Here is a 57,466-nt window from a genome sequence, read left to right on the forward strand (position 1 = left end):
TTCTTGACGACCATAGAGCATTGGAACCACCTGATCCCATCCCGAACTCAGTAGTGAAACGATGCATCGCCGATGGTAGTGTGGGGTTTCCCCATGTGAGAGTAGGTCATCGTCAAGATTAAATTCCAAAACCCCTGATTGCTAACGCAATCAGGGGTTTTGTTTTGGGCGCTCGAAAAGCGCCAACTTCAAAACCTCTACGCCTTGATCAGCTCAATCGGCATCATCCCGATCGCCATTCTCACACGCGCCCTGCACAAAGCTGGAAGGTCATGTGATTGATCGCACTTGCGTGATTAAGGCCTTTTGCAGCCCAAATCGGTCCGTGTCTGACAAAACAGCATGCCGTTGGGGAAATCGATGCAAAGTGTTTCTGCATTTTTGGTATGGTGCAGCACATTTTCACAAGGATTGATCTTTCAACCGCAGGACGCGGCGTCGAACTTCTTCAACGAGATGCTGTAGAAATGCCTGAACCGATACCGATCAAGGATCACGAAAAAGAAAACCGCCTGGTCAACAAGCGCTTGCTCGCCTGCGCACTCTTGGTGATTGGTATTACCTGCGCCCTGGTCGGGCGCATGTATTTCCTGCAGGTGGTGCAGTACGACTATCACTCGACGATTTCCGAGAACAACCGGGTCCACGTACTGCCGATCACGCCGACGCGCGGGCTGATTTATGACCGCAACGGCGTGGTGCTGGCCGACAACCGTCCCAGCTACAACCTGACCATCACTCGCGAGCGCACCACCGACCTCAAGGGCGAGCTGGACGCTATCGTCAGCCTGTTGCACTTACCCGCGGAAGACCGAGCGGTATTCGACAAGGCATTGAAACAAGCCCGCCATCCTTTTGTGCCGGTAACGCTGTTCTACGAATTGACCGAAGAGCAGATTGCCTTGCTGGCCGTTAACGAGTTCCGCTTGCCGGGCGTCGATGTTGAACCTCAGTTTGTGCGGCATTACCCGTTGGGCGCGCATTTTGCCCACTCGATTGGCTACGTTGGCCGAATCAACGAGAAAGAATCCAAGGCCCTCGACTCGGTGGAATACCGCGGTACCCAGTCCATCGGCAAGACCGGTATCGAGCGTTTCTACGAGTCCGAGCTGCACGGCCATGTCGGCTATGAAGAGGTCGAGACCAATGCCCAGGGCCGCGTGTTGCGCGTGCTCAAGCATACCGACCCGATCCCCGGCAAAAACATCGTGCTGAGCCTCGACGTCAAGCTCCAGGAAGCCGCGGAAGAGGCCTTGGGCGATCGCCGTGGTTCGGTGGTGGCCCTCGACCCGCAGACCGGCGAAGTGCTGGCCATGGTGAGTAAGCCGAGCTTTGACCCGAATCTGTTCGTCACCGGCATCAGTTTCAAGGAATATGCCGCGCTGCACGACTCTATCGACCGACCGCTGTTTAACCGCGTGCTACGCGGGCTTTACGCGCCTGGCTCGACCATCAAGCCGGAAGTGGCCATCGCCGGTCTCGACAGTGGTGTGGTGACCGCGCAAACCCGGGTGTTCGACCCAGGCTACTACCAACTGCCCGATTTTGACCACAAATACCGCAACTGGAACCACAGCGGTGACGGCTGGGTGGACATGGATGCGGCGATCATGCGCTCCAACGACACCTACTTTTACGACTTGGCCCACAAGCTGGGTATTGATCGCCTGCACGACTACCTGGCCGAGTTCGGCCTCGGGCAGAAAGTCTCTCTCGACATGTTCGAAGAATCAGCTGGCCTGATGCCTTCCCAGGCCTGGAAGCGTGCAACCCGTCGCCAGCCCTGGTTCCCGGGCGAAACCGTGATCCTCGGCATTGGCCAGGGCTATATGCAGGTCACGCCATTGCAGTTGGCCCAGGCCACCGCGTTGATCGCCAACAAAGGTGTGTGGAACCGTCCGCACTTGGCCAAGACTATCAATGGCGTGCCGCCGGTGGACGAGAACCCAATGCCTAACGTAGTGCTCAAGGATCCGCGTGATTGGGAGCAGGTCAACCACGGCATGCAGCTGGTGATGCATGACCCTCGCGGTATCGCCCGTGCAGCAGCGGCCGGTGCTCAGTACCGGATCGCCGGCAAGAGTGGTACTGCGCAGGTGGTGGCGATCAAGCAGGGTGAGCGCTATGACCGCAACAAGACGCTGGAACGGCATCGCGACAACGCCTTGTTCGTCGGTTTTGCGCCGGCCGAACATCCGAAAATCGTGATCTCGGTGATGATCGAAAACGGCGAGGCCGGTGGCCGCGTGGCGGGCCCGGTGGTGCGGCAGATCATGGACGCCTGGCTGCTTGACCAGGAAGGCCATCTCAAGCCGCAATATGCGACGCCGGCCAAGGCGCCCGGTGACCCGCACGTCTAGTCAAACCTTCCACTCATCCCAGTGCTCTACGCCTGCGTAAGCAAGCCAGGGCACATCATGGGCCGTCCAGATGTGCGAGGTGGGCCGCACGCCAGGGTCATCATCCAGTGTCGCCACCCGCACAATCACATGGGGCTGATGCCCACGCTCAGCCATCAGGTGTGACCCGCAGCGCGAACAGAAATGCCTGAGCTTGCCCGGTGAAGATTCAAACGACGACAGCAGCGCCTCACCCTGCATCCAGCGAAAGTGCTCGCGCATCACTCCGGCGGTGGCCACGAATGCGGCTGCGTGCACCTTGCGGCAACTGTCGCAATGGCAGTGGCTGATGGGCATGTCCAAGCTGTCGATTTGATAGCGCACGGCTTTGCAGAAGCAACTTCCATTCAGCGGGTCAGTCATACACGTATTGCCTGATTAAGGACGGGGACAATCATCATTGCTTACAACCTGAGGTTGCGCATTGTTTGTTGTCGCCTACTTTCAATGGAGGAGGTGACTTATGCACGTGTTAGATCGCATCGAACGAAAAGTCCTGCTCAACGTACCGCGCAAGCAGATCTGGGAAGCGCTCACCAAAGCCGAGCAATTTGGCGAGTGGTTTGGCATCGCCCTCAAGGGTAAAACCTTTACCGCTGGAAAAAACATCGAGGCGCCGATCACCTACCCAGGCTATGAACATGTGGTGTGGAAGGCCGAAATCGTGCGCATCCTGCCCCAAACCCTGTTCTCATTCAGATGGCACCCTTACGCTGTCGAGAAGGGCGTCGACTACGACCACGAAACTCCGACCCTGGTAGAGTTCACCCTCGAAGACCGCGCGCCGGGCATCCTGCTGCGGGTGGTCGAATCCGGTTTTGACGCAGTGCCCGAACCCCGTCGCCAAAAAGCCTTCAGGATGAATTCCCGAGGCTGGGACGAGCAAATGGGTAACATCGAAAATTATCTGAACCAGGCCCACCGCGCCTGAGCCAGCGATGCGCAAATCCGCTGACTCATGTGGTTACAACGCGTTTAGAAATCCACCGTCGCCGAGAACTTGGCGACCCGCGGATCACCTTGGGTCAGATAACCGCCCAGCGCCGATTCCCAGTACTTGGTATTCGCCACGTTCTCCACCGTGGCACCCAGGCTCACATCGCGCTGGGCCACCTTGAAGTTGTAGCGGGCGCCCACATCGAAGCGATTCCATGCCGGCAGGCTGAGGTTGTTCGCCGCATCGGCGTACTGGCCGCCGGTACGCAGCATACGGCCGTTGACGCTCACGCCTTGCAGACCCGGCACATCCCAATCCACGCCGGCATTAAGTTGGAAGGACGGCACGCCAATGGCGCGGTTGCCGTCGTTGGCGCCGTTTGCCGTGCCGTTGACTTCGGTGTGGATGATGGTCGCGCCGCCCAGCAGGCGCAAGCCGCTGACGGGTTCGCCGAAGACGTTCAGCTCTACACCTTTGTTGACTTGCTCGCCTTCGAAGACAAAGGTCGCGGTGCCGTCCGCATTCAGTTGGGAAAAACCCTGGGTCGGCTGTTCGATTCGGTACACACCCAGCGTTGCGCCGTAGGTGCCCATGTCGAGCTTGACGCCAGCCTCGGTCTGTTTCGAACGCGCGGGTGCAAAGGTCTGGTTGGCGTTGGTTACGATGGCGCTGCTGAAGGTGGAGGGAGCCGTCGGCCCTGACGCCAGGCCTTCGATGTGGTTGGCGTAGAGAGACACATGCTCCCATGGCTTGAACACCAGGCCATACACCGGCGTGGTGATGCCCTTGGCGTAGTTGGCGGTGCGTGTGCCGGTACCGTAGGCGTAGCCCTGAACCACCAGCTCCTGGCGGCGCAGTCCGGCGGTGAACAGCAAACGGTCATCCATAAAGCCGAAGGTGTCCGACACCGCCGCGCTGCGGGCGAAGGTCTTGGCGGTGATGCCGGGGTCGTTCAGGTCGCTGCCGGAGGTGAAGCCGCCTTTGGCTGGAGCGGTCACATCGGCCGGGCTGTAAATATTGGTCGGCTGGCTGCCGGAGGCAAAGTCAAAGGCGTTGCGGGTCTGAGTCCAGATGCCGGTCAAGCCGAGGTTCAATTTGTGGCTGACAGCACCGGTCTGGAACTTGCCGTTCAGGCCGGCCATCAGGCTGGTGTTGTCTTCCTGATGCGCAATGTTCGAGCCGCTGACTGTGGCATTGCCTAGTGTGTCCCTCAGGGTCACCGACGAATAGCGGCCCAGCTCGTTGGTGTGCTTGGCGCCCCCGGCGATGTAGGCGGTCCAGTTATCGTTGAGGTCATACTCGCCGCGCAACATGCCGAAGGTGTCTTCCAGGCTGGTGGTGCCCCAGTTCGGCGCGTAGTTGGTGTCGGCCGACGGCGCATTCGGGATATGGGTCAGCCCGCTGCCAAGCAACACCGTGTTGCGTCCGCCATTGACCTGCTGCTTCTGATAAACAAAGTCGCCTGACACCCGCAGGGCATCGCCGCGATAGTCCAGGCTGACCGAAAACAGCTTCGAACGCTGGCTTTCGTCGTCGATGGCGGTGTCGCCTTCGCGCTGGGAAATATTCACCCGCGCGCCAAAACGGTTGTCTTCGCCGAAGCGCTGGCCGATGTCCAGGTGTTCACCCACCCGGCCGTCACTGCTGATGTCGGTGCTCAAACGGCGCAAAGGCACATCATCAGCGCGCTTGGGTTGCAGGTTAACGCCGCCGCCGATGCCGGAGCCGCTGGGTGTGACGCCGTTGATAAAGGCGTTGGGGCCTTTGAACACTTCAACCCGTTCCAGGGCGTCGGTGGACATGATCTGGCGCGGCAGGATGCCGTACAAACCGTTGAACGAAATATCGTCGCCGTTGAGCGGCAGGCCACGAATCACAAAGGCTTGAGCCTGGTTCGCATAGCCCGATGCCTGGCGCACGGACGAGTCATTGAGCAACACATCGCCGACGGTTTGCGCATGCTGCTCGCGGATCAACTTCTCGGTGTAGGAGGACATGCTGAACGGCGCGTCCATGATGTCCTGGTTGCCCAGCACGCCTAGCTGACCGCCGCGCGCGACCTGGCCGCCAGCGTAAACCGGCGGCAATGCATTCGGTGCAGGTGCGTCGGCGCTGATGTTGGTTGCACCCAATTCCAGTGTGTTGCCGTCTGGACGGTTGTTAGTTTCTGGGGCTGCCGCGTGAGCGGCAAGGCTCAGTGAGCAGCAAAGGGCAAGCAGGGCAGGGCGAAACGGTACAGAAATTTGGTTGCAGGTGGGCATGGTCGATCCGGACGGCGAACCGTCAATGTGAGGAAAAGGGCAACAACGTTGCGCTTCCTCACTGCGCGGATACGACTCCGGCGCGAATGATAGTAATTGTCATTAATATTTCGCAACCAGTTTGTGAAATCGTTGTCCGCGCAGGCGCGAGCTGCCGACCAGCGGCGGCAAAGGTGTGGGCGGCAGGCGCGTCTTCGGGCGCCTGGGCAAGGGCGATGGACCAGGCGCTGAGTACAAACGCAAAGGTAAATGCCATCGCCCATCGCGTTTGCCCGGATGCCGAGTAGAATCACGCCCTGAAAGCGATTCCTGAGGTGCGGTACGGTGGATTTACAGCAGGGTTTTGTCCTGACCCGGCATTGGCGCGACACGGCGGCGGGCACGGAGGTGAGTTTCTGGCTGGCCACCGACCAAGGCCCACGGTGCGTGCGCCTACCCGTGCAAACCTCGGTGATGTTTATTCCGCAAGCCCATCGCAAGCCGCTCGACTGGTTGCTCAAGGGCGAGCGCGAGATTGAACTGCGCCCGTTGCAATTGTGCGACTTCCATCATCGCCCTGTCCTTGGTCTCTACACCCGCCAGCACCGCCAGTTGATGGACCTGGAAAAGCGCCTGCGCGCCGCCGGTGTCGACGTCTACGAAGCCGACGTGCGCCCGCCCGAGCGTTACATGATGGAACGCTTCATCACCGCGCCCGTGTGGTTCGGCGGCACACCGGATGCCAGCGGCACCTTGCTTGAGGCGCAGATGAAACCCGCGCCGGACTATCGCCCGCCGCTCAAACTGGTGTCCCTGGACATCGAGACCACCGCCCAAGGCGACCTGTATTCCATTGCCCTGGAAGGCTGCGGCGAGCGCCAGGTGTACATGCTCGGCCCGCCAAACAAAGCCGATGCGGTGGACTTCAAACTCGACTACTGCGATACCCGCGCCCAACTGCTCGAGTGCCTCAACCAATGGCTGGCTACCCACGACCCCGATGCCATCATCGGCTGGAACCTGGTGCAGTTCGACCTGCGCGTGCTCCACGAACACGCCCAGCGCCTCAACGTGCCGCTGTTGCTCGGGCGTGGCGGCGAGGCGATGGCCTGGCGTGAACATGGCAGCCGCAACCACTACTTCGCCGCTGCCGCCGGGCGGCTGATCATCGATGGCATCGAAGCCTTGCGTTCGGCCACCTGGAGTTTCGAATCCTTCAGCCTGGAAAACGTCGCGCAAACCCTGCTCGGCGAAGGCAAGGACATCTCCACGCCGTACCAGCGCATGGACGAAATCAACCGCATGTTCGCCGAGGACAAGCCCGCATTGGCGCGCTACAACCTCAAGGACTGCGAGCTGGTCACGCGGATTTTCGCCAAGACCGAACTGCTCAAGTTCCTGCTCGAACGCGCCAGCGTCACCGGGCTGCCGGCCGACCGTAATGGCGGCTCCGTGGCGGCGTTCACGCACCTGTATATGCCGCTGATGCACCGCCAGGGCTTCGTCGCGCCGAACCTGGGCGACAAACCGCCCCAGGCCAGCCCCGGCGGGTTCGTGATGGACTCGCGTTCGGGCCTCTACGAGTCGGTGCTGGTGCTCGATTACAAAAGCCTTTACCCGTCGATCATCCGCAGTTTTCTCATCGACCCGGTAGGCCTGATCGAAGGCCTCAAATATCCCGAGGACAGCGAATCGGTAGAGGGCTTTCGCGGTGCGCGTTTTTCCCGCACCCGGCATTGCCTGCCCTCGATTGTCGCGCGGGTTTCCGAAGGCCGCGAAGTGGCCAAGCGTGAACACAACGCGCCGTTGTCCCAAGCCCTTAAAATCATCATGAACGCGTTTTACGGCGTGCTTGGCTCCAGCGGTTGCCGCTTCTTCGACACGCGGCTGGCGTCCTCGATCACGATGCGTGGGCACCAGATCATGCGCCAGACCCGCGAGCTGGTCGAAGCCAAGGGTTATGATGTGATCTACGGCGACACCGACTCCACCTTCGTCTGGCTCGGCAGCGCGCATGCTGCGGAGGACGCCAGCCGCATCGGTCGGGAACTGGTGCAGCACGTCAACGAGTGGTGGCGCGCGCATCTGCACAACGAATTCGGCCTGCAAAGCGCCCTGGAACTGCAATACGAAACCCACTTCAGCCGCTTCCTCATGCCGACCATCCGCGGCGCCGAGGAGGGCAGCAAAAAGCGCTACGCCGGCTTGGTTGTACGCGCCGACGGCAGCGAAGAAATGGTCTACAAAGGCCTGGAAACCGTGCGCAGCGACTGGTCGCCGCTGGCCCGGCAATTCCAGCAGGAACTCTATCAGCGCATCTTCCATCGCCAGCCCCATCAGGACTATGTGCGCGACTATGTGCGGCGTACCTTGAGCGGCGAACTCGACGACCTGTTGATCTACCGCAAACGCCTGCGCCGCCCACTCGACGATTACGAGCGCAACGTGCCGCCGCATGTGCGCGCCGCACGCCTGGCGGATGAATATAACGACCGTCTGGGGCGCCCGCGCCAGTATCAGCGCGGCGGCTGGATCAGCTATGTGATCACGGTCAACGGCCCGCAGCCGCTGGAAGTACGCCAGGCGCCGATCGACTACGACCACTACGTCACCCGGCAATTGCAGCCGGTGGCCGATGCGATCCTGCCGTTCGTAAATGATGATTTCGGCACGCTGGTCGGCGGGCAAATGGGCTTGTTTTAAAACGCTTGCCTGTACGTGGGGCGAGCCTGCACTCTTGGCCGCTGACGACCACTCTCAGACGGCGCAGCTTCCATGACTCAGATCACGTTGACCGGCAGCACGGTCGAACTCCAGCCCCTGCAACGCGAACACAAAACCGCCTTGCTTGAAGCGGCCGCCGACGGCCAATTGTGGAACCTCAAGGTCACCAACGTGCCAGGTCCGGACACCATCGACACCTACATCGACACGGCCTTGGCCGGCCGCGACGCGGGCAGCGTGATCCCCTTCACCCTGGTGCGCGCCGGCACTGGCCAGGTGGTGGGCAGCACGCGGTTCTGGAAGGTCGATCGGGCCAATCGCAAGCTGGAAATCGGTCACACCTGGCTGGCCGAGTCCACGCAAAAAACCGGCATCAACACCGAAGCCAAGCTCTTGCTGCTGACCTACGCTTTTGAAGTGCTCGACTGTGTGCGGGTGCAGTTCACTACCGATGAACTCAACGAAAAATCCCGTGCCGCGATCCTGCGCCTTGGCGCCGTGCAAGAGGGCATTGTGCGCCACGAGCGCATCATGCCCGATGGGCGCAAGCGCAATTCGGTGCGGTTCAGCATCATCGATTCGGAATGGCTGCAGGTGAAGGCCAGCTTGCAGGCCAAACTGCAGCGATAAGGAGACAACCCCCATGTACACGCTCTACGGCATCGACGAATCCGGCTCCTGCATGATCGAAATCGCCCTGCAGCGTTGCGCGGTGGCATGGCGGCGCATCGACGCCCTGGCCCGCATCAACCCACTCAAACAAATTCCCACGTTGGTGACGCCCGAGGGCCAGGTGCTGACCGAAAGCGCCGCGATCCTGATCCACCTGGGCCTGGAGTTTCCCGCCTCCGAGCTGCTCGCCGGCAACCGTGCGCAGATCCTGCGCGGGCTGGTATACATCGCCGCCAATTGCTATTCGGCGGTCGGCATCATCGACTACCCGCAACGCTGGCTCGGTAATGTGGATGACGCCGCACAGGCGCAATTGATCAGCGGCACGCGCCGTTACCTGCACCAGGCCTGGGTGGTGTTTGCCGAGCAGTTTGCCGACCAGTTGTTCGCCCCCGGCAATGTGCCGAACGCGCTGGGCATTATGGCGGCCGCGGTGTCGCGTTGGGACGCGGCGCGGGAGGTGTTGAACAACCTCGCGCCAGGCTTTGCCCAAACGCTGGCGCGAGTGGATGCCGACCCGGTGGTGGCGCCGGTATTTGCGCGGCATTGGCCGCAATAGAACGCCTCGTAATGGTTCCGCAATCTGAAGAAACAATGACGGATAACCCCATTCGAGCCCTTGCGTGGCAGGCTTACTGACCTACGCTTCTTAACGAGGTGTAGGAATCATCCTTGAAATTGACTGTCGCAGACATGAAACTCAAGAACCCTGCATGGAATTCAAAGGAGGTGCGCATGCTCATCCGGTCGCTGACCCTGGCTACCTTGATGGCTTTTACGGGGCCGCTGTTGGCCGCTGATGATATCAACCCGCTCAAGCAGGACTTGGGCAAGGCTCGGCCGCTGGTGGTGGTGGAGCTCGATTCCGGCAACGACACCCTGGCGACCCTCAAGAAACAATTGGATGAGCCTGCTACCAAGCAGTCCTTTGAAGAGCGCAGCATGGTGTTCTACACCGTGAAGTTCGGCAGCATCGGTGCTGAAGGCGAAAAATTCGCCAAGGACCCCAAGGACAACAAGAAGCTCACGCCACCTGAAACCAACGCGCTGATCCGTGCCCTCAAGCTCGGCGCCGGCAGCGGTACAAAGGTGATCCTGATCGGCAAGGATGGCGAGAAGAAACTGGAGAAGACCGTACCGCCGGATCCCCTCGACCTGAAGGTGTTCTTCAGCACCATCGACCAGATGCCGATGGCCGAGAAAGAAGCGGCTGCTCCGGTTGTGCCAGAACCTGCGCCTGCGCCTGGCAAGAACGCTACCAAAGCGGGTAAGGCAGCCAAGCCGGCTGCGCCTCAACAGCTGGATGACTGAGTCCGTGCAGGAGCTGGCTTACCAGCTCCTGCGCAGGCCGTTGCGGTGGTGGTTCCAGTTTACTGTTTCCACGGCTTGAACCACCCAGCCAACCCTCCCAATACCAGGGCTGCCGTCACGGTACTCAAGCCCAGTTGCCAGCCATCGTTTTGCAGTGGATGCAAGATGACGGCTGCAAAACCCAGTAATACCGCACTCAGCCCCCATTGCAGCGGCCAGCCCAGTTGGCCAAGCAATTGTTGGCGTTGCATCAGCAGCAGGTTGGTGACGATAACCCCGCCCAATGCCGCCAAGGCGATACCCGGTAAACCCAGAAAGTACGGCAGCAGCACCAACAGCAAAGCGTTGACCCCGCTGCCCAGCAATTCGCAGCGCAAGGGCAGGCGCGTGTCGCCGCTGGCATAGGCATAGCGGGCGAGCATGGCGTTCCAGGCGCCGAACACCAGTGGCGTCGCGAACCAGGCCAGCAGCGCCGGCAGTGGGCCGTCGGCGCTTTGGGTGGGCATCAGCAGATGAATCAGCACCGGGCTGGCGCCGATCAGTCCGAGGGCGGCCGGCAGGCTGAGCAGGGTCGCAGCATCCAGGCCGCGACGCAGCAGGGCCAGGCGCTGTTGGCCTTGTTCGCCGCTCATCATGCCCAGCAGCACCTGGTTGAGGCTCATCAGGGCGATCAATGGCAGGTTGATCAACTTGCGGGCAAGGTTGACCCACGTAACGGCACCTTCTCCCAGGTAACTGGCGATCAAGCGTTCGAGCAGCGCCAGCCCCTGGCTGGCGACATTGCTGGCCAACAATGGCCCGATGCGCCCCAACAGTTCGCGGCCCGCCAGCTTGTCGCCAGTGACTTGCCACGGTCGCCAGCCGAAAGACCAGACCGGCGCCAGCAGCGGCAGGCACATCAACACACTGCCGGCAAAAAAGCTCATGGCCAGTTCGCCGCTGTCGCTTGCGCTGCCACGGATAAACAGGTACAGCACCGGTGGCAGATTGAACAGTAAAGAGCCCAGGCCCGGCAGCACAAAACGTTGGCGTGCCTGCAAGGGAATACTGAACAACCCATGCATCACCAGGCCCGGCGCACAGGCCGCCAGCCAACGCAAGTTAGCGGCGGCTTCGGCATGGGCCTCGGCGTCCAGGCCGGGGCCGATCAGGCGCACCCACAGCGGCGCGCCCAGCGCCAGTACGGCAAACAGGGCCAGGCCCACGCCCAGCAGGCGTGGGGAAAGACTGGCCAGCCAGGCTTGCTGGCGTTGTGGGTCGCGTTGTTGATAAAGGGGCAGGGCAGCCGCCGCAAGCAAGCCGGCGGCCAGGGTCATGCGCAACGCTTCGGGCAAAAACACCGCCACCAGAAACCCGTCGCTGCGACTGCCCGCGCCCCAGGCCGCCACCAGCAGCCATTCGCGGGCAAAACCGGCGACCAGCCCGGCGAGGGTCGCGACGGTCAGCCAGAGCGTGCTGCCGAACATCAGTGGAACAGGGTGAACAGGCCCTTGCCACCCACCTTATAGTTCAGATCATGGCAGCGTTCGCCCATGATTTTGGCCCCGGAACCGCCAATGATTTTGTAAGGGGCCACAGCCTTGGCCACCACGGTATTGGCGCTGATCACCGAGCCATGCCCCAGGTGCGTGCCGTAGCCGATCAACGCCCGGCTGCCGATCCACACATAGTCGTCGATGTAGATCGGCCCGGAAATCGACCAGAACTCCGGAGCCTGCAAGTCATGACTGCCGGCGATGATCAGCACGTGGGAGGCGATCGCCACGTGGTTGCCGATCACCAGCCCGGCGCGGGCGTCCACCTGGCAATGCCAGGCGATCACCGTATCGTCACCGACTCTCAAGTTGTGGATGCCCAACACTTCGGTGTTACGCCACAAGCTTGTGCCCTTGCCGATCTTCGCGCCGCCCAGGCGCAGCCAGGCAATGCGCACATGGTGGCTGGGGATCTTGTTGATCAAAATGTTGTAGGCCATGTCCCAGGCGTTGCGCCAGCGATCCTTGATAGTTGCCCAGTTTTTGCCATAGCGCGGAAGTAGCTTGCCCGGCAGGTCCTGTTTCATACGACGGAACAAAAGGCGGGCCACCGGGTGCTCAAGGGCGGGTTCCAGGTCGATGGAGTTTATCCAGAAGCGCTTGTTGTCGCCTTCGCCCTCTTCAAACACCACGTCGTTGGCCAGGCACCAGTCCAGCGCCTCTTCCAGGTCCGGCAGGCTCACGCCTATTTCAGCGGCCAGTGTGGGGAGGCGGTCGCGCAAATCGGTGGAGTGAATCATCCGGTGCTTCATGGTTGGTTATCCTTTGGCGCAATAGCAGCAACAGGGGCGGTAATGGAGGGGCGCAGACGCACCTGTTGCAGGCTCATGCCCATCAACAGCCAGAACAGCGCGATCAGTACAAAGGTGAAGCTGAAATAGTGGTCGAAAATCCCCGTCAACAGCGCTGCCATCACGCCGCAGATACACCCCAGCCACAGGGCGTTGTCGGCGGTGACCTTGCGCACCTGGCCCAGGGGCCGCACTTCCCGCCACCACAACACAGTGACGGTGATAAACAACAGCATCCCAGGAATGCCGACCTTGTAGATGAAGTTCAGCCACAGGTTAGAGATGCCCAGCAGGTTGGTGCCGGGTACGGGTGGGTCTATCTTGAAGCCGATCCCCAGGGGATATGTCGACATGGCCTCGGGGAATCTTGCGTACTCGTCGAAGCGGATTTCGGTACTGGCATTGGTGGACGAGAAGATGGTCAGCAAGCGCTCCTGCAACGGCGGATAGAACATCACCAGCGCAACCCCAAACGCCACGCCGATACCGATGATGCGCCCGCTGTTAGGCACGCGCTTATAGGTCAGCCAGATCAGCACCAGCGCCAGGGCCACGATGGCGCCACGGGAAATACTCAGCAGCAGGCCGGCGCACCCCAGCACCGCCACCGCCAGGCCCAGCGCCCGGCGCCAGCCGCTGCGGGTCCAGCCGTAGAACAGCGCCAGGGGGATAAACAGCACCAGCACGCCACCCGTCAGGTTCGGGTGCACCCAGGGCGAGGCCATGCGCGTGTAGTTGGCGGAAAAAATATCCTTCACCGCTTCCGGGTGGGCGTACTTGAGGTCGGTGAGCACCTCGATCATCGACATGGCGTTGCGCGTCTTCAGAAACATGAAAATCGACAGCAACAGCATCGCCAGGTTGCCCAGCAGCAGGGCGACCACCACCTTGTCGCGGTCGGCGTCGGTGCGCAGCAGCAACGGCACGATAAACAGCAACGACAGGTTCATCAGCCAGCGTACCCAGTTCACCGGCCCGTTGCCTTCGGCATGGATGATGACCATGCCCCAGATAAACGGAATAGTGCTGAACAGCATCAGCCACATCAGCGCGCGCTCGGTCGGACGCCACAGGATCAAGCCGCGGGTCTTGCCGATAAACGATTGCCAGAACACCCCGACCCAGGTCAGCCCCAACACCGCTTCGCTGATGGTGGTGCGGATCCCCAGTTCCAACGTGGTGTAGGGAATGCTGGTGGCCAACACCGCGAAAATCAGCAAGCCCCACAGGGGAAAGCGGATCAGGGTCAAGGCCACACCCGCGCCGGCCACGACCAGCAAGGTCTTGATCGGCGACAGGGCCAACAGCAAAATGCCGAAGACCAGGCCCAGGAGCAGGCTGATGAATTTTCCTGGCAGCATTAGCGGTCCAATTCCTTGAGCAAAGTATCCAGGCGCGAGCGATAGGCCGGTTCGGCAAATTGCCGGGCCCAGGCGCGCTGCGTTTCGGCGTCTGCCGTGTTGCCTGCGGTTGCCATTTGCTGCATGACGTTCTGCAATTGCCTGGCATCGTGTGGGTCGAAGCGCGGGGCGCCGGGCGGCGCGACTTCATCCAGGGCGGAACCGCGTGCCACCGCCACCGGCGTGCCCACACTCAAGGCTTCCACCACCGGCAGGCCAAAGCCCTCGGCATAAGACGGCTGCCATAGGCAGTCGGTATGACGGTAAAGGGCTTGCAGTTGGCCGTCGGATAAACCGCTGCACCAGTGCAGGCCCGGCAGTTCGCCAAGGGCGGACGGTACATCGCTGGCGTGGCCCACCAGTACCAGGTCCGGCACCTCAGGGTTCGCCATACGGCAGGCCTGCCATTGGCGCAGGAAAAATGCCATGTTCTTGCGCGGCTCCCGTGTGCCCACCACCAACCAGTAACGCGCCGGCAGTTTGTCTGGCAGCGGTTCTGGCGCTGCATTCAATTCGGGCACCAGGTTGCTCAACACCCGGAACTTGGCCCGGGCCCAGGGGAATACGCGGGCGGCTTCGTTGCAGGAAAACTGCGAAGGGCACCACACCCGGTCAGCCTGCCACACCGACCAGGCAATCGAGGCACCGTCGATCAAGCGATAGGCCAGGGCCTTGAGCCTGGAGCGATGGAAGTTACGCTGAGTCAGCTGAAACAGGTCATGCAGCACCAGGATATAACGGGTGCCGGCGGGTTTGCGGCACAGCGGCAAGCCCATATTGGCCGTGGCGATGTGCAGGTCGATCTGTTGCTCATGCAAGGATCTGGGCAAAAATTTTCGCTCAAACCGCAAGCGTACCTGCGGCCGTTGCAGGCCATCCAGCGGGCTGGCCCACGGTGGGCATATGGCGGTCTGGCGTTGCGGGTGGTCCAGGGGCGCCTCAGTGAACAGCAGCACCTCAGTGTTGTCCCGCGCGCGCAGGGCATCTTCCAGCGCCAGGACCTGGCGGGCGATGCCCGACGAGGGCGCAACCGTGGCGGGGCGATAGTCCAGGGCTACGCGCATGGCTGAAATTCCTTAGAGTCGATCAAGGTGTTGTAGATGTGCTCCAGTTCGTCACCGGCCACCGCCCAGTCGTGGTACTGCCGCGCATACTCGCGTGCCGCATCGGCCAGTTGCCGGGCCAGCAGCGGCTGATCGAGCAGGCGCACGATGGCGTCGGCCAGAGCCTCGGCGCTTTCGCCCGCCAGATAATGCGCCTGTGGTTGCACCGCCAACCCGGAAACACCCTGGGCCGTGCTGACCAGCGGCAAGCCGGCGGCCATTGCCTCCAACACCTTGAGCTTGGAGCCGCCGCCATGGCGCAACGCGGCGACAAAACCGGCGCAGCGCCGTTGCAGAGCGCACAGATCAGGAACAAACCCCAGCCACTCGACACGTTCATCCGGCCAACGGTCGCGCCAGTGTTCGGGCAAGCCGTAACCGGCCACCGCCAGGCGCGCGTTCGGACACTGCAGCCAGACCCGGGGGAATATCTCCTCAAGCAACCACTGCACAGCGTCCAGGTTCGGTGCGTATTCGTAATTGCCGACAAACAACAAACGCTGGCTCTGCGCATCGGCACTGACCTGGGCGAAGGCACGGCTGTCGACGCCATTGACCACCACGCTTACCGGCGTTGCAGTCAACGGCCGCATGGCCTGGGCGTCCGCCTCGGTCACCGCAATCACATGGGCGGCGGCATCGAAGGCCTTGCGCTCCCATTGTCGGCAGCGCCATTGGTCGTACTGCACGAACGGCGCGGCCCACTTGGGGAAACGGTCATAAGTGGCGCCGCCCAGGCTTGATTCCAGGTTGTGCTCGGTCAGCACAAACTCGCGCTTGCGCTGCTGCAAGGTGCGCAGAAACGGTTGCAGGCTGTAGCTGTGTTCCACTTGAATCACGTCCCAGCGCTCGTTCAACAGTTGCGCAAATTGGGCTTGCAACGGTGCCGACAGGCCATTGACCGTGGTCAGCAGCGGCCACGGTGCGAATACGCCCGCGAGCAGGGTCATCGGGTGTTTCAGTGGCCGGCGCGGCACCACGATCAGTCGCTCGAGCAATGGTTCAAGGGCTGCGTGCGCCGCGTCATCGGCCGGTGTCTTCGATTGCGCCAGCAGCGTGATGCGATGCCCGCGCTCACTCAAGGTGCGCAGCAAATGATACTGCCGGGTCTTGCCGCCGCTGGTGGTCGGCCACGGCAGGTAGGGCACAATCCATAGGATTCTCATGTACAGCTCTCCATGCCCTGGGCTACCACACCAGTATCTGCAAACTCGGCTTCACCACTGGGCGAATACCGTTGTCGTCGCTCAGGGTTTGCCGGGCTCCGGTCAGCGGGTCCAGCAGTTCTGCGCGTTTAATATCCGGCAGGCTGATGCTGCTGCCTTCGGCACTCCAGTACATCAACAGGTGTTTTCCGTCAGGCCGTGTCCAGGCCACGCTGTAGAAACTGCCCGGCACGTCCTTGAGTTGTGGCGTGGTGCCGGGTTTAAGAGAGGGACCGGTGATCTCAAGGAAGCGGGCGAGGGCGGTGTACACCGGCTTGGGTTCGCCGTCCAGGTTCAGCAGGCCGTAATGCTGGTCGCGTGGCGAGGCGCGTTGGTCGAGGTCGGACAGCGCGAACAGGAAAATCTTCTGATAGTCCTGGGACGCCATCAACGCCAGACGGCGCAAGGTGTAGTCGGCCTGCCCGTCGATACCGATCAGGTCCTGCATCTCTTTGGGGCCGGCATAGCTGGACCAGCCCCACTCGGTAGCCCATACGTTCTTGATCCCGGCGCCGTGCAGCATGGTATTGAGTTGATCACCGCGCAGCAGCACTTCGTTCTTGCCCGGTTCATCGGTTTCCGGGGTCATCGAATAAGGGTGATAGGCCGCGACCATGCCCAGGTTTTGCACGCCCAGCGCGCCGAGCGCTTCGAACATCAGGGTTTTGCCACGCGGCGGCATTTGGCTGTAGTACGCCATGCCGCCCATGACCTGCAGTTTGCCGGGCGCGGCAATATTCAACGCCTGGTGACTGGCCAATAACAATTGCCCGTACTCCTTGGCGTTGACTTCGGGGCGCCAGTTGTTCGGCAGGTTCTGCTCGTTCCATACCTGCCAGGCATCAATATTGGGGTAGCGCTTGGCCAGGAGTGCCAGGCGCAGCGCATAGATTTCGGGGTCCCGCGGGCGATACTGGTCCTGGAACTTTGCGCCCTTGGGGGCGGTGGTGATAAAGGGCGCCGAGCCCACCAGGTAAAACACCGAGCGGATTTTTTCAGCGCTCAGGGTGCGTTCCAGTTCATCGAAGGTGCTGAGTTGATAACCGTCTTCTGTGGGCTCCAGGCGATCCCAGTGCAGGTCGACCCGCACCCATTGCAATCCAAGTTTCTTGTATTGCGTGATCTGCTGGCGGTACTGCTCGGGCGTGAACCACAGAAAGTGCGCGTTCACGCCGAGGAAGTCCTTCCATACCACACTGCGCTCCGGGGCCAGGTTCACCGGCTGCGCATCGACTTTTTCACTCGACAGCAGGGCGCCACCCACGGCGATTGCCAGCACCAGCGGCAGATAGCGCCACATCGGGCGAACAGATGAAATATTCATCGCAACGGCTCCTCACAAGCATCCCGAAATAGTTCGGCAAAACGTCGGGCCGTGGTGGCCCACTGGCGTTGGTGGCCGATTTCCGCTGCCCGGGTAGCCCATTGCCGGGCCTGCTGCGGGTCGAGGATCAAGCGGTTTAAGGCGTTGCTCAAGGAATCGATATCGCCCTGCTGATAGGTGATGCCATTGCCGCCGGCCACCTCTTCAGCAAAGGCACGCGCATTGGAGGTGATCACCCCGCGCCCGCAGGCATTGGCCCATGACAGCGCGCCACTGGTGCCACGCATCTGTCCCAGGAAACCGAGTTTTTTCGATTCGCGGTAGGGCAGCACCATCACATGGTGCGCCTGGATCGTAGCGGCGATCTGCGCTGATGGCAGGTCCAACTGCCAGTCCACCACATCCTCCAGGTGCAGCGCGATGATCTGTTGGCGCAGGCCGTCGAGGTAGTTGCCGGCCGGGTCGAAGGTCATTTCCGGGGCGGTGCCGCCGGCCAGGGTCAGGCGCACCTGGCCTCGGCATTGCGGGTGGGTGGCCAGTGACTGGGCCAGGGCCTGGAGCAGGTCCTCAATGCCCTTGCCGCGATAGATAAAGCCGAAATACAACAGACGCAACGGCGCAAGTGGCGGCAAGTCCTGGGCCGCGATGGGTAGGTTGCCGTGAGCAATCACCGCCACTTGCTGCGGACGCAGGCCCATGCGTTGGCGCAGGCAGTCGCCTCCCAGGTGGGTGAGGGTGATCAGCCGGCGCATCCCTTTGGCCAGGCGTCGTTCTTCGTGCAAGGTCAGCGGGTCGGCCAGCAGTGCCGCCGCCTGGGGCAACGGGTGGGGCAGGCGTTCGAGCAGGGTCAAGGGGAAAAACAGCTTGGCCCGGCGCCAGATCAAGCGCTCCGGGTCATGCACCGTAGCGGTCAACGGCAGTTGTGGTTGTGCCCGACGCAGGTAGTCAAGCGCCTGGAACTCACCGAAGCGCCCACCTCCCAGTTCGGCATGGACCAGATCCACACCGTGCCAGTCAAAGGCTTGCAAGCGCCGCAACTGTTCAGCCAGGTCCTGGCAACCCGCGAGGGGGGTCACCACTTCAAGGCCCAGTTCGATCAACGCGTTGCGCAAATGCGCGGCGTAATCGGCGATCCCGGTCTGCTCCGGCGGCAGAGGTGCCAGCAATGCAATACGCATCAGGCCGCACCGCGCCAGCTGTTGATCCGCGCCAGGACCTTGGCCGGTACTTCGAAGCGGCGGCGGTTGAGGATCATGCCGTCGACTTTGCCGAACGCGGTGGTCAGCAGCGACACCGCGTTTTCGATGGTCGGTACGGTACTGGTGCGGGCTTCGATCACCAGCACGATCTGGTCGGCACGGCGCAGCGTCAGGAAGGCCTGCGGGTTGGATGACAAGGCCGAGGCATCCAGCAACAGCACTTCACCCGCCGTGGGCGCGTTCGCCCCGTCGACCGAGACGCGATGGCCACGTTCTTCCAGCAGGCGCTTGAGCTGCTCGATGATAAACGTCACACCCTCGCCATGCCGCGCCGAGGTCAGGCCCAGGGCAAAGCCTTCACTGGCGATGCGCTCCAGGGGCAGCAGGCTGTACAAGCGATAGAGGCTGGCGGTGACGGCGGCCGGCGTGGCGTCTTGCACGTCGGGGATGCTGCTCCACAACGGCACCTGGAACATCTCCTGCAAGCGTGTGCCATCGTGGATGCGTTGGTCCAGCAGGTACAGCACATAAATGGTCAAGAAGCCCACGGCCACGCCGGCGGGAATGGCGAACAACAGAATCAGCAGGCTTTTGGGAAACACACGTGACGGGTTCAGGGTGGCGTGTTCGATCAGGGCGATGTTGCTGATCTGGCTGTTGTCCAGTTCATGATCGATTCGCGCCTGTTCAAGGTTGTCCGAGTACAACGCGTAGCTTTTTTCGGCGGCGCGCAGTTGTTGGCTCAGCTTGTTGAGTTCCGGCTCATCGGTCATCGCCTTGTCACGCTGATCGCGCAGCTCGGCAAGGGTTTTGTCGTAGTTCTCGATTTCGCCGGCCAGTTTGCGCTCTTGTAATTGGGCGTCGATCACTTGCTGCTTGATGTTGATCACCAGGCTGTTGGGCGCGGTGTTTTGCGAGCGTTCCAGGCGCGTGGCTTCCTGAGCGCTGAGGGCTTCGATGTCGCGGATATTCTGCTCGATCTGATTGACCTGCGGCGTGCCCGGCAGGTAGGTGCGCAACAGGCGTGCGCGTTCCACTTGCAGCGCATTGAGCTGGCGCTTGAGGTCCAGTTGGGTGGGGTTGAGGCTGGTTTCGCGCATCGTCACCACGTCTGCCGGCTGGCTCTTGATCTGCTGGCTGGCGTTGGCCAGGAGGCTGCGAATGCCCGAGATCTGGTTTTGTGCGCTGACCTTGGCGTCGGTGACACGGTCGATCTGGCTGGTGAGGTTCTTCAGGCGCGCATCGACACTGATCGAATCGATCTGCTTCAAACGGACTTGCAGTTGGTCCTTCAGGCTCTGGATATTTTCCGCCACCTTGGCGCGTTCGGTTTCATAGAAGGTATGCAGGCTCTTGCGCCCGAGAATCCGCGCACGTTCCTCAAGGTAGGCGTTGACCCATTCTTCGACGACTTTTTGCGCCACCGCCGGGTCGTCCCAGGTGAAGGAAATCTCGATCACCGAAGAGCCTGGCTCGTGAGCGGCTTTGAAGTTCTTCTCCAGCGAGGTCGCCAGGCGCTCCAGCGGGCTTTGTTTCTCGGCAAGGCCTACGAACTGCAGCACGCTGCGCACGCCGTTGACGACTTCGCCAACGCCCTTCTTGACGTAGAACTTGGTGACCTTCCAGAAGCCCTGCGGCGGCTCGGAGGTCATCGCCATATAGCGCTCGGCAACGATATGCACGATGGGCCGGCCCGTGAGCATTTTTTCTTCGTCGACAATCGGGTCGTGCTGGGTGCTCGGGGCAATCAGCGTCTGGCGGTTGGCGGCTTCGATCGGCAAGGTGGTGTTGTCCCGCCCCGGCTTGACCAGCAAGCGCGCGTCGGACTCGTAGCGAGCCGGCAGCAGGAAGGCACCCAGCACCGCGACGACGATCGTGGTGATCACTGCCAGTTTGAATTCGCGGCGGTAGATGAAAAACAGCCGCAGCAGGTCGCGAAGAGAGCGGATTTCGATCACAGGATCACTCCATTGGACAGATGTTGTTCGCCGAATGAAATCGGCGTGCTCAAGTGATACAAAGCCTGCGTCTTAATCATTTTGGAAAGGTGACAAAGGTATCGCCGGACTTGTTGTTGAGCTGATAATTCAAGCCCAGTCCAACCCCTTTGCTAACCGGAAACAGCTTGGTGAAGTACATATCCACGGCCTCCACCGTCGCGCCGATGCCCGACTGCGGCACGAAGATCAAGTCGCCGCGCTGCAACGCCACCCGCGGGTGATTGGGGTTGGTCAACATGCTTTCCAGGCTGATGAAGTACGTCCTGTACTTGCCATCGGGCCCGGTGCGCAGCAAGGCCACGTTGGAGGCATCCGCCGAGGGCAATACACCACCGGAACTGAGCAGCGCCTGCTCGACGCTGACGTTGCCGGCCAAGTCGAAAAACGCCGGGTTGGACACCGCACCGCCGATAAACACCTTGTTGCTCGGCGCGCTGGCGATGTTCACCGTCACCGCCGGTTCGCGGTAGATGCGCTTGTACTTCTCGGTGATTTCCTTGCCCAGGTCTTCGGGCGTGCGCAAGGCGGCCTTGACCCGGCCAATATTGGGCACCGAGATCACGCCGTCGGGGCGCACGACGAATACGGTCATGTCATCGGCCGCCGCCGGCTCCTGGGCATCGCGCACGATCCGCAGCGAGTCGCCGGTCTGGATCAGCACCTGCGGCGGTGGCAGGTCGGCCAGGGTCAGCGCCGCTTGATGGCCGGCCTTGAGCGTATTGTTGTCAGGAAGCGGCACCCGCGCGGGGGTCGAACAGCCCGCCAGCCAGATTGAGGCACTCAAGAGGCTGAGCAGGGTAAGACGGGAACGTCGGTTGGTAGTCTTCATGACGGCTCAAGTCCAGTAGGTGGAAAACATGCCCAGGCGCCGTTTAAGCGCGTTGGGCAAGTGGCGTTCAAGGTGGCCGAGGCGATAACCCAGCAATTTAAAGGCGCTGCGCACCACCACTTCCGGCGCGCGGTGCAGCGCGTTGGCCTCGCGCAATGCGCGCAGTTCGGCCAGCACATAACGTTTACCTTCGCCGCCGGCGTCGCCGAACGCCTGGCGAATCCACGCCTCGCGGCCGTAGAACACACCGATATCGAAGTAGCGCTTGAACTCGTCCAGCAAGCGGTAATCATGGGAGTGATACACCTGCGCGCTGGCGGCGTAGCGCACCTGGTAGCCGGCCAGCAACATGCGTGCGGCGACGTAGGCGTCTTCGCTGCCAATCACATCCTGGGGAAAACCACCCACCGCCTGCAGGGCGCTGCGCCGGTACACCGAAAACGAGTCGGAGCTGAAGCAGGTCTTGATCCCTAGCTGCGGTGCATCGGCCAGGCTTTTGCTGCGGCTGGCCGCCGGGTAATTGAAGTGCCGCGACTGTGCCCCCAGCACCCCTGCACCGGGGTGCGGCAGTTGCCGGCCGTAGGCCACGCCATTGAGCGGCTCCCGTTGCAATTCGGCGATCAGGTTGGTGAAGGTCTCGGCCGTGGCGGGGATCGCGTCCTGGGTCATGACGATCAAAGCGTCGCCGCCCACCTGTTCACTGGCCCAGCGCCGTGTGCCGCCGTGGTTGAAGTCGCGGGCATCAATCACCTCCACACGCGCGCCAAACTCGCGAAAGCGCGCCACGGTGTCATCGCTCGATGCGCTGTCGACCACCAGCATCTCGTCCGGTTGCAAGGTCTGCATGCGCAGCGCTGGCAGCAGGCGGTCCAGATGGCTGGCCGCGTTGCGGGTGGGGATGATCAGGGACGTGCGCATCAGGGTTTCACTTCCACCGGAGCGCGGCCGTAGATGTCGTCATAACGCACGATGTCGTCTTCGCCCAGGTACTCACCGCTCTGTACCTCGATCATCACCAGGTCAATGATGCCGGGGTTGGTCAGGCGGTGTTTGTGGCCGGCGGGAATGTAGGTGGACTCGTTCATGTTGAGCAGGATCTCGCGCTCGCCATTGGTGATCATCGCTGCGCCGCTGACCACTACCCAATGCTCGCTGCGGTGATGGTGCATTTGCAGGGACAGCGAGCCTTTGGGCTTGACCACAATGCGCTTGATTTTGAAGCGCGTGCTTTCTTCCAGCACCGTGTAGGTGCCCCACGGGCGGGTGACCGTGCGATGCAGGCTGAACGCCGGGTGATTCTGGCGCTTGAGTTCGGCGACGATATAGCGCACGTCCTGGCTGCGGTGGGCGTCGGCGATCAACAGTGCGTCCGGGGTGTCGACGATGATCAGGTCGCGCACGCCCACTGCACCGAGTACCCGCTTGGGCGAGTCGATGTAGCAGTTATGCACGTCGTGCAGGATCGCCTCGCCATTGATCTGGTTGCCATTGTCATCACTGGGGGTGAGTTGGCGCAGCGCTTCCCAGGAGCCGATATCGCTCCAGCCAATGTTGCAGGGCACGACCGCGACCTTTGCGGATTTTTCCATCAGGGCCACGTCGATGGAGATGTCCGGCGCGGTACTGAAACCTTCCGGGCTCAGTTCACGCTGGCGACTGCTGCTGTTCTGCAGGCTCTGGCTGTGCTCGAGTGCGGCCTTGGCAGCCTCCAGGACTGCCGGGGCGTGGCTGGCCAATTCTTCCAACAGGCTGGCAGCCTTGAAGCAGAACATGCCGGCATTCCACAGGTGCTTGCCGCCGTCCAAATAGCCTTGGGCGGTGGCCAGGTCGGGCTTCTCGACAAAGCGCCGGACCTGAAACCCGGCCCCTAACGCTGCGCCTTGTTCGATATAGCCAAAGCCGGTTTCGGCACGGTCAGGCTGAATGCCGAAGGTCACCAGGTAACCGGCCTCGGCCAGTGCGCGGGCTTTTTCTACCGCTTGGGCGAAGGCCGCTTCATCAAGGATCAGGTGGTCGGCGGGCATCACCAGCAACTGCGCTTCAGCGCCGAAATGCTCCTGCACATGCAAGGCGGCCACGGCGATGGCGGCGGCGGTGTTACGTCCAAACGGCTCCAGCAGCAGCTCGAGGGCCAATCGCTGGGTGTTCACCGCGCGGTAGTCGTCGAGGGTGCGAAACAGCAGGTCGCGGTTGGTTACCGTCAGGATGCTCTCCACCCCTGGCAAGTGGCTGGCGCGCAGGAAGGTCTTTTGCAGCAGGCTCTGGTCGTCGCGCATGCGCATGAAGGGTTTGGGCATGTTCTGCCGCGAAACCGGCCACAGCCGCGTGCCCGAACCACCGGAGATGATGCACGGGATCAATCCGTTAAGAGGGTTCATCAATAGACTTCCTTGGTGGAAAGGACGGCCGGAACCGTCATGAAAACGATGTACAGATCCAGCCACACCGACCATTTAGCGATGTATTCCAGGTCGTATTCGACTCGCTTCTGGATTTTGAACAGGGTGTCGGTCTCGCCACGGTAGCCATTGATCTGTGCCCAGCCGGTGATGCCTGGCTTGACCCGGTGGCGTGAGCTGTATTCGCTGACCGCTTGCTCGAACGGAACCCCGGCGGCCTTGGTGGCCGTGGCGTGAGGGCGCGGGCCGACCATCGACATATTGCCCAGCAGCACGTTGAACAGTTGTGGCAGCTCATCGATGCTGGTCTTGCGAATGATCCTGCCTACCCGGGTGATGCGCGGGTCCTGGCGTGTGGTCTGGTTCTCGGCGTTCAGGTCGGTCTGTTCGACGTACATCGAGCGGAACTTGAACACCCGGATCAGGTTGTCGTTGTAGCCAAAGCGCTTCTGGCGGAACAGCACCGGGCCCTTGGAATCGAGCTTGATCGCGATGGCCGTCGCCAGCATCACCGGTGACAGCAACAACAGGCCGATGCTGGCCAGCAGCAGGTCTTCGCAACGCTTGATAAAGGGCGACCAGCCGCGCAGCGGCAACTGCGAGGTATTGAACATCAGGATGCCGCCCACATCGGTGATGCGGTTATGCCCATAACGCAAGGCAGCCATGTCGGGCACCAGCATGACGTTCACCGACATCTGCCGCAGGCGCTTGACCAGCCCGTTGATACGCTGCTCGGCGGCCCAGGGCAGGGTGATCATGACCTGGCTGACCTGTTCGGAGCGGATCAGCTTTTCCAGGTCGCGGGTATTGCCCAGCAAGGGCAGGCGGCTCAATTCCTTGGGAATGCGCTCGGTACGGTCGTCGATAAAGCCGATCAGGCCGGAACGGATATCGCTGTTGCGCGACAGGTGTTCAGCCACATGCACCGCCGTCTCGGTAAAGCCCAGGATCACCGTACGTTGCAAGAACTTGCCGTTCTTCATCAAATGGCGATACAGGCGCAGCATCAATATCCGCTCCACGCCAAAAAGCACCAGGCTCATGGAGAACCAGGCCGTCAGGTTGCGTGGGCTCAACTGTGGGAACAGCAGCAGGATCTGGTACATGAACAGCAAGATGCAAAACGCCGAGACCCAGGCCACCAGCATCACGCGAAAACGCAGGCGATTGCTGAACAGATCCTCGGAGTACACCCCCAGGGCCTGGAACAGAATGATGGTCAAGAGCGCAAAGAATACCAGCAGGCCCAGGTAGTGGTTGCGCATGTGCTCGGCGACAGGTTCCGGGTAGAACAACAGGATAATTGCCGGCACCACAGCAGTGAGGCCGTGGATCAGTTTGACGAAGACGACAAAAAACTCAACGAAACCGGGACGAGTCAAAAACAGGCTATCGACCGACGATTTACCGCGCATAGATCAGATCCTCAATACACCACCAGAACGTTCCTGTTCGTTTTGCTCATCCATAAGGCAGGTTTGCTTTACAAGTGGTGCAAATCGAACAACTGCAGTTGCTGGGTAATACGTAATGCCTGTTCAGACGCAGGAATTTACGGAATGATGGCTAAATAGTGGCTTCCTTGAGGTTCCGTGTCAATGTTTTGGCTTTTTTCCGCCGTCGCCCTCAATGGCTCTCATGAGACCCATGGTATGACGATTTATTGACATTAGAGGCCGTGTTTTCAGAAAAATCGAGAATCGATGATGGCTTTTTGGAGTGTAGGAACAAACGTGGGGATTTGCCTGCCAGCGAAAAAAGCTTTTTTTGACATAAGCAGGGCGGGGGAAGGGGGGTTGTCGAACCAGAGCCGGCTTGCCGGCTCTGGTGCAAGGACTGGTGATGTTTAGAAGTTGCCTTTGAGGCTCAGCGTGAGGTTGCGCGGCTCTCCATAAAGATTACCCCAGCCTGAGGTACCCACGGTCTGGTAGTAGTTTTTATCGAACAGGTTGTTGCCGTTGAGCGCCACAGTCCAGGTGTCGTCCACCTGATACGCAATGCGCGCATTCCACAACGCATACCCGGCCTGCTCCAGTTTGATGGTTTGCAGGCGGTAGTTACTGCTCTGGGCGTTGACCCCTGCGCCAACTGTCCATTTTGACAGGGCACCGTCCAACTGGTAGTCGCCCCATAAACGCAGCATATGCCGGGGTACGTAGGTGTTGGACACCGCGCCTTCGGCTGCGCTGTCGATGTTCTTCAGGTTTTTGGTTTGCGTGTAGGTGTAGCCGCCAAACACTTGCAGACGTTCAAGCAATTCGCCGCTCAGCTCGGCCTCGACCCCTTGGGCGCGAACTTTGCCAGTGTCGGTGTAGCAGTAGCCGTCGGAGGAACTGCCGCAGCGGGTGATGAAATCGGTTTGGGCGGCGTTTTTTTCGATGGCGCGAAACAGCGCCAGGGAACTGTTAAGGCGCCCGTCAAACCATTCGCCCTTGATACCCAGCTCATAATTCTCACCCATTTTCGGCTTGAGGGCCGAACCGCTGACCGTGGCGTAGGAGCTTTGTGGCTGGAAGATATCGGCGTAGCTGGCGTACACCGAAAGGTTGTCATTGAGGTCGTAGATCAGCGCGGCAAACGGCGTGACCACCCCGGTTTCCTTGGTGCGCGCATCCTGGTCGGCCCACTCGCCCCAAGCCAGGTTCAAGGACTCACGGCGGTTTTCATACCAACTGACGCGACTGCCGAGAACCAGCATCAACGGTTCGGCCAGGCGCAGGCGCAGGGTGCCGTAGGCGCCGTATTGGGTGGCGGTTTCCTTGACCGTACCGCCCCGGTACATATTCGGCCAGAAGGTGTCGTTGGCCGGCTCCGGGAAGTGGTGGTCGGGTTGATAGATGCTCTGGCGAGTCGGCAGATTCCGGATCGCGTAGACGTCGTCCTGAGTGCCACGGCTGCCGTTGGCGCCGATGATCAGTTCATGCGCCAGGCCGAAGGCTTCGAACTTGCCGTCCAGGTAGGCGTCGAGGCCGAAGTCCTTGTGATCGTAGTCCATCAGCGCGGCGTAGGAATTGGCCGTGGGCGCGGGATCACCATAGGCGATAGTGCCTTCGCTGGCGGCGTACTTGGTGTCTTGCAGGTTGCGGCTATGCACGGCGGCGACCTTGAGTTGCCAGTCGTCGTTGAAGTGGTGGGTGAGGTCGGCGAAGAAGGTGACGCGCTGGCTTTGCCAGTCGTTCCAGGATTGGCCAAGGCAGGTGGAGCGGCTCAATTTGGCGCTCTTGCCATCCTTGTAACGCGGTAGACCGCCCCAGCACGGGCTGGCGTCGATGTCTTCGTAGCTGGCGCCCAGCCCCAGGGTGGTGTCGGGGTTGAGGTCGACATCCAGCGCGGCGTAGAAGGCCTGGTCCTTGCGTTTGGAAATATCCATGTAGGAACCGCGATCCTGCTGGCTGAATGCCGCGCGGCCGCGCACGGTGCCGCTGTCATTCAAGGGGCCGCCGGTGTCGACGTCGGCCCGGTAGTTGTCCCAGGTGCCAGCGGCCAGCGACAGGCTGGAGGTCGGCTTGGCCTGGGGGCGTTTACGCACAAAATTGACGGCACCACTGGCGGTACCGGCACCCTTGAGCATGCCGGCTGCGCCCTTGAGCACTTCCACGCGGTCGTAGATCGCCATGTTGGCGCTGAAACTGTCGGCCTGTACGTAGTCTTTGCCCATGTCCAGCGGTACGCCGTCGTACTGGTATTGGCCGAGCATCTTGAAGCCACGGGAATAGAAATATTTACCGCCCATGGGGGATGCGTAGGCGGTGATTCCCGGGGTGTGTTCCATCACGTCTTCGATGGTGGTGAGGTTCTGGTCGTCCATCAGTTGGCGGGTCATCACACTGACCGATTGCGGTGTTTCCCGCAGGCTGTGTTGACCTTTACCGATGGTGACCGCGCCCGTGGTGTAGGAACCGCTGCCATCGGTGGTGGCACCCAGACGCTCGCCGGTGACGGTGGTGGCGCCCAGGTTCAGCGCGCCGGTCTCGGCGATGTGTGGCAATAGCAGCCAAGTGCTTGCGCCTTGACGTTGTGCCTGCAAGCCGTGGCCACGCAAGAGTTCGCCCAAGGCTTGCTCGCGCTCATAGCGCCCGTTCAAGCCTGGGCTCGACTTGTTGGCGACGCTGGTAGCGTCGTAGGACAGGCTGATGCCGGCCTGGCGGGCGAACTGGTCCAGCACGTTGGCCAGCGCACCTGGGGCAATCTGCCAATCGCGTGCCTGGGTGTCGTTGGCGAGTGTTTCGGCCATCACGGCCAGCGGCAGGGCGCCGTCGCTCAGGCAGGCGCCCAGCAGGGCGGCCTGCACCGCGCGCTTGAGGGGGGAACGTTGGGAAGGGAACGCTTGCATGACCGCGGGATGCTCCTTTAAGGAAGTGAACAGAACCGGCCTGTTGATCGGCCTTTCCTTACAGGTCGAGCGGCAATGAGAAATAACCTCATTTATTTTTTATGCACTAAGCGCGGGACGTAACCGTCACCCAATAACGGCTGCGATAGGTGACGTTGACCGCCAGCGACTGCGCCACCAGGTTGAGCACCTGGTCGGTGTCATCCAACTGGTAAGTGCCCGATACGCGCAACCCGGCCACGGCCTCGCTGCAGCGCACCAAACCGTTGCGGTAGCGGCTCAGCTCGGCGAGGAAATCATCCAGGCGCATGTTGTGGGCGCTGATCACGCCGTCGCTCCAGGCCCAGGGATCCAGGCCGTTGGCGATCGGTGGGCGCAGGTGGGTGCGGTCGAACAGCACCTGTTCTCCGGGGTTGATCAGTTGGCGCGCGCTGCTGTCGTACAGGTCGGCATACACCGCCACGCTGCCTTGTTGCACGGCGAGCAACGTGCCTTGGCCTTCTTCGCGTACCAGAAAGCGCGTGCCGAGGGCACGCAGGTAGCCGTCACGGGTTTGTACCCAGAACGGTCGACTGTCGGCGCCGGTGTTGATCAGCATTTCACCCTGGCGCAGGCGGACCCGGCGCCGTTCGGTACTGAGCGCAACGTCGATCGCACTGGCGCTGTTGAGCTGGATCTGGCTGCCATCGTTGAGTGTCACCCAACGACGCTCACCGGTGGCGGTGCGGTAGTCGGCCATCAACACCGGCAGGGGCGTGTGGTCGCGCCCGAGCCAGGCGAGGCCGGCGGCGCCGGCAAACAGGCCCAGCACCTTCAAGGTGTCACGGCGACTGATGCGTTGGCGTGCGCCGTTGAGGGCATGGCGCCCGGCACCGGCGGGCACGTGGCTGAACTCATCGCTCATGGTGGCCACCCGTTGCCACACCCGTTGGTGCTCGGGGCTGCTCTGCAGCCACTGTTCGAACGCAGCAGTGCTGACGTCATCGGCGATGTTGAAACGCAGCCGGATCATCCACTGGATGGCCTGGTCGACCAGGCGCGGGTCAAAGTTCGGCATAACGTAACCGGTAGCAGGCATGCAGGGCTTTGGCCAGGTCGCGCTCAACCGTGGCCTTGGACACGCCCAAACGCAGGGCAATTTGTGCGCAGGTCAGGCCGTCCAGTTGCGCCAGCAAAAACGCTTCGCGCACTCGTGGCTTGAGCTGGTCGAGCAAGCGGTCGATGCGCTCCAGGCTGTCAAGGATCAACCGGCGGGTTTCTTCCGACGGCACATCCACTTGCGGGAAGTGCGCCAGGCTTTCAAGGTAGGCGCGCTCCAGCTCGCGGCGCCGGTACTGGTCGATCATCAGGCTGCGCGCAATGCTGCTCAGGTAGGCGCGCGGTTGTTGCAAGGTCTGTTGTTTGCGCGCGTTGAGCAGCCGCACAAAGGTTTCCTGCGCCAGGTCAGCGGCATGTTCACGACAGCCCGTACGCCGGCTCAACCAGCCGCGTAACCAGGAAGAATGGGCATGGTAGAGCTGGCCGATAGCGGAAGAGTCCAGAGGATGGTCGCTCAACAGGGGCATCCTGACGCAGGGTATTATTGATAATGTTTCGCATTCTAATCGTTGGTTGTGGCAATGAGCAATCACCCGACATGACCGTTGGCGAAGAATGTATCCAGCACAATTTTTTGTTGCCGCACGGCGCGCCGTTTAATCTGCAGGCTTTCTCTGGTGGAGGGCTTGAGCATGATCGACCTTGCAACCCTTGCGGTGTTTTCCGGCGCTGTTTTGCTGTTGCTGCTGTCGCCGGGGCCGAACATGGCGTTTGTGATCAGCCATGGCGTGAGTTATGGCTGGCGCGGTGGCGTGGCTTCAAGCCTGGGGATCTGCGTGGCGGATTTGCTGTTGACCGCCTTGACGGCCAGTGGGGTCACCGCCTTGGTCGCCAGTTGGCCGCCGGCGTTTGATTTGATTCGTTACGCCGGGGTGATCTACCTGCTGTGGCTGGTGTTCAAGACCTTGCAAAAAAACACCGGCCTGGACATGAGCCAGGTCCGGCGCGTGCGTTTAGGGCATGTGTTTGTGCAGGCCATGCTCAACAGTTTGCTCAACCCTAAGGCGTTGCTGTTTTTCATGGTGTTCCTGCCCCAATTCGTCAGGCCCGAGGCCGGCTCCATCGCCATGCAGCTGTGGGTGCTGGGCGGCGTTCTGACCCTGATCGCCGGGGTTTTCCACGCCTTGCTGGGCATTTTTGGCGGGGCGATAAGCCGAGTGTTTGCGGGCAGCAGCCACAGCGCCAGGCTGCAGAAATGGGGCCTGGCGACCGTGCTGACGCTATTGGCGGCGCGGTTGGCGTTTATGTCCCGGCCTGCCTGACCCACCGCCATTACAGCACTACCGCCACAGAATTTGCTGCGCAGGTGCCATCAGCCCAACCGCGCCGCCGCCCGCGCCACAATTTCACCGCGCACCCGACGCGATTCCGCCGTGCGCTTGTGGGCTTCTTCCAGCACATGTTCAGGCGCGGTGCTCGGGCTGCCCGCGTCAAACGGCGGTGCCGGCGCGTATTCGATCTGCAACTGCACAAGCTGTGCGGCGGCTTCACTGTACAGCTCGGCGGCCAGGGTCAGTGCGAAATCGATCCCCGCAGTGATCCCGCCACCGGTGAACAGGTTGCCGTCACGCACCACGCGCGCTTGCACCGGGATGGCGCCCAGCGGGGCGAGCAGGTCGTGGTAAGCCCAATGGGTGGTGGCTTTACGGCCGCGCAGCAAACCGGCCGCGCCGAGCACCAGTGAGCCGGTGCATACCGAGGTCACGTAGCGGGCGGTCTGCGCCTGGGCTTTGAGGAAGTCGAGTGTTTGCGGGTCTTCCATCAAGGCACCGACGCCGGAGCCGCCGGGCACGCACAGCACATCCAGGCGCGGGCAGTCGGCATACGTCATGGTCGGAGTGAACACCAGTCCGGTGCTGGAGGTGATCGGTGCCAGGTCTTTCCACACCAGATGCAGCTTCACATCCGGCAGCGACCCCAGCACGTCATAGGGGCCGGTAAGGTCAAGCTGCTGGATACCGGGGAACAACAGAAAACCGATCTGCAAGGTCATGAATCAAGCTCCGATAAAGGGGTGGACGGCTTCACTGTAGAGGCCTATGCTTTGGCGAATACGCCATTGAGCCCACAAATCACGCCAATCATGACCCGGATCATCCACGTTCTCGCTTTTGAAAATGCCCAAGTGCTCGACGTGACCGGGCCGTTGCAGGTGTTCGCCTCAACCAATGACCTGGCGCGCCAGCGCGGCCTGCCGTTGCCTTACGCGGTTTCGGTGGTCGCCGCGCAGGATGCGCCGGTGATGACCTCCGCTGGCCTGGCGTTGGTGGCCGAGCCGCTGCCCGCGCTGGATACACCCTGCGACACATTGGTGATCGCAGGCGGCTGGGGCGTGTATGGCGCTGCCGAAGACCCCGCGTTGGTGCAGTGGGTGCGCGAAAAGGCCAGGCACACACGGCGCATGACGTCGGTGTGCACCGGGGCTTTTTTGCTCGCCGCCAGCGGCTTGCTCGACGGCTGCCGCGTGGCCACCCACTGGACGCGCTGTGAAGAGCTGGCGCGCAAGTTTCCCGCGCTGACGGTGGAGTCCAACCCGATCTTTATCCAGCAAGGTGCGGTGTGGACCTCCGCCGGTGTCACCGCCGGCATCGACCTGTGCCTGGCCCTGGTGGAAGAAGACCTGGGCCGCGCCGTCGCCCTTGAAGTGGCGCGGCATTTGGTGGTGTTCCTCAAGCGTCCGGGCGGGCAATCGCAATTCAGCGCGACGTTATCGCTGCAAAAGGGCGACAGCCGTTTTGCCGACTTGCACGCCTGGATGGCCGAAAACCTTACCCTGGATTTGAACATCGCCACGTTGGCCGCTCAGGCTGGCATGAGCGAGCGCAGTTTTGTGCGCCACTACCGCACCGAAACCGGCCAAACCCCGGCACGCGCCGTCGAACTGATCCGCGTGGAAACGGCGCGGCGGCAGTTGGCCGACAGCACGGCGTCAATCAAACGCATTGCCGTGCAGTGCGGGTTCGGCTGCGAAGAAACCTTGCGCCGCAGCTTTCTGCGCGCGTTATCGGTGACGCCCCAGGCTTACCGCGAACGCTTTTCGCCGGTGTCGTGAGCGAGCAGTTCAAACAGCGCCTCAAGGGTCACCTGCGGCGCTTCCTGGAACACATTGTGGCCAACGCCCGGCAACACCTGGCGCCGATACTCGCCGCTGAAGCACGCCACATCGTCGTCCTCGACCGGGGCCGGGCCGACGCCATCATCGGCACCGCACAGCGAAATGCTCGGCACCGAGATCGGCGGTTGCAGCGCCAGTGCCTGTTCGATGGCTTCCAACGCCGGGTCGCCGGGGGCGTACATGAAGCGATGGCGATAGGAGTGAATGACCACCTCGACAAAATCCGGGTTATCAAATGACGGCGCGGTCTTGGCGTAGAGGCTCGGTCCTTCGGCCCAGGTCGGCGACCACAGCTTCCACAGCAGCTCGCACAGCTCGCGGCGATTGGCAGTCAAACCGTCCACACCGCGCTGGGTGTGAAAGTAAAACTGATACCACAAGCGATGCTCTGTCTCGGGCGCACCCGGCTTGAGTGAGTTGGCGATGTCCTGAATGTTATAGCCATCTCCCGTCACCAACCCACGTACGCGCTCGGGCCACAGCGCGGCGACGATACACGCGGCGCGGCCACCCCAGTCATATCCCGCCAAAGTGGCTTGCGGGATGTGAAGGGCATCCATGAAGTCCAGCAAATCCTTGGCCAACGCCGCCTGTTGGCCGGAGCGCATGACCTGCTCATTGATAAACCGCGTCGGGCCATAGCCGCGCAGGTAAGGCACCAGCACGCGGTAGCCACGCTCGGCCAGCACCGGCGCGATGTCATCGTAGCCACGCGGGTCGTAGGGGAAACCGTGCAGCAGGATAATCGGCGCGCCGCCTTCGGGGCCGTGGGCTTCATAGGCCACGTCGAGCATGGAGGTGCGCACGTAGAGCAGCTGGGCGAGTGGGTTCATGGTGTAAATACCAAATGATTGATCGAACGATAGATACCTGTTGCGAGCGAGCTTGCTCGCCACAGGTCAGGGTCAGGCCAACGTTGCTGGAACTCTAGCTCAAGCCGATGACGGTGCATTGCACGCTTGAAGTCAGTTGCCTGACTTGTCTAGCCCGTCGGTTGCGGTGCGCCAGTCTGGGACGTGAATGAGGATGGAAATGATGGGATTCAACCGAACACCACCTGTTGCCAGTGGCTTTCGCTGATGATTGCGATGGGAACGCCGCTGTTTCGCAACGCCACTGCTTTCTTGATTTTCGTACCGTAGGAACTGTGGAGCCACTGCTCATTGCCAATGCTGCCCACCACCAGGAAATGGACTTTTTTACTAACAGAGTTTCCGATCACGCCTCCTCGTTCGAGTACGAGCGACTCGCAGTCTTTGCGAGGGCCGTATGCCATGACTCCTGTAAACAGGAAAACCCTGCCCTGCCAATCGAGCTCAGGAACCGGGTCGTTCAACGGCAGGCTGCTAACGCCTGTCGTGCGCTGAGGCGCCCCAATTGGAAGGCCCGAGAATTGATGCAGCATTTCCAATAGCTCGTTCGACTCATCTTCATCCAGCACACCGTCGCTCAGCATATTGGCGAGACGTTGATAAAGAATGTTAACGACCGGATCTTCAAGTTGTATCAGATGGGTCTCTATCCAAGTTTTGAGAAACTCGGCTTCCCTTTGGTTGATTTTTCCATCAGCCGTCAAGCCGGCGGTAATCCCGACCAATGCATCGGCAGAGCGTCGGTCAATACGTGCCTGGTGAAAGAAAATGCTTCGCTCGAATTCCTTATGAAGATCCATGCGTCCTGCTCCTTAACCTTCAGATTCCGTGGTCTGATTGATGTACTTCGCTTTGTCGGGCGTGAACGTAACCATCATGTGAGTACGCGAGCACGTTTTAGGGACCTCCTGCGCAGGGTCAATATCCAGTTGCCAGTGCCCGACCAACCTCCCAACATTTGATCAAGCCTTTATCGTAGCTTTCCCACGTTTCGCTGCAGCTCAATATAGGTCGGATCGGTGTGCTTACATCTCTTTCTAGGCACAGGATCATATTCATTCCTTGAATATCAGGGCGCGTTAAGTGGCATCGGTATCGTTATAGGCCTCTCAGTGGTTGTCTATACACTCTTGCGCCAATAACCCCAGCACCCTCAGGTCATGCCGCTGGCCATTCCAGAACCCTGCGTCTCGTAATGTGCCTTCGGTTTTAAAACCCAGGCGTTTCAATAGCGCTACAGAAGCAGTGTTCTGCGGGTGCACCAAGGCTTCGACGCGATGCAACTGCATATGCTCAAAGCCCCAATCGAGCATGGCCTGCAAGGCTTCGCTCATCAAGCCCTGCCCACGAGCAGCAGGTGCCAGCTCGCAGGACAAAGCGCAACTGTTCCAGGCGCGGTTCCACTTGAACAGGCCGCAGCTGCCGATCAATTTGCCTTGGTGTTCAAGGCCCCAACGTGTGCCTGGGTTTGGGTGGGTGCGCCACTGGGCGAACGTTTCGATCAGGGCTTCGGCCTGGGGGAGGTCAGTCATCGGGTCGACGCCGAACCAGCGCATGCTCGCGGCATCCGCGTGGATGGCGAACAGCGCGGGGGCGTCGCTCACTTGCAGTTCTCGCAGGTGCAGGCGCGGGGTAGCGAGGGCAGGAAATCCGCTCATGGCGCTAGTGTCGCGAAAACCGGCTCGCGATCAATGATTTTGGCAAAAGCATGCCACCCCACATCTACCTCCAAGTTTTCCGAGCAGTCTAACGACGGGACTGCCCATTGTGCACAGCCCACCTCAGGGTTGCCACACGGTCTTTTCCCCACTGAGCTTACGGTCCAAAAACGTCGCCGCGCTGATCAATGCCAAGTGGCTCAGCGCCTGGGGCGTATTGCCCAGGTGACGGGCCTGGCTGTCGAACTCTTCGGCGTACAGGCCCAGCGGGTTGGCGTAGCGCAGCAGTTGTTCGAATTCCAGGTGGGCTTTCTCCACTTGGCCGGCGCGGGCCAGGCATTCGACATACCAGAATGAGCAGGCAGTAAACGCGCCTTCGGTGCCTTGCAGGCCGTCGATCTGGCTGTCGTCGTTGCGGTAGCGATAGACCATGCCGTCACGCACCAGGCTTTTCTGGATTGCTTGGAGGGTCGACAGCCAGCGCGGGTCGGTGGCCGCGACGAAGCGCACCAGCGGCATCAGCAGCATCGAGCCATCCAGTGCGGTGCTGCCGATATGTTGCACAAAGTGCCCGCGCTCTTCGTTCCAGAAATTGCTCCAGATATCGGCGTAGATGGCCTGACGGGTCTGGTCCCAGCGTGCGAATGGGGCCGGCAGCGAGCGTTTGGAGGCCAGGCGGATTGCGCGGTCCAGCGCCACCCAGCACATCAGCCGCGAATGCAGGAAGTGATGCTGCTCGCCGCGCATCTCCCAAATCCCGACATCTTTCTGGTTCCAGATTTCGCAGACCTGGTCGGCCACTTCCACCGTGTGTTTCCAGCCTTCGTGGGAAATCGCCTCGCCATATTTGTTAACCAGGTACACCGCGTCCATCAGCTCGCCGTAGATATCCAACTGGATCTGGTCGAACGCCTCATTGCCGACGCGCACCGGCTTGGCGCCGCCGTGCCCGGTCAAGTGATCGAGTGTGGTTTCCGGCAGCTCCTGGCGCCCATCAATGCCGTAGAGGATATTGATTTTGGTCGGCTGGCCGCAGCAATCGCTGACTCGGCCTTTGAGCCAGCGCATGTAGCTGTTGGCTTCCTCGACAAAGCCCAGGCGCATAAACGCGTAAACGGTGAACGAGGCGTCGCGGATCCAGGTGTAGCGGTAATCCCAGTTGCGTTCGCCGCCGGGTGATTCCGGCAGGCCGAAGGTGGCGGCAGCGATGATTGCGCCGTGTTTGCGTGAGGTCAAAAGCTTCAAGGCCAATGCCGAGCGGTTGACCATTTCACGCCAGCGCCCACGGTAATTGGATTGCGCGATCCAGCCGCGCCAGAACTTCAGAGTGCGTTCCAGGTACAGGTCGGTGCAGTCATTGGTGACGCGTGGGTCGTCGGCGCCACCGAGGACAAATTCGGCGCCTTCCTCCTGGCTCAGGCTAAAGCTTGCGACTGCCGCGTGGTCTTCGAGGTTCAGCGGATGGCTACCGACCAGGCGCAGGGCGGGCTGGCCGTCAGCCGTAAACAGCACGCCACCGTTGTCGGTCGTCGCCTGGGTTTGTGCGCGGGAATAGTCATGGCGCACGGCGCAGCGCAGGTGAAGGGTGGCTTTGCCGCTGACCACACGCACGCGGCGAATCAACAGCGGCAGGTCGTCGACGTCTTCGCCAACGGTCAGCAGGTCAGTGATTTCCACCACGGCTTCATCGCTCAGCCAGCGGGTTTGCAGCACGTTGGTGTCGGGCAGGTAGATTTGCTCGCGGCGTGCGTTGGGCAGGTCGGGGGTGAGTTGGAAAACACCGGCTTCGGGCGTGTCCAGCAGTGAGCAGAAGATTGATGGACTGTCGAATTCCGGCCAGCAGAAAAAATCGATGCTGCCTTTGTCGTTCACCAGCGCTGCGCTACGCATATCGCCGATGATGCCATGGGCATCGATGGCGCTCTGTTGTTCATTCTTGAAATCAACCATTGCCACGAAACTCCGGATAAAGGCTCATGCCGCCATCAATAAACAAGGTGCTGCCCACCACGTAGTCGGAGGCATCACTGGCCAGCCAGACCACCGCATTGGCCACGTCTTCCACGTCGCCTACGCGGCCGTAGGGAATCAACTTGAGCAATTCTTTTTCAGCCGCGCCTTCAGTGGCCGCACGGTTGATTGCCGTGCGAATCGCCCCTGGCGCGATGCCATTGATGCGGATGCGCTGTTCACTGACTTCCTGGGCGAGGGTGCGCATCAGCATCTCCACACCGCCCTTGGAGGCTGCGTAATTCACATGCCCGGCCCACGGGATGACCTGGTGCACCGAACTCATATGGATGATTTTGCCGGCCGCCCGCGAGACGCCGTCGCGAATGCCTTGGCGATTGAAGATCCGCACGGCGGCGCGGGCGCACAGGAACTGGCCGGTGAGGTTGACGCCGATCACGGTGTTCCAATCGTCGAGGGTCATGTCGACCAGATTGGCGTCTTTTTGCAGGCCCGAGTTGGCCACCAGAATGTCCAGGTGACCGAAGGCCTCAAGGGTCTGGGCGAACAGGCGCTCCACGTCGGCTTCTTTGGACACGTCACCGCCGATGGCAATTGCCCGCCCGCCGCCTGCGTTGATCTGCGCAGCGAGGGCTTCGGCTGGCGCCGCCTGGGAGTTGTAGTTGAGCACCACGGCCGCGCCGGCTTCGGCCAACGCCTTGGCTGCGCCTGCGCCGATGCCGGAACTGGCGCCGGTGACCAGGGCCACTTGTTGCTGCAAGGAGATCTGCATTGCCCACCCACCGTTCTATGAGAGTCCTTTGTGCTGACTGACACGTGTCGGTAGAAGTTCAGCAGTCGCAAATGGGTTTTTCGATTGAAGCGCTTAGCTTTTAGGAATAAAAAACACAATATAGATAATTAAAAGCAATTAATAAACCGCTAAAAATCGTTTGACAGGATTTTTCTCTAGGCGTCTTATAAGCACACCTAAATGTGCTCCGCTGGTAGTTCAGAAGTCATCGCGGATATACCTATAAGAGATGCCCATGTACCCATTGGCCTTTATAGGGGAACTACCAGTTCAGGAGGCTGCGCCTGTCCGCGTGGGCGTGCCTAAGTTAGTGATCTTCGACTGCGACGGTGTACTTGTACACAGCGAAGAAATCACCCTGTCTGTATTGATCTCCCTGCTGAATGAACAAGCACGTCGTGACGCACCAGAGGCTACGGGCCTTGACTTAGTAGAATTTATTGAGCGCTTTCGTGGGCGCAAGATTGCCGACTGCTTACGTGAAGCTGAACGGGTATTGAGTATTTGCCTGGACAGTCAGTTTGAAGAAGCTTTCCGTCAGCGTGCACGGATCGATTTGACGGCGCAGTTAAAACCTACCGATGGAATAAGAGAAGTACTGGAGGGCCTGACGCGACCTTTTTGCGTAGCCTCCAGTGCGCCCCGTAATAAAATAGAACACTGTTTACGTCTCACGGGACTGTTGTCTTATTTCGAGGGGCACATATTCAGTTGTTATGAGTTAGGGCGTTGGAAACCAGACCCTTTAGTATTTTTAACGGCGTGCGCTGCTTATAACGTCGACCCCCGTGATGCATTGGTTATTGAAGACAGTGTTGCCGGCATTCGCGCGGCGGTTGCGGCGAATATAAGCGTGTTGGGTTTTGGGCCCGTGGGCCGACATTTAATTTTGGCTGATGCCGGGGCGTTGCCTTTTTCCAATATGCGTGAATTACGCAAGGCTCTAGCGTGATATGACTACTCAGGGAGGAGGTGTTGTGAAGACTTCAGGTTATACAGAGCGGCTAAAGGGTAATGATCAACGTTCGGAGGTCTGGTGGGATTCGTCGCCTGCCGTCTATGTGCCTTATAAGAAACACTTGCTTGAAAAATACCCGGCAGCGTCCGGCTGCATAGAGCAGTTAATGCCAGACACATTTTCGCAACCCGGTGGGTTCAGCAATGTGACGACAAACCCTCGACTGGTCACTGCGGTGATTCTTGAAAAACGCGAGTATTGGTTGTCGCGGTTTAATCTTGCCAAACTGGCGCCCCAAGAGTTGCGCAGGAAACTGTACGACGAAGTGATCGTGCAGGGGGCTGCGGACCTGAAGCAACGCTGGGTTCAATCCGGGCAGTGTGAAGGCTGGATTAGCGCTCAAGTTGATCCGGTCGATGTGCGCTGCGCTGAACGCATGACTGCCAGGGGAGTGGCGCTGCGTCAGTTGTCTGCGAATGTGATGGTGAAGGTCCCCGCAAGCCAGGAAGGCCTTACGACTGTCGAGCACTTAGTGGCGCAAGGAAGTTCTCTCAACATCACGTTCTGCTTCACTGTTTCGCAATTCAAGGCAGGCATCCAGGCAATAGAGCGTGGAAGGGTGACTGCACGCAGCAAGGGTGTTGACACAAGCCATTGCAAGTACGTGATCACGTTCATGATCGGCCGCTTCGCCTGTCAACCCGAGCTTGCGTTACAAGCGGCGGAGCGTGGCCTGACGCTGAGTCCAGAGGATCTGCGCTGGGCCGAGTTGCTGGTTTATGAGCAGATACAGGCGCTGGTCTCGGCGTCTTCCGTTCCAGTCAAAACCCTGCTTTCCAGTATAAAAGTCGATGTCGACGAGCGTGGAAACAAGCATTGCTGGCACTTGGAGAAGACCGGCTTGTCGGCGACGTGCTACACACTGACGCCGGAGGTGGTTGAGTTTTTGATTGAGCGCGAAAGTCGCGGTAAACCTGTATTTCCTGCAGGGGAACCCTTGAAGCCCCCGGCTTCGACGCTCTCGAAGTTGTTTCGTATTCCGTACTTCTGCGAAGCCTACTGCCTGGACGGCATTGAGCCTTATGACTTTTGCAATCATGAGGCTTTTATCAACACGTGCAATGAGGCCAACAGTGCGCACCGACGCTTGGCCGATTTTTGCACTCGACTCTGCCCCCCTGTGCACGCTTTCAGTCGCTCGCTCAGTGCGATCATGGCGGCCGAATATGGGGTGCTCGTATGAACAAGATGGTCGGGTTATGGGCGCACCCCCGTTCTCGTTCAACGGTGTTGGAGCGCGTGTTTATCGAGCGCAAAGACTTTGAAGTCTTCCACGAGCCGTTTGCTCATATGGCATTTTCTGCAGACTCTGCCATTCCTTCGGATGAATGGGATCATAGTTTTCCAACCACGTATCAGGGCATAAAAGAACGACTGGTCAAGGCCAGGGAGACGGCCAGCGTATTTCATAAAGACATGTGTTATCACTGCCTCGATGACTTAAAAGTAGACGTGGACTTTCTGGCGCAACAAGACAATATCTTTCTTATTCGGGAGCCCGCCAGCAGCATTCTTTCGCATTATCGAATACACCCCAACATGCCGTTGCAAGCCATCGGGCATAAAGCCTTGTATGAGATCTTTTGTGTGGTCACCAAACTCACCGGCAAAGTGCCCTATGTGATTAATGCTGATGACCTGGCGGCAGCGCCGGAGCGCGTGATTGGCAAACTGTGTGACTATTTGGATATTGAATTTCTGCCGCAAGCCATGGTGTGGAAACGCGAGTGCCCTCCGCAATGGAAAACCTGGCGAAGTTGGCACGTCGCCGCAGAAAACAGTGAGTGCATTATTTCGTCGAGTAAGACTCAGCCCGATAAAGAGGTTCTCGATAATACGCCAGCGTTAAAAGCGATGTATGACTATCACCGGGTTTTTTACGCGCGCATGAACGAATTCTGTCAATAGGAAACAGGGCATGAAAAAATTGATTATTACCGGTGCCGCTAATGGAATTGGTAGGGCGACACTGGAACAGGCGATTGTTGATGGTTACTTTGTGATTGCCGTCGATAAGGACGTGGATGCGCTCAACACCTTGCAACAGACTTACAGTGCGAGTGTATTAGAGACACAGGTTGCCGATCTTTCCAGTGACGCTGTGATCAAGGGCTTTATTCCAAGCCTGTATGAGCGTCATGCCACTATCTATGGGTTAATTAATAATGCAGGGCTGTATCACGGCAAAAGCATTTATGCCTATTCCGATAACGAAGTGGATGAAATGCTTAACGTTAACCTTAAAGCCTTGGTTTACCTTTCCAAAGATTTCGCCGACCGCGAAATGAAGCACGAAGCACCGCGCAGCATCGTCAATATCACCTCAGTGGCAGGGGAAGTGGGCAGTTGTGATGCCCTGTACGGCGCCACGAAGGCTGCAGTGATCGGTTTGACCAAGGCCAATGCCTGGAACTTCGCCCCTTTTGTGCGGGTAAACGCGGTGTCTCCGGCACTGATTCACGACACGGCCATCTACGACACTATTCCTGAATATCGGCGGGCTGAATACGCGCGCCAGGAAATTCTTAAAGACCCCATCCTGCCCAGTGGTGTTGCTGAGGTCATTTTGCTGTTGGTCGGTGAAGGTTTTCGTCATATGACCGGCAAGGTTATCCCGGTTGATAACGGAGCCTACCCACGGTGAGCCAGCCCATACCGAAGAAAAAGTTGCTGTTGGTGGGCGCAGGTAATTTGTGCCTGCACATTCTCAAGATTCTGGCGCCCAGGAACAGGTTCGAGTTTGTCGTGCTGGGGCGCAACGAAGAAATGACCATCCGGATGTGTAACCTGGTGACGCTGTCGTGCGCACAACTGGAGCAGTATGTTGCTATCTCGCCAGTGATCGCGGACTTGACGGATATCGGCAGCGTTACCCAAGTGCTTCGGGAACATGCGCCGGACATCATCGTGAACTGCGCCTCGTTGCAGTCATGGAGAGTGATCACCGCGTTGCCCAAACACTCGTTCGAACAACTTGACCAGGCACAGTTCGGTCCCTGGTTACCCATGCACCTGACACTGATGCATGACTTGATGCAAGCAGTGAAGGCCTCCGGTATCGCGACCCTGACCGTCAATGCGGCCTTTCCTGACGCCGTCAATCCGATTCTGGCCAGGGTCGGTCTGGCCCCTGACATCGGGGTGGGTAATGTCGCCAACCTGATTCCGGCCGTGCGTTTCTCCATCGCGCGGTTGCTGAAGTGTTCTCCCGCTGACGTGGAGGTGATGCTGTATGCCCAGCATTATTTCAGCCACTACGTGCCACGGGGCGGACGGCCCCCGCGTGCCAGCTATCGCTTGTTGTATGAGGTTCGCGGCCGGCGCGAAGTCGCTCGTCTGTCCGATGAGGTGATTTTTTCTACGGTGAAATCCGAGTTTCGTCGCTTGGGCGGGGTTGATGGGCAGTTTCTAACCGCGTGTTCTGCGGTCACCGTGATCGAAGGGCTGTTCTCACCGACGCCGGTACTGGTGCACGCGCCCGGTCCGTTGGGGCTTCCGGGCGGCTATCCGGTCTGGCTTCAGGACGGACGCATCAATGTGCAGTTCTCCGACAAATGCCCCTACGACGACGCGGTGCGCCTTAACAGCATTTGCCAAAGCCACGACGGTATCGACGAAATCCATTGTGACGGCTCGGTCACCTTCAACCCCAGGTGCATGGCAATCATGCAGACGATGCTGGGGTACTCCAAGGACATCATGTCGGTTCGGCAGTCCGCGGACTGTGCTCGGGAGTTGGCGGGAAAGTACCTGTCTTTCAAGAATTCAATCGGCTAGGAGCGGTGTGCCATGAGTCAAATCCTGGGGTATGAACACGAGGAAGTAGCCAATTACTCAACTCAATATTCGTCGGACTTTGTCGAGCGCTGGGACGCGTTGATTGATTGGGAAAAAAGAAAGGCCGGCGAGAAGGGGTTCTTTGAGCAGTTGCTGAAAAGTCACGGTGTGAGATCGGTGCTGGATGTATCCACGGGCAGTGGTTTTCATGCCGTGCAACTCAAACAGGCAGGTTTCAAGGTGGTCGCTACGGACGGTAGCGGCACGATGTTGAAAAAAGCCCGGCAGAACTTCCTTGAACGTGAATTGGCTATTGAATCCCACCATATGGAGTGGCTTGACCTCGACCCGGACGTGCTGGGCACGTTCGATGCCGTAGTGTGCCTGGGCAGTTCACTGTGCCATGTGTTTGAGGCGCACGACCGCATGAGCGTGCTGCGCAAGTTCAGGGCATTGCTCAAGCCAGGCGGTGTGTTGATTGTTGATCAGCGTAATTTTTTTGCTATCCGCGCGGGCAACTTCAAATCCAGCGGCAATTATTATTACTGCGGGGCCAGTGCGTCGGTCAGCCTGGGAAGGGTCGATGCACAGGTGTGCGAGTTCATTTACGACTTTGAAGATAAACAACGCTACAGCCTGAAAGTGTATCCGTTATTACCCAAGGAACTGGCCGACGAGATTCAGGCTAGCGGCTTCTCTGCCCATGAAGATTACGGTGATTTTCAGCGTGACTTCGACAGGATGAATTGTGATTTTGTCATCCACACCGCCCGCGCCGTGTGAGGGCGTCATGATGAGCACACTCGTACAGAATAATTCTCGCGCGCTGGACAGCGTGGTGCTGGCAGTCGTACTGACAGGGTTTGTGGCCAGTACCTATGGGTTCGGCGTTTACTTGTTCGCCAACCTGGTCGTTGATATGCGCCGAGATATCGGCTTTGACTACACCACTGTGGGCTTGATTACCGGCGGCGCACAGATCGGCTTTCTGCTGTTTTCTTCGGTCACCAGTTACATCAGCCGTTTTTTCGAAGGTTGGAAAATCAGCCTGGTATCCACCGTGGTGACGTCTCTGGCCCTGCTGGGCTTGAGCGTCAGCGACAGCATTTGGTTGTCGGGTGGGTTGTTGATTTTGCTGGGAGGGTGCTCCGCTTCGGTTTACATCCCGCTGGCAGAAATCGTCACCAAGGGTTTCAGTCCAGGTAATCGCTCCCGGGTCATGGGGCTGATCTCCAGTGGCACCAGCTATGGCGTGTTCATCAACGGGTTACTGGTGTCGTTTCTCACATTGCAGGGTGGATGGCGCTCGATCTGGTTGACCGCCGGCCTTGTGTCATTGGGCCTCTGTTTCGTGGCCTGGTTTCTGTTGCGTAACATGGGGGCGGAGCAGGCGGCTGGTTTTTCAGGTGAGCGCTCGCGGTCGCTCGATGGCCACACGCCATGGCTGAGCCGTTCGCTGTACCTGATCTGGGGCATCGCCTTTCTCAATGGGATGGCACTGCTGCCGTTTCAGACTTACCTGGCACCTTACCTGCGCGATGAGTTAGGCGTTTCGGTACAGGACGCAGGGTTTATCTGGACGACGATCGGCGCTGTAGGGATGGCGTCGGGCTTTTTGGTGGGATGGGTAGCAGACAAAGTGGGTGCCAGGGCGGCCTTGGCCCTGTGCTTTCTGAGCGCAGCTCTGGCAGCCATGCTGGTGTTCAGTTTTAACACTATCGCGTTGTTCTATTTGGCGGCTTTTTTGTTTGCGCTGGCGTTTTATCCCATTTTTGGGTTGGTCCCCAGCTATATCGGGCAAATCGTTCCGGTCAACCGGCTGACGCAGGCATTTGGCATTGCCAATGTGCTGATTGGCCTGGGTGGCGTGTGCGGTAACTTTCTGGGCGGGCTGTCCAAAGACCTGACAGGGTCGTTCGCGACAGTCTATTGGGTGGTTTCGCTGCTTCTGTTATTGCAATGCGTGATGGTGTTCATGTTGGGCAAACAGCCTGTTTCGCTGACGGAGGGAGAACGGTCATGAGCTATTTTGCACAGGACCCACAACAGAATTTGCATGAGTTTGCGTTCAGCCACGCGCGTGCCGAACAGTCACTTATGACGCAAATACCTAGGGTCATTTGGATGACTGGCCTTTCTGCCTCCGGGAAATCGACCATTGCCGATGCGCTGGATATTGCCTTAAGGGCCCAAGGCCGGTTTACCTGCATCATTGACGGCGATTCGGTACGCAGTGGGCTTTGTCGTGACTTGGGGTTTACCGACAGTGATCGGGATGAAAACATTCGGCGGGTCGCTGAGGTGGCGGGTTTGATGGTGGAGGCGGGACTTATCGTCATTGTCGCGCTGATCTCGCCGTCATCGGCCAGTCGGCATTACGCGCGCTCGATTATTGGCAACGACCATTTTGTAGAAGTCCACGTGGATGCCCCACTGGCAACTGTCGAACAGCGGGACCCTAAAGGTTTGTATAAAAAGGCGCGATCCGGGCTGCTCAAGAACTTTACGGGTATTGATTCGAACTACGACACTCCGCTGTTTCCTGAAGTGCATCTGCAGACCCACGTGTTTTCGGTTGAACAATCGGTCGGGATCATTCTTGATTGGATGGCGCGTGCGCAGGCCCCTGCTTAGCCATTGGTCTTCCAGCTACGGGGTGGCGACTTCGACTCCAAGAAACGAGGTATTCTCTGCCAAGGCAGAGCGTGCAGGTTTTTCGGGAGTTGGAATGACACATTTCACGGGCACTGCAAAATCAATCCGGCTGATCGGCGGCGCCCGGGTATTGGATTTTATCAATACCACTAATGGGCGCAGGCCGTATTCCACACTTAAGGTGACGGAAGAGCGGCTCACCAGTTTTAAGTTCTTCATTGAGTGGGCATTACACGCCTCTTTGCTCTCTGAGCAAGAGTACGATGCATACTCGCCTATGGTGTTTGACTCGCCTATATCCTTCCAGCCAGACCTGGACGCTGTCATTGCATTCAGAGAGCGGCTGTACGGCGTCTTCCACAACCTGTCATTACGCCAGAACGTCACCGATGAGGCATTACAGCAGATCAATCTGCACTACCAACAAGGCGCGGCGTGGCGAGTATTGCGCTCCATTGACGGGATGCCCGCATGGGGTTGGCGCACCTGCGCATCTGCGCAGGAGTTGACGTCGATGCTGATCGCACGGCTGGCAACAGACGCGACGCAACTGCTGGTATCGAGTGAACTTCACGCGTTGAGGTGCTGCAGTTGCGCGGATTGCGATTGGATATTTCTCGATCTCTCCAAAAGTAAACAACGTAAGTGGTGCCAGATGAGTGTGTGTGGCAGCCGAGAGAAACTGAGCCGACTCAAACAGGCGGCCAGTCATCTTTAGTTGCAACGCAGTAAGGCGAGCGATGGGAAGCAATTGCTCCGCTTAATAGGAAACATTACTATTCACGCCCCCGCCTCCCAGTGCTCACGCGATGATTCCTCAGCCGCCCCGCAGAACAGGCTTTTTCGAGCATTACGAAGAGTTGATCGGAACCTGGACACGCCGCCTGAGAAACCGTCAGCAGGCCGAAGACCTGGCTCACGACACCTTCGTGCGCGTGCTTGAGTCGCGTTCGAGCGACGTTGAGCAACCGCGCGCCTATCTGCATCAAACGGCGCGCAACATTGCGGTGGACGCTTACCGTCGCGAAGACCGGCGTGAGGCGCGGGCATTGGACGCCTTTGATCAGCGTTCGCCCCACAACGGTGACCCGGAGCATGTCATGCACGCGATCCAATTGGCGGACTCCATCGAGCGGGCCTTGGCCGAGTTGCCGCTTAACTGTCGCAAGATATTTATCTGGCAGAAAATCGAGGGCCTCACCCAGCAAGAAATCGCCGTACGCCTGGGCCTGTCTAAAAACATGGTGGAAAAGTATATGATCCGCACCTTGCGGCATCTGCGCGACCGCCTGGACGCGATGGCCCCATGAACTCTGCCCGTTTTGAAACAGGATCTTCCACGATGGATAGCCGTGCTCGCGACGAAGCCGCGCAATGGTTTGTACGCCTGCAAGACGCCGAGTTGAGCCCCGAAGAACAACAGAGTTTTGATGCGTGGTGTGCCGAGCAGCCTGAGCATCAATACGAATTTGAAGTGCTGCAAGGCCTGTGGAACGCCGCCGACCTTGTGCCCACGGCGCGTTTGCAAGCGCTGTGCGAGGCCCCGGTCGAACGCCCCAAACGTCGCGCTATTGTGCGTTACGCCGTGGCTGCCAGTGTGGTGGCCATCGCCTTGGGGCTTGGCCTGTTCAGCGGGCTTGATCATCCCAAACCCTACAGTGCCGAGTTCAGCACGCGCTTGGGCGAGCATCGCCAAGTGGCATTGCCCGACGGTTCGGTGATGGATCTGAATAGCCGCAGCGTGGTGGCGGTGCACTATGAAAAGGGGCGGCGCGGCGTAGAAATCAAACAGGGCGAAGCCATGTTCAGCGTCGAGCACGACACCCGCCGCCCATTTGTGGTGGCCGCCGGAGCAGGGCAGGTCACGGTCACCGGCACGCGTTTTGATGTTCGCCGTGATGACGACCAGACCCGCGTGGTGGTCGAGGCCGGCACGGTCAAGGTGCAGGGGCGTGCGTCGGATCAGATCGTGATGCTCACGGCAGGGCTGGGCACGCATGTCGATTCTACCGGGCAAGTCGTTACGGCGTATGCCGTGAATGCTGATGAGCTGACAGCCTGGCGCACGGGCAAGTTGGTGTTCAACAACGCCACCCTCGGCGAAGTCGCGCGGGAAGTATCGCGCTATCGCGAGCAGCCGTTGCGGGTCAACACGGCGGCGGTGAGCAACCTGCGGCTGACCAGCGTGTTCAAATCCAGCGACACCGACGCCTTGCTCAAAGCGCTGCCACATATCCTGCCGGTGGCCGTACGAGCCTTGCCGGACGGCAGTCAGGAAATTATTTCACGCTGATATTCAGGTTTTTTTCGAGTTCTTCGTCTTCTTCTGCAACTGCAACTGGTTTGCATTAACAGCCGCACACTCTTGCGATCACAGGACTAGGTTCGACGTGAAAAAACTTGTCGTGAACAACAATAAAGTCTCCCGTTGGGCGCCCCTGGCGCTGGCGCTTGCGGTCAGTTCCGCCCTGCCTGCGGCCTCTGCGGCCGACGGCATCCATATTCGCTCGCAGCCGCTGGGCGCTGCGCTGAGTCAACTGGGCCAGCAGACTTCCCTGCAAGTGTTCTTCAGCCCTGACATGGTCGCGGGCAAGCATGCGCCTGCAGTGGACGGCAACCTGTCTCCCGAGCAGGCTCTGCGCCAATTGCTCCAGGGCAGCGGCCTGGATTACCAGATCGATGCCGGTTCCGTGACCCTTCGCCCACTGCGCAGCGGCACGGGGGAAGCCGGCTCGCCGGTGGAACTGGGCGTCACTGACATCAAAGTGGTCGGCGACTGGCTGGGCGATGCCAATGCCGAAGTGGTGCAGAACCATCCGGGCGCACGTACTGTGATCCGCCGTGAAGCCATGGTGGAGCAGGGGGCGATGAATGTCAGTGACGTGCTGCGCCGCGTCCCTGGCGTGCAGGTGCAAGAGGCCAACGGCACGGGTGGCAGCGATATTTCCCTCAACGTCGGCGTGCGTGGCCTGACCTCGCGCCTGTCGCCGCGCTCCACCGTATTGATCGACGGTGTGCCGGCGGCGTTCGCTCCGTATGGTCAGCCGCAACTGTCGATGGCGCCGATTTCTGCCGGTAACCTGGACAGCATCGACGTGGTGCGCGGCGCAGGTTCTGTCCGTTACGGGCCGCAGAACGTCGGCGGCGTGATCAACTTCGTGACCCGCGCGATTCCTGAGCAAGCCTCGGGCGAAGTCGGCACCACCCTGGAAACCTCTGCCCACGGCGGCTGGAAACACGTCGACAATGCTTTTGTCGGCGGTACTGCCGATAACGGCATGGGCGTGGCGTTGCTGTATACCGGGGTAAATGGCAACGGCTACCGCAACAGCAACAACTCCAACGACATCGACGACGTGATCCTCAAAACCCACTGGGCGCCGACCGATCAAGACGATTTCTCGCTGAACCTTCACTATTACAATGCCAACGCCGATATGCCCGGCGGCCTGACCCAGAAGCAATTTGACGCCAACCCGTATCAGTCGATGCGCGATTGGGACAATTTCAGCGGCCGTCGCAAGGATGTGTCCTTCAAGTACCTCCGCCAGATCGACGACCGTACCCAGGCCGAAGTGCTGACCTATTACATCGACAGCTTCCGTGGCAGCAACATTGCCAACCGCGACCTCAAGACCATCAGTTCCTACCCGCGCAGCTACTACACCTTCGGCATCGAGCCGCGGATCTCCCATGTGTTCGACGTGGGCCCGAGCACCCAGGAAGTCAGCGTCGGTTATCGCTACCTCAAAGAAGGCATGCATGAACAGGCCAGCAGCCTCAATCTGGTCAACAACGTGCCGACGCCGGGTGGGCAAAATGACGGGCATGTTTACCAGGATCGCACTGGCGGCACCGTCGCCAACGCGTTCTACATCGACAACAAAATCGATATCGGCAAGTGGACCGTCACGCCGGGCATTCGCTTTGAACACATTGAAACCAACTGGCATGACCGCCCGGTGGTTGCCTTGAACGGTGTGCGCACCGTGGAAAAGAATCGCAAAATCAATAGTAACGAGCCGTTGCCGGCGTTGAGCGTGATGTACCACATTTCCGATGCCTGGAAAGTCTTCGCCAACTACGAAACCTCATTCGGCAGCCTGCAGTACGCGCAGATCGGGCAGGGCGGTCGCGTCAACCAGGCGGCCGACGGCCTGAACCCGGAAAAAGCCAAGACCTACGAGATCGGCACACGCTACAACGACAGTGTCTGGGGCGGCGAAGTGACGCTGTTCTACATCGACTTCTCGGATGAGCTGCAATATGTGAGCAACGACGTGGGTTGGACCAACCTCGGCGCCACCAGGCACCAGGGTATCGAAACCTCGGCCCACTACGACCTGTCGAACCTGGACCCACGCCTCGATGGCCTGACTGCCAACGCGGGCTTCACCTACACCAAGGCGACTGCCGAGGGTGATGTGCCGTTCAAGGGCCGCGACCTGCCGCTCTACTCCCGTGAAGTGCTGACGGCGGGCCTGCGCTACGACATCAATCACTGGACCCATAACCTGGACGTCTATGCCCAATCCGGTCAGCGTGCGCCGGGTACTGGCACCACCTACATCACCCAGGGCACCGCCGATGGGCAGTACGGCGATATCCCCGGTTATGTCTCGGTCAACGTGCGCAGCGGGTATGACTTCGGCGCGCAACTGTCGAACCTGAAACTGGGTGTGGGCGTGAAGAACGTCTTTGACCAACAGCACTACACTCGATCCAGTGACAACAACGCCGGGTTGTACCTCGGTCAGCCGCGTACGTTCTTCGTGCAGGCGAGCGTCGGCTTCTGACCGACCGTTTGTAAGAAAAATCGCAGCTCAAGGGCTGCGATTTTTTTTGACTTGTTTTTCAAGGTGCTCACCAAGCTGCCCGGGCCCGGGCAGGAACTGTTTCCGCGCGTTTGCCACACAGGTTGTAACCAGCGACGTTGATCGTACTGGTCGTTTTCAGACGCTGAACCAGGGGCCAGACATGACTTCACCTTCGTTTCAATCCGGCCAGACCGATGGCCGGTGCACCTTTGATGGCTGGCATGAAGTTGCTTGCTCGACATCGTCAAGTAAGGAAGACACCTGCGCAGCCTTGTCGACGGTATACGCCACCGAAACGCTGCGAATGAAAGCATTTGTGGGTCAAAAAAAATTCCAGGCGCCCGTCGCAGATGATTTTGCCCGCGGGCTGCATGCGTCAGGGCCTGCCGACAACGCTAACGCTCACTGCTTGAGGCGCCCCATTTTTCGCTGGGCTGCGCTGATCAATGGCCTCTGCTCCCGGTGGCGTGGGCAAACACCTGGGTGATCCAGTGTTACATGCTGTTATTGGGATGCTCCTGCTGGCCGGAACTATCGCGTGGCGCTAACCACATATCGGTTGCTTGCTGCCCAGAGGGCGAATCGATGATTCGGGCCACTCTGGTACTGACTTTCAGGCAAGCATGGATCTGCAAAAGGCGAGAGATGAAGCATGAAGATTGAGGGTGCAATACTGCGCGCGCAGCCAATCGGCCTGGGCGGGCCAGAGGTAGGTCGGGTTTCATCGTCCCGCGTTTTTCATTCGCCCGGCGATGAGTCATTCGCAACGCGGGAGTTGCCGTCGCAGCGACCCATGTTGTGGCGTGGAGGCTTGTCTTCGCTGCGCCAGCAGGCGCTGCAAAATGCACCCACGGCTCGCGCCAACACCACACCGCCAGGTCCGAGTTCCACTGATAGCCAATTGGCGGGCGAGCTGGAGAAACACTTTGGCGAGCTGCACGGTTTTTTAAAAGAAGGCCGCTTGACGCAGGCGTCGTTGCGCCAGATCGCAGCTCAAACCTTGAGTGGAGAGTAAGGTGCGCGACCGTATGATCCTGCTGGTCAGGGAAATTCTCAACCGCCCGCTGCTGAACGACGCGATCATCGACGGCGCGGGATACATCACCCGCGACAGCCTGAGCGCAGCCGCTGCAGCGTTGCTGGGTAACAGCTCCCCTGGCGCCTTCAGCCAGGACCCTTTTCATGATCAGGGCAACGCCGAGGTCGTAATGGCTTTGCAAGGCTATTTCAAACAGTTGCGGGACATACCCAAAGACCGCACGGTATTTTTTGAAGCGCTTGAATACGTGGAAATAACCCAGCTCAAAATCGTGATGAGTGATCCTGACGACCTCGATTCGCAGGGCCGGCCCCTGTTGGAACCCGCTACTGGGCTACCGAGGAAAAAGTACAGTGAACACTGCGTCTACACCGCCAAAAATATCATTGAGCGCCCAGGCCTGCTGCGTTCGCTGGAGCGTGCCAACAACATGCGTTTGCTGGGGCGTCCCAGGCATGAGGGTTGGCTTTGTAACAAAAGCCTGGAACGCTGGCTGGAACAATACGAAGCGCACAAAGCCAGATAGCCCATGGCCTTGTGCGGTGAGCTTGTTACACCTTGAGAATTTTACCGCTGATGGCCACCCCGGCCAGCAGCAGCGCAATCAGCACAAAGGCCGTGCTCAGGCTACTGCCGTGGGCGATAAACCCGATAACTGCAGGCCCGGCGAGAATACCGGCATACCCCAGCGTGGTGATGGCCGGCACGGCGATATGTTCCGGCATGACCGTTTGTTTACCGACGGCGGTGTACAGCACCGGTACGATATTCGAGCAGCCGGCGCCCACCAAGGCATACCCCAACAGCGCCGTTTCCCAGGCCGGCAATAATGTCGCGAGCAACATGCCGGCAGTCGCCAGCGCGCCGCCAATGACGATCACGCGGGTGGCGCCCAGGCGGCGGACAATCGAATCACCGGTCAGGCGCCCTGCGGTCATGGTCAAGGCAAACGCCGCGTACCCCAAGCCTGCGTAAGCTTCATCCAGACCGCGTTCTGCATTGAGAAACACCGCGCTCCAATCCAGCACGGCGCCTTCGGCCAGGAACACGATGAAACACAGGCAGCCGATAAACAACACCACACCGTGCGGCACGGCAAACGCCGGGCCTGAGCTTTCGCTGCCGTAGGGCAGTAGATGAGGCCCGGCCTTGAACAATGCAAGCGCCATGATGACGATCACCACCAGGGTCGCCTGCAACGGCGACAAGCCCAGCCCCAGCAGCCCGGCAACCCCTGCTGCGCCGACGATGCCGCCAAGGCTGAACAACCCGTGGAAGCCCGACATCATGGTTTTGCCGCTGGCACGCTCAACGATGACCGCCTGCAGGTTGACCGTCGAATCCACAGTGCCCAGGCCCCCACCGAACAGGAACAGCCCGGCGATCAGCAAGGGGATTGAACTGACCGTGGCGAGCATCGGCAGTGCCAGGCAGATCATGATTGTGCCGGCGGTCAGCACCCGGCGGCAGCCGAAGCGTGAAGCCAGGGCGCCAGCCATCGGCATGGCGATGATCGATCCGACGCCCAGGCACAACAGCAACAGGCCCAGCGTGCCTTCATTGAGGTTTGCCCGTGCCTTGGCGTAGGGCACCAGCGGCGCCCAGGCCGCGATACCGAAGCCGGCGATGAAAAAGGCAATGCGCGTCGACATTTGTTCCAGCCGTCCGGGAACCACGGGCGCTGGGGTGGGGATGGCAGTCATGAAAAATCCTTGGTTTTGCGTTCAACGAACGATGTCCGGCGCGACATCCTTGCACATCAGGCCCTGTCGAGCGAGCCGGGTTCCCTTGAAGAGAGGGGCTGACACGCAGGTGCAGGTTTATTGTTACAGCAGCGGAACGTCATGGACGGTGGCGACCACACAGAGGCTATCGGATTGTTGGGCGGTGGTCTGGAAGGTGCGTAATCTGCGTGAAAACGGATGAACCCCAGGTTTTTGCGTTGGATTACCACCTTCCAGTCCACTTCCCACTGCGCCGGTTTTCTGTAATACGCTGCTACCAAGTGTGTAGGCAATCGGAGAAATTTTCCGGTGAATTTTCTTGGGAAGGTGTCTCGATGACTCTGTTCTATGACGCGCGGGGCAATATTTACGGTGTGGCCAGCCCCGACTACCTACGCAGCAGGGGCATTGCCGTGCCTGAATGTGCCGACCGCGCTGCCAGCACTCGAAAAGAGTGGGCAGCATTGGCTATCGCCTCGGAGTGTGAATGGGGCACGTTACCGCGTGCGGCCACTCCCAAGGCACACCGCTGCGATGGTTTGCTGGTCGGGCCGTTCCAGTCTGCGCCGCCGTTTGACGTGTTGATCGTCAATACTGATGGCACGCTCGCCGAACGCAGTGGTAACGGGTTGACGATTTTTTCCCAGGCGCTGACGGATCAAGGTTTGATGACGCAAGGGTGTGAGTTGCAGGTGCATCACGACAAGCAGGATTCAGTCTCTGTGCTGGTGACCTATTCACAACCGGCGATCTTTGAACAGGTTGCAGGCTTCTGGCTGGCCTTGGGCCGGCCGAGTTTCGGGCCAGCAGCGGTGGCCGCTACCGGTACTGGCGCAGCAACATTGGGGCAGTGTGAGTTCAGCCATGTGGCTGCACTGGCGGCGATTGACCCGCAATGGGCCGTCAGCCAGTTCGTCCGTGTGGGCAATCCTCATTGTGTGACGCTCGTCGAGCATGCACAGGCCTTGCCGGACAATCAGTCGATGCACCAGCCCGCACTGTTTGAGTCGTTACGGGCCATTGCCTTTGCACCGCCAGGTGGGCGCGGCCAACCTTGTTTGGCGGGGATCAATCTGCAATGGGCCGCACATGCTTCGGGCAATCGGGTCATCGCGCGGGTGTTTGAGCGAGGAGAAGGACCCACCGCGTCCTCGGGTACCAGCGCGAGCGCAGTTGCCTGCGCGGCATGGCGCGCGGGTTGGGTTGACGCCGGCGAGGTGGCTGTGGTCATGCCAGGTGGCACAGTGCCGGTGCGTTTACAGTGCCAGGCCGAAACGCTGCTGAGCGTCAGTCTGTTCGGGACTGCATGCGTGCAAGCCTGAAGGCGCAGAAGTGGCTGATATCTTGAATGCGTGTCAGCCGTTTCTTTATCGGTTAGTTGTGTGGTTAAAGTTGGCGTAAGAAGTTTCTTGTTGTTGAATGCTACTAAATTCTGCGAATTTATTATTTTGTAAAAGACACGTCCTACCACGTTGTGCGAAACGTCTTTTTTATTTTTAAAGGGTCAAATTCCGCCTGAAATCGCTAAGATTTATTGGGTTCAGGCGCTTTTTCCCGGCAGTTCAATCAATGCCCGATGGGGGGAGGCCTTTCAGTCAAATAATTGATGATGGGTAACTTAGGGATGGTTGAAACATCTGCCGCGCCACGTTTCAAGTTGATACTTCCAGAAATAAACAATGACTTCCAGGTGCTCGCTTTCAAAGGCCGAGAAGGCCTTGATCAGCCTTACTTCATTACAGTGCACTTAGTCAGCGAAAACCCCTCTCTGGATCTGGAGGCGCTGCTTCACCAGCCGGCTTATCTGGACTTTGGCGAATCCGCTGCGGGGCTGCATGGGCGCATCTACGCTATCGGCCGTGAGGGGCCCGGCGTTCGGCTCACTCGCTATCGTCTCACCCTGGCACCACGCCTGGCGTGTCTTGCCCATCGACACAACCAGCGGATCTTCCAGCAACGCAGTGTGCCGCAGATTATTGCGGCGGTCCTTGAGCACCACGGCATTCTGGCGGACGCCTATGCCTTCGAACTGGGCCCTGTGGCCTACCCATCCCGTCCGTTCTGCGTTCAGTACGCGGAAACCGACCTGCACTTTATCCAGCGGTTGTGCGAGGAGGAGGGTATTCACTACCACTTTCGCCATGGCCCGAATAATCACGTGCTGGTGTTCGGTGATGACCAGACGGTGTTTCGGCGTCTGGCTGCACAGCGATTTTGCGCGACGCACGAGCTGGCAGCCAAAACGAGAGCTATCCGGCAGTTCGACGTGCGCCTGGAGACCCGTACCCAGCTGACGGTGCGCCGTGATCATGACTTCGAGCATCCTTCGCTGCGCCTGGAAGACAAGGCCGGGCCTGCATTGACGCAGCGCCTTGAGGATTACCATTACCCTGGTGGTTTCAGCGACCATGCGCGAGGTCGGCAATTGGCGCAAAGGGGCTTGGAGCGGCATCTGCGTGACCGCCATCGTGCCGTGGGCAAAAGTGATCAACCGGCGCTGGGCAGCGGCCATTTTCTTGAGCTGTGTGACCACCCGGATCCCACCTGCAACGATTTGTGGTTGCTCACGTCGGTGCAGCACGAAGGCTATCAACCGCAGGTGCTGGAGGAAGCAGCACCCGTGGCGGGCACATTCCACGGCTACCGAAACCGGTTTACCGCAACACCCTGGCGCGCCGTGCATCGGCCCCCCATCAGACACCCGAAACCTACCCTCCACGGCAGCCAAACCGCCATCGTGACGGGGCCAGCAGACGAGGAGGTGCACTGCGACGCCTACGGTCGAGTAAAGGTACGTTTTCATTGGGACCGCCTGGACCCCACCGATGACAACAGCAGTTGTTGGGTACGGGTAGCATCCGGTTGGGCGGGCGATGGCTTCGGCGCCATGCTGATTCCGCGGGTGGGCATGGAGGTGCTGGTGACCTTTCTGGAAGGCGACCCGGACCAGCCGTTGATCAACGGCTGCCTGCCCAATGCGCTGCACAGGCCGGCTTACCCTTTGCCGCAACACAAGACACGCAGCGTGTTGCGCAGCCGCAGTGTTCCGGGGGGGACGGGTGCCAACGAACTGCACCTTGAGGATCGCCACGGCGAGGAACTCATCTTCCTGCGCGCCCAACGGGACCTGGAACAGCAGGTCGGCCATGACAGTCGTCTTGAGGTGGCGGGAGAGCGGCGTGAAATCATCCGCGGGTTAAGCACGGTTCATTTGGAAAGTGGCGAGCAGCGACACATCACCGGAGACCGCACTGTCATGCTTGGCACGAACGATCGGCTGGATGTGCAGGGAGACAGCCAGACGCATATCGGTCAGTCCATGGTTATCCAGGCCGGGCAGCAGATCGTCCTCAAGGCCGGCGCCAGCCTGATCATCGATGCGGGCGCACAATTGAGCCTCAAGGCTGGAGGCGAGCACCTGATTATCCAGGCGGGCGGCATTTTCAGCAGCCGGCCTGTCACCGTTGGCGGCTTGCCGCCCCTCACTCGGTCCGCGAACCCATTATCGGCCATGGATGCGCCGAACCTCTCGACGGCCCAAGGCACCCTTCTGGACGAGGCCCGGCAGTTGGGCGCGGACTTCTGCCCGGTGTGCGAGGCGTGTCGTGAAGGCCAGTGCACACTCATGCGGAGGGCTGCCTGATGCCAAGTGAGCCAGGCCAGTGGATGGCCGAACAGCATCAGGCGGGGCGCCGACTGTGCTTGATCCTTGATGGTCACCACGGCGCACGTCAACAGCTGTTGGCGGTGCGTAACCTGTCGCAGTATTGCAGCCTGTACGCTGAGACCGCCCTGGTCGAGTTGGCAGCGGCAGGCCCGTTGATTCTGTTGGTGGAGCAGGCGGACGAGCCTGCGCTGGTTGATCTGCTGCAACACCCCGAGACGAACTGGGGCTGGCTGGGCAGCCTGCCCGGTGATGATCTGGCTGGCGTGGTTCGGCATTGGCGCGAACGTCTGCTGGTAGGGCGCCAGGGAAGCCAGGCCGTGTATCGCTTTCACGATAACCGTACCTTGGCACGTGTTTTGACCCATTTACAGGGCGAGCACTGGCCAGTGTTTCTCGGTCCCTTGATCAGTGTGTGCTATTGGCACCAAGGCTGTTGGTGTCGGGGTGAAAACCCAATGCCGGGGGAGTATCCCGTGCCTGTGCCTGTGCCCTGGCTGAACACGCCCAACCCTCAGGCCGAAGTGATCCTGCACGCCAATATCCTGCGTTATCTGCTGACTGAACACAGCGAAAAACTCGCCGGCTTGGTCGAGTTTCAGAACCCCAGAATCTGGCTGGCGCAGGTTCTGGAGCAGGCCCGTGCCTGGCAATGGCGAGGCCCCCAGCAGCTCGAGTTTCTGGTGGTGCGTCGGTTGGAGGAGGCGACGCAAGGCAGCACGATTCGGTGGCAGCCGATAGAGGGCGAGGCGCCGTCGGAACATTTTGAGCGGGTGTTACGGGAGTGGCAAAAGCATGAATAGTTGGACGCGCAGCGTTTTGATAACGCTCGGTGCAGGATGGCTCTCGGGTTGTGCGCTG

Annotated in this window: 50 protein-coding genes, 1 rRNA gene and 1 pseudogene (1 of these 52 cut by a window edge); 27 read left to right on the forward strand and 25 right to left on the reverse strand. The window is 59.9% G+C overall.

Annotation, left to right across the window (positions count from 1 at the left end):
- Positions 1 to 2 precede the first annotated feature (2 nt).
- Positions 3 to 118, forward strand: a 5S ribosomal RNA gene (gene rrf, locus HBO23_RS29380).
- Positions 119 to 467: 349 nt separating this feature from the next.
- A complete protein-coding gene (gene mrdA, locus HBO23_RS29385; protein WP_099550099.1) occupies positions 468 to 2,360 on the forward strand; it encodes a penicillin-binding protein 2 in 1,893 nt (630 codons plus the stop codon).
- Here mrdA and HBO23_RS29390 read toward each other — a convergent pair whose 3' ends face one another.
- Entirely contained in the window at positions 2,361 to 2,762 is a 402-nt protein-coding gene (locus tag HBO23_RS29390; RefSeq protein WP_017135350.1) for a GFA family protein, read from the reverse strand.
- Between the two features lie 100 nt (positions 2,763 to 2,862).
- On the opposite strand from HBO23_RS29390, the gene HBO23_RS29395 reads away from it, so the two are divergent.
- The gene (locus HBO23_RS29395; RefSeq protein WP_170040655.1) at positions 2,863 to 3,330 is read left to right on the forward strand and encodes an SRPBCC family protein; all 468 of its coding nucleotides are present in this window, start codon (positions 2,863 to 2,865) and stop codon (positions 3,328 to 3,330) included.
- Between the two features lie 44 nt (positions 3,331 to 3,374).
- On the opposite strand, the gene HBO23_RS29400 is transcribed toward HBO23_RS29395, so the two are convergent.
- Entirely contained in the window at positions 3,375 to 5,597 is a 2,223-nt protein-coding gene (locus tag HBO23_RS29400) for a TonB-dependent siderophore receptor (RefSeq protein WP_170040656.1), read from the reverse strand.
- Positions 5,598 to 5,921: 324 nt separating this feature from the next.
- Here HBO23_RS29400 and HBO23_RS29405 point away from each other — a divergent pair, with 324 nt between their 5' ends.
- The 4 genes from HBO23_RS29405 to HBO23_RS29420 all read left to right on the forward strand — a co-directional run bounded on the left by HBO23_RS29405 (position 5,922) and on the right by HBO23_RS29420 (position 10,283).
- Positions 5,922 to 8,279: a DNA polymerase II gene (locus HBO23_RS29405; RefSeq protein ID WP_170040657.1), complete on the forward strand. Its 2,358-nt coding sequence runs from the start codon at positions 5,922 to 5,924 to the stop codon at positions 8,277 to 8,279.
- Positions 8,280 to 8,351: 72 nt separating this feature from the next.
- On the forward strand, positions 8,352 to 8,930 hold the full coding sequence (locus tag HBO23_RS29410) for a GNAT family protein (RefSeq protein WP_099550095.1): 579 nt from the start codon (positions 8,352 to 8,354) through the stop codon (positions 8,928 to 8,930).
- Positions 8,931 to 8,943: 13 nt separating this feature from the next.
- Complete coding sequence (locus HBO23_RS29415; RefSeq protein WP_170040658.1) at positions 8,944 to 9,531, forward strand: glutathione S-transferase N-terminal domain-containing protein; 588 nt, start codon at positions 8,944 to 8,946, stop codon at positions 9,529 to 9,531.
- Positions 9,532 to 9,707: 176 nt separating this feature from the next.
- Positions 9,708 to 10,283, forward strand: a complete 576-nt coding sequence (locus tag HBO23_RS29420) for a DUF4174 domain-containing protein (RefSeq protein ID WP_017135343.1) — start codon at positions 9,708 to 9,710, stop codon at positions 10,281 to 10,283.
- 59 nt (positions 10,284 to 10,342) lie between these two features.
- Here the strand turns inward: HBO23_RS29420 and HBO23_RS29425 are convergent, their stop codons facing one another.
- The 15 genes from HBO23_RS29425 to HBO23_RS29495 all read right to left on the reverse strand — a co-directional run bounded on the left by HBO23_RS29425 (position 10,343) and on the right by HBO23_RS29495 (position 29,963).
- On the reverse strand, positions 10,343 to 11,749 hold the full coding sequence (locus HBO23_RS29425) for a lipid II flippase MurJ (protein WP_017135342.1): 1,407 nt from the start codon (positions 11,747 to 11,749) through the stop codon (positions 10,343 to 10,345).
- Positions 11,749 to 12,570 carry an acyltransferase gene (locus HBO23_RS29430; RefSeq protein ID WP_017135341.1) on the reverse strand — a complete coding sequence of 274 codons (822 nt, stop codon included), beginning with the start codon at positions 12,568 to 12,570 and terminating at the stop codon, positions 11,749 to 11,751. The genes HBO23_RS29425 and HBO23_RS29430 overlap by 1 nt, the downstream gene beginning before the upstream one ends.
- On the reverse strand, positions 12,567 to 13,970 hold the full coding sequence (locus HBO23_RS29435) for an O-antigen ligase family protein (protein ID WP_017135340.1): 1,404 nt from the start codon (positions 13,968 to 13,970) through the stop codon (positions 12,567 to 12,569). Before HBO23_RS29435 ends, HBO23_RS29430 begins: the two co-directional genes overlap by 4 nt.
- On the reverse strand, positions 13,970 to 15,073 hold the full coding sequence (locus HBO23_RS29440; protein ID WP_170040659.1) for a glycosyltransferase family 1 protein: 1,104 nt from the start codon (positions 15,071 to 15,073) through the stop codon (positions 13,970 to 13,972). The genes HBO23_RS29435 and HBO23_RS29440 overlap by 1 nt, the downstream gene beginning before the upstream one ends.
- Positions 15,064 to 16,278 carry a glycosyltransferase family 4 protein gene (locus HBO23_RS29445; RefSeq protein WP_017135338.1) on the reverse strand — a complete coding sequence of 405 codons (1,215 nt, stop codon included), beginning with the start codon at positions 16,276 to 16,278 and terminating at the stop codon, positions 15,064 to 15,066. Before HBO23_RS29445 ends, HBO23_RS29440 begins: the two co-directional genes overlap by 10 nt.
- A gap of 22 nt (positions 16,279 to 16,300) precedes the next feature.
- Positions 16,301 to 17,641 carry a beta-xylosidase gene (locus HBO23_RS29450; protein ID WP_170040660.1) on the reverse strand — a complete coding sequence of 447 codons (1,341 nt, stop codon included), beginning with the start codon at positions 17,639 to 17,641 and terminating at the stop codon, positions 16,301 to 16,303.
- Positions 17,638 to 18,819 carry a glycosyltransferase gene (locus HBO23_RS29455; RefSeq protein ID WP_017135336.1) on the reverse strand — a complete coding sequence of 394 codons (1,182 nt, stop codon included), beginning with the start codon at positions 18,817 to 18,819 and terminating at the stop codon, positions 17,638 to 17,640. The genes HBO23_RS29450 and HBO23_RS29455 overlap by 4 nt, the downstream gene beginning before the upstream one ends.
- Positions 18,819 to 20,798: an exopolysaccharide transport family protein gene (locus tag HBO23_RS29460; protein WP_169987008.1), complete on the reverse strand. Its 1,980-nt coding sequence runs from the start codon at positions 20,796 to 20,798 to the stop codon at positions 18,819 to 18,821. Before HBO23_RS29460 ends, HBO23_RS29455 begins: the two co-directional genes overlap by 1 nt.
- A gap of 76 nt (positions 20,799 to 20,874) precedes the next feature.
- Positions 20,875 to 21,669 (reverse strand): polysaccharide biosynthesis/export family protein, encoded by a 795-nt coding sequence (locus tag HBO23_RS29465; RefSeq protein ID WP_170040661.1) that lies wholly within the window; start codon positions 21,667 to 21,669, stop codon positions 20,875 to 20,877.
- A gap of 6 nt (positions 21,670 to 21,675) precedes the next feature.
- A complete protein-coding gene (locus tag HBO23_RS29470) occupies positions 21,676 to 22,587 on the reverse strand; it encodes a glycosyltransferase (protein ID WP_017135333.1) in 912 nt (303 codons plus the stop codon).
- Complete coding sequence (locus HBO23_RS29475) at positions 22,587 to 24,047, reverse strand: mannose-1-phosphate guanylyltransferase/mannose-6-phosphate isomerase (protein ID WP_017135332.1); 1,461 nt, start codon at positions 24,045 to 24,047, stop codon at positions 22,587 to 22,589. The genes HBO23_RS29470 and HBO23_RS29475 overlap by 1 nt, the downstream gene beginning before the upstream one ends.
- Entirely contained in the window at positions 24,047 to 25,486 is a 1,440-nt protein-coding gene (locus tag HBO23_RS29480; protein WP_017135331.1) for an undecaprenyl-phosphate glucose phosphotransferase, read from the reverse strand. The genes HBO23_RS29475 and HBO23_RS29480 overlap by 1 nt, the downstream gene beginning before the upstream one ends.
- A 431-nt stretch (positions 25,487 to 25,917) precedes the next feature.
- On the reverse strand, positions 25,918 to 28,404 hold the full coding sequence (locus HBO23_RS29485) for a TonB-dependent receptor (protein ID WP_170040662.1): 2,487 nt from the start codon (positions 28,402 to 28,404) through the stop codon (positions 25,918 to 25,920).
- Positions 28,405 to 28,510: 106 nt separating this feature from the next.
- Entirely contained in the window at positions 28,511 to 29,461 is a 951-nt protein-coding gene (locus tag HBO23_RS29490) for a FecR domain-containing protein (protein ID WP_170040663.1), read from the reverse strand.
- Positions 29,448 to 29,963: a sigma-70 family RNA polymerase sigma factor gene (locus HBO23_RS29495; RefSeq protein ID WP_170040689.1), complete on the reverse strand. Its 516-nt coding sequence runs from the start codon at positions 29,961 to 29,963 to the stop codon at positions 29,448 to 29,450. Before HBO23_RS29495 ends, HBO23_RS29490 begins: the two co-directional genes overlap by 14 nt.
- 171 nt (positions 29,964 to 30,134) lie before the next feature.
- Between HBO23_RS29495 and HBO23_RS29500 the strand changes: the two genes are divergently transcribed.
- Positions 30,135 to 30,764 (forward strand): LysE family translocator, encoded by a 630-nt coding sequence (locus HBO23_RS29500; RefSeq protein WP_170040664.1) that lies wholly within the window; start codon positions 30,135 to 30,137, stop codon positions 30,762 to 30,764.
- Positions 30,765 to 30,814: 50 nt separating this feature from the next.
- On the opposite strand, the gene inhA is transcribed toward HBO23_RS29500, so the two are convergent.
- Complete coding sequence (gene inhA / locus HBO23_RS29505) at positions 30,815 to 31,495, reverse strand: isonitrile hydratase (protein WP_170040665.1); 681 nt, start codon at positions 31,493 to 31,495, stop codon at positions 30,815 to 30,817.
- A 90-nt stretch (positions 31,496 to 31,585) separates the two neighbouring features.
- Between inhA and HBO23_RS29510 the strand changes: the two genes are divergently transcribed.
- Positions 31,586 to 32,554, forward strand: coding sequence for a GlxA family transcriptional regulator (locus tag HBO23_RS29510; protein ID WP_017135325.1), 969 nt, complete (start codon positions 31,586 to 31,588; stop codon positions 32,552 to 32,554).
- Here the strand turns inward: HBO23_RS29510 and HBO23_RS29515 are convergent.
- The 6 genes and pseudogenes from HBO23_RS29515 to HBO23_RS29535 form a co-directional block, all read right to left on the reverse strand.
- Positions 32,524 to 33,450, reverse strand: coding sequence for an alpha/beta hydrolase (locus tag HBO23_RS29515; RefSeq protein ID WP_099550087.1), 927 nt, complete (start codon positions 33,448 to 33,450; stop codon positions 32,524 to 32,526). The genes HBO23_RS29510 and HBO23_RS29515 overlap by 31 nt on opposite strands.
- Positions 33,451 to 33,659: 209 nt before the next feature.
- The gene (locus HBO23_RS29520; protein WP_138452028.1) at positions 33,660 to 34,289 is read right to left on the reverse strand and encodes a BRCT domain-containing protein; all 630 of its coding nucleotides are present in this window, start codon (positions 34,287 to 34,289) and stop codon (positions 33,660 to 33,662) included.
- Between the two features lie 12 nt (positions 34,290 to 34,301).
- Positions 34,302 to 34,542, reverse strand: a pseudogene (locus HBO23_RS33995) (hypothetical protein).
- Positions 34,543 to 34,598: 56 nt separating this feature from the next.
- Positions 34,599 to 35,147, reverse strand: coding sequence for a GNAT family protein (locus HBO23_RS29525; protein ID WP_170040666.1), 549 nt, complete (start codon positions 35,145 to 35,147; stop codon positions 34,599 to 34,601).
- 123 nt (positions 35,148 to 35,270) lie between these two features.
- Entirely contained in the window at positions 35,271 to 37,097 is a 1,827-nt protein-coding gene (locus HBO23_RS29530; protein ID WP_170040667.1) for a glycoside hydrolase family 15 protein, read from the reverse strand.
- The gene (locus HBO23_RS29535) at positions 37,090 to 37,890 is read right to left on the reverse strand and encodes a glucose 1-dehydrogenase (RefSeq protein WP_017135320.1); all 801 of its coding nucleotides are present in this window, start codon (positions 37,888 to 37,890) and stop codon (positions 37,090 to 37,092) included. The genes HBO23_RS29530 and HBO23_RS29535 overlap by 8 nt, the downstream gene beginning before the upstream one ends.
- A gap of 256 nt (positions 37,891 to 38,146) precedes the next feature.
- Here HBO23_RS29535 and HBO23_RS29540 point away from each other — a divergent pair, with 256 nt between their 5' ends.
- The 14 genes from HBO23_RS29540 to HBO23_RS29605 all read left to right on the forward strand — a co-directional run bounded on the left by HBO23_RS29540 (position 38,147) and on the right by HBO23_RS29605 (position 51,743).
- Positions 38,147 to 38,863: an HAD-IA family hydrolase gene (locus HBO23_RS29540; protein ID WP_170040668.1), complete on the forward strand. Its 717-nt coding sequence runs from the start codon at positions 38,147 to 38,149 to the stop codon at positions 38,861 to 38,863.
- Between the two features lie 25 nt (positions 38,864 to 38,888).
- Positions 38,889 to 40,112, forward strand: coding sequence for a transaldolase family protein (locus HBO23_RS29545; RefSeq protein ID WP_170040669.1), 1,224 nt, complete (start codon positions 38,889 to 38,891; stop codon positions 40,110 to 40,112).
- The gene (locus tag HBO23_RS29550) at positions 40,109 to 40,837 is read left to right on the forward strand and encodes a sulfotransferase family protein (protein WP_099550082.1); all 729 of its coding nucleotides are present in this window, start codon (positions 40,109 to 40,111) and stop codon (positions 40,835 to 40,837) included. Before HBO23_RS29545 ends, HBO23_RS29550 begins: the two co-directional genes overlap by 4 nt.
- A 10-nt stretch (positions 40,838 to 40,847) precedes the next feature.
- Positions 40,848 to 41,573, forward strand: a complete 726-nt coding sequence (locus tag HBO23_RS29555; protein WP_170040670.1) for an SDR family oxidoreductase — start codon at positions 40,848 to 40,850, stop codon at positions 41,571 to 41,573.
- Positions 41,570 to 42,706, forward strand: coding sequence for a hypothetical protein (locus HBO23_RS29560; RefSeq protein ID WP_170040671.1), 1,137 nt, complete (start codon positions 41,570 to 41,572; stop codon positions 42,704 to 42,706). Before HBO23_RS29555 ends, HBO23_RS29560 begins: the two co-directional genes overlap by 4 nt.
- 12 nt (positions 42,707 to 42,718) lie before the next feature.
- Positions 42,719 to 43,489 carry a class I SAM-dependent methyltransferase gene (locus HBO23_RS29565; RefSeq protein WP_170040672.1) on the forward strand — a complete coding sequence of 257 codons (771 nt, stop codon included), beginning with the start codon at positions 42,719 to 42,721 and terminating at the stop codon, positions 43,487 to 43,489.
- Positions 43,490 to 43,499: 10 nt separating this feature from the next.
- Positions 43,500 to 44,729, forward strand: coding sequence for an MFS transporter (locus HBO23_RS29570; protein WP_170040673.1), 1,230 nt, complete (start codon positions 43,500 to 43,502; stop codon positions 44,727 to 44,729).
- Positions 44,726 to 45,340, forward strand: coding sequence for an adenylyl-sulfate kinase (gene cysC, locus HBO23_RS29575; protein WP_170040674.1), 615 nt, complete (start codon positions 44,726 to 44,728; stop codon positions 45,338 to 45,340). The genes HBO23_RS29570 and cysC overlap by 4 nt, the downstream gene beginning before the upstream one ends.
- Before the next feature lie 94 nt (positions 45,341 to 45,434).
- Positions 45,435 to 46,079 (forward strand): ABATE domain-containing protein, encoded by a 645-nt coding sequence (locus tag HBO23_RS29580; protein ID WP_170040675.1) that lies wholly within the window; start codon positions 45,435 to 45,437, stop codon positions 46,077 to 46,079.
- 91 nt (positions 46,080 to 46,170) lie between these two features.
- Positions 46,171 to 46,671: a sigma-70 family RNA polymerase sigma factor gene (locus tag HBO23_RS29585; protein ID WP_170040676.1), complete on the forward strand. Its 501-nt coding sequence runs from the start codon at positions 46,171 to 46,173 to the stop codon at positions 46,669 to 46,671.
- A 32-nt stretch (positions 46,672 to 46,703) separates the two neighbouring features.
- Complete coding sequence (locus tag HBO23_RS29590; protein ID WP_170040677.1) at positions 46,704 to 47,654, forward strand: FecR family protein; 951 nt, start codon at positions 46,704 to 46,706, stop codon at positions 47,652 to 47,654.
- 97 nt (positions 47,655 to 47,751) lie between these two features.
- Positions 47,752 to 50,157 (forward strand): TonB-dependent receptor, encoded by a 2,406-nt coding sequence (locus tag HBO23_RS29595; protein WP_099550077.1) that lies wholly within the window; start codon positions 47,752 to 47,754, stop codon positions 50,155 to 50,157.
- An 814-nt stretch (positions 50,158 to 50,971) separates the two neighbouring features.
- Entirely contained in the window at positions 50,972 to 51,193 is a 222-nt protein-coding gene (locus tag HBO23_RS29600; RefSeq protein ID WP_099550076.1) for a hypothetical protein, read from the forward strand.
- A gap of 13 nt (positions 51,194 to 51,206) precedes the next feature.
- On the forward strand, positions 51,207 to 51,743 hold the full coding sequence (locus HBO23_RS29605; protein ID WP_178110951.1) for a type III secretion effector protein: 537 nt from the start codon (positions 51,207 to 51,209) through the stop codon (positions 51,741 to 51,743).
- 25 nt (positions 51,744 to 51,768) lie between these two features.
- Here the strand turns inward: HBO23_RS29605 and HBO23_RS29610 are convergent, their stop codons facing one another.
- A complete protein-coding gene (locus HBO23_RS29610; protein ID WP_017135306.1) occupies positions 51,769 to 52,920 on the reverse strand; it encodes an MFS transporter in 1,152 nt (383 codons plus the stop codon).
- 356 nt (positions 52,921 to 53,276) lie between these two features.
- On the opposite strand from HBO23_RS29610, the gene HBO23_RS29615 reads away from it, so the two are divergent.
- The 4 genes from HBO23_RS29615 to HBO23_RS29630 form a co-directional block, all read left to right on the forward strand.
- Positions 53,277 to 54,263: a diaminopimelate epimerase gene (locus tag HBO23_RS29615; protein WP_099550073.1), complete on the forward strand. Its 987-nt coding sequence runs from the start codon at positions 53,277 to 53,279 to the stop codon at positions 54,261 to 54,263.
- Between the two features lie 302 nt (positions 54,264 to 54,565).
- Positions 54,566 to 56,584, forward strand: coding sequence for a type VI secretion system tip protein TssI/VgrG (tssI, locus tag HBO23_RS29620; RefSeq protein ID WP_170040678.1), 2,019 nt, complete (start codon positions 54,566 to 54,568; stop codon positions 56,582 to 56,584).
- Positions 56,584 to 57,408, forward strand: a complete 825-nt coding sequence (locus HBO23_RS29625) for a DUF4123 domain-containing protein (RefSeq protein WP_170040679.1) — start codon at positions 56,584 to 56,586, stop codon at positions 57,406 to 57,408. The genes tssI and HBO23_RS29625 overlap by 1 nt, the downstream gene beginning before the upstream one ends.
- Positions 57,401 to 57,466: the start of a hypothetical protein gene (locus HBO23_RS29630; protein WP_170040680.1), read on the forward strand. The gene runs 720 nt beyond the window's last position; 66 of the gene's 786 nt are visible here — the first part of the coding sequence; the start codon lies at positions 57,401 to 57,403; its stop codon lies off the right edge, out of view. The genes HBO23_RS29625 and HBO23_RS29630 overlap by 8 nt, the downstream gene beginning before the upstream one ends.

Source organism: Pseudomonas sp. WS 5532, assembly GCF_012985445.1.
Classification (GTDB): domain Bacteria; phylum Pseudomonadota; class Gammaproteobacteria; order Pseudomonadales; family Pseudomonadaceae; genus Aquipseudomonas; species Aquipseudomonas edaphica.

What these genes read in the sequence shown, in the direction of transcription:
- mrdA (WP_099550099.1), top strand. Translation starts at nt 468, where the DNA reads ATGCCTGAACCGATACCGATCAAGGATCACGAAAAAGAAAACCGCCTG.
- HBO23_RS29390 (WP_017135350.1), bottom strand. Translation starts at nt 2,762, where the DNA reads ATGACTGACCCGCTGAATGGAAGTTGCTTCTGCAAAGCCGTGCGCTAT.
- HBO23_RS29395 (WP_170040655.1), top strand. Translation starts at nt 2,863, where the DNA reads ATGCACGTGTTAGATCGCATCGAACGAAAAGTCCTGCTCAACGTACCG.
- HBO23_RS29400 (WP_170040656.1), bottom strand. Translation starts at nt 5,597, where the DNA reads ATGCCCACCTGCAACCAAATTTCTGTACCGTTTCGCCCTGCCCTGCTT.
- HBO23_RS29410 (WP_099550095.1), top strand. Translation starts at nt 8,352, where the DNA reads ATGACTCAGATCACGTTGACCGGCAGCACGGTCGAACTCCAGCCCCTG.
- HBO23_RS29415 (WP_170040658.1), top strand. Translation starts at nt 8,944, where the DNA reads ATGTACACGCTCTACGGCATCGACGAATCCGGCTCCTGCATGATCGAA.
- HBO23_RS29420 (WP_017135343.1), top strand. Translation starts at nt 9,708, where the DNA reads ATGCTCATCCGGTCGCTGACCCTGGCTACCTTGATGGCTTTTACGGGG.
- HBO23_RS29425 (WP_017135342.1), bottom strand. Translation starts at nt 11,749, where the DNA reads ATGTTCGGCAGCACGCTCTGGCTGACCGTCGCGACCCTCGCCGGGCTG.
- HBO23_RS29430 (WP_017135341.1), bottom strand. Translation starts at nt 12,570, where the DNA reads ATGAAGCACCGGATGATTCACTCCACCGATTTGCGCGACCGCCTCCCC.
- HBO23_RS29435 (WP_017135340.1), bottom strand. Translation starts at nt 13,970, where the DNA reads ATGCTGCCAGGAAAATTCATCAGCCTGCTCCTGGGCCTGGTCTTCGGC.
- HBO23_RS29440 (WP_170040659.1), bottom strand. Translation starts at nt 15,073, where the DNA reads ATGCGCGTAGCCCTGGACTATCGCCCCGCCACGGTTGCGCCCTCGTCG.
- HBO23_RS29445 (WP_017135338.1), bottom strand. Translation starts at nt 16,278, where the DNA reads ATGAGAATCCTATGGATTGTGCCCTACCTGCCGTGGCCGACCACCAGC.
- HBO23_RS29450 (WP_170040660.1), bottom strand. Translation starts at nt 17,641, where the DNA reads ATGAATATTTCATCTGTTCGCCCGATGTGGCGCTATCTGCCGCTGGTG.
- HBO23_RS29455 (WP_017135336.1), bottom strand. Translation starts at nt 18,819, where the DNA reads ATGCGTATTGCATTGCTGGCACCTCTGCCGCCGGAGCAGACCGGGATC.
- HBO23_RS29465 (WP_170040661.1), bottom strand. Translation starts at nt 21,669, where the DNA reads ATGAAGACTACCAACCGACGTTCCCGTCTTACCCTGCTCAGCCTCTTG.
- HBO23_RS29470 (WP_017135333.1), bottom strand. Translation starts at nt 22,587, where the DNA reads ATGCGCACGTCCCTGATCATCCCCACCCGCAACGCGGCCAGCCATCTG.
- HBO23_RS29475 (WP_017135332.1), bottom strand. Translation starts at nt 24,047, where the DNA reads ATGAACCCTCTTAACGGATTGATCCCGTGCATCATCTCCGGTGGTTCG.
- HBO23_RS29480 (WP_017135331.1), bottom strand. Translation starts at nt 25,486, where the DNA reads ATGCGCGGTAAATCGTCGGTCGATAGCCTGTTTTTGACTCGTCCCGGT.
- HBO23_RS29485 (WP_170040662.1), bottom strand. Translation starts at nt 28,404, where the DNA reads ATGCAAGCGTTCCCTTCCCAACGTTCCCCCCTCAAGCGCGCGGTGCAG.
- HBO23_RS29490 (WP_170040663.1), bottom strand. Translation starts at nt 29,461, where the DNA reads ATGCCGAACTTTGACCCGCGCCTGGTCGACCAGGCCATCCAGTGGATG.
- HBO23_RS29500 (WP_170040664.1), top strand. Translation starts at nt 30,135, where the DNA reads ATGATCGACCTTGCAACCCTTGCGGTGTTTTCCGGCGCTGTTTTGCTG.
- inhA (WP_170040665.1), bottom strand. Translation starts at nt 31,495, where the DNA reads ATGACCTTGCAGATCGGTTTTCTGTTGTTCCCCGGTATCCAGCAGCTT.
- HBO23_RS29510 (WP_017135325.1), top strand. Translation starts at nt 31,586, where the DNA reads ATGACCCGGATCATCCACGTTCTCGCTTTTGAAAATGCCCAAGTGCTC.
- HBO23_RS29515 (WP_099550087.1), bottom strand. Translation starts at nt 33,450, where the DNA reads ATGAACCCACTCGCCCAGCTGCTCTACGTGCGCACCTCCATGCTCGAC.
- HBO23_RS29520 (WP_138452028.1), bottom strand. Translation starts at nt 34,289, where the DNA reads ATGGATCTTCATAAGGAATTCGAGCGAAGCATTTTCTTTCACCAGGCA.
- HBO23_RS29525 (WP_170040666.1), bottom strand. Translation starts at nt 35,147, where the DNA reads ATGAGCGGATTTCCTGCCCTCGCTACCCCGCGCCTGCACCTGCGAGAA.
- HBO23_RS29530 (WP_170040667.1), bottom strand. Translation starts at nt 37,097, where the DNA reads ATGGTTGATTTCAAGAATGAACAACAGAGCGCCATCGATGCCCATGGC.
- HBO23_RS29535 (WP_017135320.1), bottom strand. Translation starts at nt 37,890, where the DNA reads ATGCAGATCTCCTTGCAGCAACAAGTGGCCCTGGTCACCGGCGCCAGT.
- HBO23_RS29540 (WP_170040668.1), top strand. Translation starts at nt 38,147, where the DNA reads ATGTACCCATTGGCCTTTATAGGGGAACTACCAGTTCAGGAGGCTGCG.
- HBO23_RS29550 (WP_099550082.1), top strand. Translation starts at nt 40,109, where the DNA reads ATGAACAAGATGGTCGGGTTATGGGCGCACCCCCGTTCTCGTTCAACG.
- HBO23_RS29555 (WP_170040670.1), top strand. Translation starts at nt 40,848, where the DNA reads ATGAAAAAATTGATTATTACCGGTGCCGCTAATGGAATTGGTAGGGCG.
- HBO23_RS29565 (WP_170040672.1), top strand. Translation starts at nt 42,719, where the DNA reads ATGAGTCAAATCCTGGGGTATGAACACGAGGAAGTAGCCAATTACTCA.
- HBO23_RS29570 (WP_170040673.1), top strand. Translation starts at nt 43,500, where the DNA reads ATGAGCACACTCGTACAGAATAATTCTCGCGCGCTGGACAGCGTGGTG.
- cysC (WP_170040674.1), top strand. Translation starts at nt 44,726, where the DNA reads ATGAGCTATTTTGCACAGGACCCACAACAGAATTTGCATGAGTTTGCG.
- HBO23_RS29580 (WP_170040675.1), top strand. Translation starts at nt 45,435, where the DNA reads ATGACACATTTCACGGGCACTGCAAAATCAATCCGGCTGATCGGCGGC.
- HBO23_RS29585 (WP_170040676.1), top strand. Translation starts at nt 46,171, where the DNA reads ATGATTCCTCAGCCGCCCCGCAGAACAGGCTTTTTCGAGCATTACGAA.
- HBO23_RS29590 (WP_170040677.1), top strand. Translation starts at nt 46,704, where the DNA reads ATGGATAGCCGTGCTCGCGACGAAGCCGCGCAATGGTTTGTACGCCTG.
- HBO23_RS29600 (WP_099550076.1), top strand. Translation starts at nt 50,972, where the DNA reads ATGTTGTGGCGTGGAGGCTTGTCTTCGCTGCGCCAGCAGGCGCTGCAA.
- HBO23_RS29605 (WP_178110951.1), top strand. Translation starts at nt 51,207, where the DNA reads ATGATCCTGCTGGTCAGGGAAATTCTCAACCGCCCGCTGCTGAACGAC.
- HBO23_RS29610 (WP_017135306.1), bottom strand. Translation starts at nt 52,920, where the DNA reads ATGACTGCCATCCCCACCCCAGCGCCCGTGGTTCCCGGACGGCTGGAA.
- HBO23_RS29615 (WP_099550073.1), top strand. Translation starts at nt 53,277, where the DNA reads ATGACTCTGTTCTATGACGCGCGGGGCAATATTTACGGTGTGGCCAGC.
- tssI (WP_170040678.1), top strand. Translation starts at nt 54,566, where the DNA reads ATGGTTGAAACATCTGCCGCGCCACGTTTCAAGTTGATACTTCCAGAA.
- HBO23_RS29625 (WP_170040679.1), top strand. Translation starts at nt 56,584, where the DNA reads ATGCCAAGTGAGCCAGGCCAGTGGATGGCCGAACAGCATCAGGCGGGG.